The sequence below is a fragment of the Halorubrum orientale genome, assembly GCF_059623105.1.
Genome location: NZ_JBSPSR010000010.1, coordinates 1 through 57671 on the forward strand (window position 1 = coordinate 1; position 57671 = coordinate 57671).

At 66.3% G+C, this 57671-nt stretch carries 49 protein-coding genes and 1 pseudogene; 16 read left to right on the forward strand and 34 right to left on the reverse strand.

Translation table 11 applies throughout. The annotated features are described in order from the left end of the window. Window positions 1–154: pseudogene (locus tag ACWUI7_RS11955) on the reverse strand (RNA-guided endonuclease TnpB family protein); the annotation flags it as partial. Window positions 155–659: 505 nt separating this feature from the next. Continuing rightward, the gene (rnz, locus tag ACWUI7_RS11960) at window positions 660–1592 is read right to left on the reverse strand and encodes a ribonuclease Z (RefSeq protein WP_496642451.1); all 933 of its coding nucleotides are present in this window, start codon (window positions 1590–1592) and stop codon (window positions 660–662) included. Window positions 1593–1758: 166 nt separating this feature from the next. Here rnz and ACWUI7_RS11965 point away from each other — a divergent pair, with 166 nt between their 5' ends. The 3 genes from ACWUI7_RS11965 to ACWUI7_RS11975 all read left to right on the forward strand — a co-directional run bounded on the left by ACWUI7_RS11965 (window position 1759) and on the right by ACWUI7_RS11975 (window position 5048). Continuing rightward, complete coding sequence (locus tag ACWUI7_RS11965) at window positions 1759–2028, forward strand: DUF7538 family protein (RefSeq protein ID WP_496642452.1); 270 nt, start codon at window positions 1759–1761, stop codon at window positions 2026–2028. Between the two features lie 221 nt (window positions 2029–2249). Further along, a complete protein-coding gene (locus ACWUI7_RS11970; RefSeq protein ID WP_496642453.1) occupies window positions 2250–4199 on the forward strand; it encodes an ABC transporter ATP-binding protein in 1950 nt (649 codons plus the stop codon). Between the two features lie 81 nt (window positions 4200–4280). Further along, a complete protein-coding gene (locus ACWUI7_RS11975; protein ID WP_496642454.1) occupies window positions 4281–5048 on the forward strand; it encodes a creatininase family protein in 768 nt (255 codons plus the stop codon). Between the two features lie 4 nt (window positions 5049–5052). On the opposite strand, the gene ACWUI7_RS11980 is transcribed toward ACWUI7_RS11975, so the two are convergent. The 3 genes from ACWUI7_RS11980 to mdh all read right to left on the reverse strand — a co-directional run bounded on the left by ACWUI7_RS11980 (window position 5053) and on the right by mdh (window position 7090). After that, window positions 5053–5337: a DUF7967 family protein gene (locus ACWUI7_RS11980; protein ID WP_496642455.1), complete on the reverse strand. Its 285-nt coding sequence runs from the start codon at window positions 5335–5337 to the stop codon at window positions 5053–5055. Between the two features lie 378 nt (window positions 5338–5715). Continuing rightward, window positions 5716–6114 (reverse strand): DUF5790 family protein, encoded by a 399-nt coding sequence (locus ACWUI7_RS11985; protein ID WP_496642456.1) that lies wholly within the window; start codon window positions 6112–6114, stop codon window positions 5716–5718. Window positions 6115–6178: 64 nt separating this feature from the next. Beyond that, on the reverse strand, window positions 6179–7090 hold the full coding sequence (gene mdh / locus ACWUI7_RS11990; RefSeq protein WP_496642457.1) for a malate dehydrogenase: 912 nt from the start codon (window positions 7088–7090) through the stop codon (window positions 6179–6181). A gap of 155 nt (window positions 7091–7245) precedes the next feature. Between mdh and ACWUI7_RS11995 the strand changes: the two genes are divergently transcribed. Then, window positions 7246–7839, forward strand: coding sequence for a DUF7474 family protein (locus ACWUI7_RS11995; protein WP_496642504.1), 594 nt, complete (start codon window positions 7246–7248; stop codon window positions 7837–7839). A gap of 88 nt (window positions 7840–7927) precedes the next feature. On the opposite strand, the gene ACWUI7_RS12000 is transcribed toward ACWUI7_RS11995, so the two are convergent. Together ACWUI7_RS12000 and nasA are read right to left on the reverse strand one after the other, a co-directional pair. Further along, window positions 7928–8203, reverse strand: coding sequence for a DUF6360 family protein (locus ACWUI7_RS12000; RefSeq protein ID WP_496642458.1), 276 nt, complete (start codon window positions 8201–8203; stop codon window positions 7928–7930). A gap of 5 nt (window positions 8204–8208) precedes the next feature. After that, complete coding sequence (gene nasA, locus ACWUI7_RS12005) at window positions 8209–10323, reverse strand: assimilatory nitrate reductase NasA (RefSeq protein ID WP_496642459.1); 2115 nt, start codon at window positions 10321–10323, stop codon at window positions 8209–8211. Window positions 10324–10606: 283 nt separating this feature from the next. Here nasA and ACWUI7_RS12010 point away from each other — a divergent pair, with 283 nt between their 5' ends. Together ACWUI7_RS12010 and ACWUI7_RS12015 are read left to right on the forward strand one after the other, a co-directional pair. After that, window positions 10607–11905 carry an MFS transporter gene (locus ACWUI7_RS12010; RefSeq protein WP_496642505.1) on the forward strand — a complete coding sequence of 433 codons (1299 nt, stop codon included), beginning with the start codon at window positions 10607–10609 and terminating at the stop codon, window positions 11903–11905. A gap of 40 nt (window positions 11906–11945) precedes the next feature. Next, the gene (locus ACWUI7_RS12015; protein WP_496642460.1) at window positions 11946–13721 is read left to right on the forward strand and encodes a histidine kinase N-terminal 7TM domain-containing protein; all 1776 of its coding nucleotides are present in this window, start codon (window positions 11946–11948) and stop codon (window positions 13719–13721) included. Here the strand turns inward: ACWUI7_RS12015 and ACWUI7_RS12020 are convergent. Together ACWUI7_RS12020 and ACWUI7_RS12025 are read right to left on the reverse strand one after the other, a co-directional pair. Continuing rightward, the gene (locus ACWUI7_RS12020; protein ID WP_496642461.1) at window positions 13690–14433 is read right to left on the reverse strand and encodes a DNA polymerase sliding clamp; all 744 of its coding nucleotides are present in this window, start codon (window positions 14431–14433) and stop codon (window positions 13690–13692) included. The genes ACWUI7_RS12015 and ACWUI7_RS12020 overlap by 32 nt on opposite strands. Window positions 14434–14608: 175 nt before the next feature. Next, entirely contained in the window at window positions 14609–15988 is a 1380-nt protein-coding gene (locus ACWUI7_RS12025; protein ID WP_496642462.1) for a phosphoglucomutase/phosphomannomutase family protein, read from the reverse strand. A gap of 192 nt (window positions 15989–16180) precedes the next feature. Between ACWUI7_RS12025 and ACWUI7_RS12030 the strand changes: the two genes are divergently transcribed. Beyond that, window positions 16181–16549 carry a rhodanese-like domain-containing protein gene (locus ACWUI7_RS12030; RefSeq protein ID WP_496642463.1) on the forward strand — a complete coding sequence of 123 codons (369 nt, stop codon included), beginning with the start codon at window positions 16181–16183 and terminating at the stop codon, window positions 16547–16549. 220 nt (window positions 16550–16769) lie between these two features. Here the strand turns inward: ACWUI7_RS12030 and argF are convergent, their stop codons facing one another. From argF to trpY, 13 genes are all read right to left on the reverse strand, one after another. Beyond that, window positions 16770–17669, reverse strand: a complete 900-nt coding sequence (argF, locus tag ACWUI7_RS12035) for an ornithine carbamoyltransferase (protein WP_496642464.1) — start codon at window positions 17667–17669, stop codon at window positions 16770–16772. Window positions 17670–17690: 21 nt separating this feature from the next. Then, the gene (locus ACWUI7_RS12040) at window positions 17691–18890 is read right to left on the reverse strand and encodes a [LysW]-lysine hydrolase (protein ID WP_496642465.1); all 1200 of its coding nucleotides are present in this window, start codon (window positions 18888–18890) and stop codon (window positions 17691–17693) included. Next, window positions 18887–20014 (reverse strand): aspartate aminotransferase family protein, encoded by a 1128-nt coding sequence (locus ACWUI7_RS12045; RefSeq protein WP_496642466.1) that lies wholly within the window; start codon window positions 20012–20014, stop codon window positions 18887–18889. The genes ACWUI7_RS12040 and ACWUI7_RS12045 overlap by 4 nt, the downstream gene beginning before the upstream one ends. After that, window positions 20011–20916 (reverse strand): acetylglutamate/acetylaminoadipate kinase, encoded by a 906-nt coding sequence (locus ACWUI7_RS12050; RefSeq protein ID WP_496642467.1) that lies wholly within the window; start codon window positions 20914–20916, stop codon window positions 20011–20013. The genes ACWUI7_RS12045 and ACWUI7_RS12050 overlap by 4 nt, the downstream gene beginning before the upstream one ends. Next, window positions 20913–22010 carry an N-acetyl-gamma-glutamyl-phosphate reductase gene (argC, locus tag ACWUI7_RS12055; RefSeq protein WP_496642468.1) on the reverse strand — a complete coding sequence of 366 codons (1098 nt, stop codon included), beginning with the start codon at window positions 22008–22010 and terminating at the stop codon, window positions 20913–20915. Before argC ends, ACWUI7_RS12050 begins: the two co-directional genes overlap by 4 nt. After that, window positions 22007–22915, reverse strand: coding sequence for a lysine biosynthesis protein LysX (gene lysX / locus ACWUI7_RS12060; protein WP_496642469.1), 909 nt, complete (start codon window positions 22913–22915; stop codon window positions 22007–22009). Before lysX ends, argC begins: the two co-directional genes overlap by 4 nt. Window positions 22916–22941: 26 nt before the next feature. Next, window positions 22942–23130 (reverse strand): lysine biosynthesis protein LysW, encoded by a 189-nt coding sequence (lysW, locus tag ACWUI7_RS12065; protein ID WP_435161947.1) that lies wholly within the window; start codon window positions 23128–23130, stop codon window positions 22942–22944. Window positions 23131–23432: 302 nt separating this feature from the next. After that, on the reverse strand, window positions 23433–24968 hold the full coding sequence (gene argH, locus ACWUI7_RS12070; protein ID WP_496642470.1) for an argininosuccinate lyase: 1536 nt from the start codon (window positions 24966–24968) through the stop codon (window positions 23433–23435). Then, window positions 24969–26198, reverse strand: a complete 1230-nt coding sequence (locus tag ACWUI7_RS12075) for an argininosuccinate synthase (protein ID WP_496642471.1) — start codon at window positions 26196–26198, stop codon at window positions 24969–24971. A gap of 329 nt (window positions 26199–26527) precedes the next feature. Then, complete coding sequence (hemL, locus tag ACWUI7_RS12080; protein WP_496642472.1) at window positions 26528–27865, reverse strand: glutamate-1-semialdehyde 2,1-aminomutase; 1338 nt, start codon at window positions 27863–27865, stop codon at window positions 26528–26530. A gap of 152 nt (window positions 27866–28017) precedes the next feature. Continuing rightward, the gene (locus ACWUI7_RS12085; RefSeq protein ID WP_496642473.1) at window positions 28018–29667 is read right to left on the reverse strand and encodes an ammonium transporter; all 1650 of its coding nucleotides are present in this window, start codon (window positions 29665–29667) and stop codon (window positions 28018–28020) included. A gap of 462 nt (window positions 29668–30129) precedes the next feature. Then, complete coding sequence (radA, locus tag ACWUI7_RS12090) at window positions 30130–31161, reverse strand: DNA repair and recombination protein RadA (RefSeq protein WP_496642474.1); 1032 nt, start codon at window positions 31159–31161, stop codon at window positions 30130–30132. 239 nt (window positions 31162–31400) lie between these two features. Next, on the reverse strand, window positions 31401–31901 hold the full coding sequence (gene trpY / locus ACWUI7_RS12095) for a TrpY family transcription regulator (protein WP_496642475.1): 501 nt from the start codon (window positions 31899–31901) through the stop codon (window positions 31401–31403). A gap of 130 nt (window positions 31902–32031) precedes the next feature. Here trpY and ACWUI7_RS12100 point away from each other — a divergent pair, with 130 nt between their 5' ends. Next, window positions 32032–34224 carry an ATP-dependent DNA helicase gene (locus tag ACWUI7_RS12100; RefSeq protein WP_496642476.1) on the forward strand — a complete coding sequence of 731 codons (2193 nt, stop codon included), beginning with the start codon at window positions 32032–32034 and terminating at the stop codon, window positions 34222–34224. Between the two features lie 65 nt (window positions 34225–34289). Here ACWUI7_RS12100 and ACWUI7_RS12105 read toward each other — a convergent pair whose 3' ends face one another. Continuing rightward, entirely contained in the window at window positions 34290–34649 is a 360-nt protein-coding gene (locus ACWUI7_RS12105; protein ID WP_496642477.1) for a DUF7473 family protein, read from the reverse strand. A 96-nt stretch (window positions 34650–34745) separates the two neighbouring features. After that, window positions 34746–35306 (reverse strand): TATA-box-binding protein, encoded by a 561-nt coding sequence (locus ACWUI7_RS12110; protein WP_496642478.1) that lies wholly within the window; start codon window positions 35304–35306, stop codon window positions 34746–34748. Window positions 35307–35489: 183 nt separating this feature from the next. Here ACWUI7_RS12110 and ACWUI7_RS12115 point away from each other — a divergent pair, with 183 nt between their 5' ends. From ACWUI7_RS12115 to rpiA, 3 genes are all read left to right on the forward strand, one after another. Next, window positions 35490–36551, forward strand: coding sequence for a TIGR01177 family methyltransferase (locus ACWUI7_RS12115; RefSeq protein WP_496642506.1), 1062 nt, complete (start codon window positions 35490–35492; stop codon window positions 36549–36551). 87 nt (window positions 36552–36638) lie between these two features. Continuing rightward, window positions 36639–37766, forward strand: a complete 1128-nt coding sequence (locus ACWUI7_RS12120; protein WP_496642480.1) for an ORC1-type DNA replication protein — start codon at window positions 36639–36641, stop codon at window positions 37764–37766. Between the two features lie 57 nt (window positions 37767–37823). Beyond that, window positions 37824–38534, forward strand: coding sequence for a ribose-5-phosphate isomerase RpiA (gene rpiA / locus ACWUI7_RS12125; RefSeq protein ID WP_496642481.1), 711 nt, complete (start codon window positions 37824–37826; stop codon window positions 38532–38534). A gap of 92 nt (window positions 38535–38626) precedes the next feature. Here rpiA and ACWUI7_RS12130 read toward each other — a convergent pair whose 3' ends face one another. After that, entirely contained in the window at window positions 38627–38794 is a 168-nt protein-coding gene (locus ACWUI7_RS12130) for a DUF1931 family protein (protein WP_435161961.1), read from the reverse strand. Window positions 38795–39015: 221 nt separating this feature from the next. Here ACWUI7_RS12130 and larB point away from each other — a divergent pair, with 221 nt between their 5' ends. Further along, window positions 39016–39852, forward strand: a complete 837-nt coding sequence (larB, locus tag ACWUI7_RS12135; protein WP_496642482.1) for a nickel pincer cofactor biosynthesis protein LarB — start codon at window positions 39016–39018, stop codon at window positions 39850–39852. Continuing rightward, the gene (locus ACWUI7_RS12140; RefSeq protein WP_496642483.1) at window positions 39849–40118 is read left to right on the forward strand and encodes a GIY-YIG nuclease family protein; all 270 of its coding nucleotides are present in this window, start codon (window positions 39849–39851) and stop codon (window positions 40116–40118) included. The genes larB and ACWUI7_RS12140 overlap by 4 nt, the downstream gene beginning before the upstream one ends. A gap of 41 nt (window positions 40119–40159) precedes the next feature. Here ACWUI7_RS12140 and hisG read toward each other — a convergent pair whose 3' ends face one another. Together hisG and ACWUI7_RS12150 are read right to left on the reverse strand one after the other, a co-directional pair. Next, window positions 40160–41050, reverse strand: coding sequence for an ATP phosphoribosyltransferase (hisG, locus tag ACWUI7_RS12145; RefSeq protein WP_496642484.1), 891 nt, complete (start codon window positions 41048–41050; stop codon window positions 40160–40162). A gap of 294 nt (window positions 41051–41344) precedes the next feature. After that, complete coding sequence (locus ACWUI7_RS12150) at window positions 41345–41755, reverse strand: hypothetical protein (RefSeq protein ID WP_496642485.1); 411 nt, start codon at window positions 41753–41755, stop codon at window positions 41345–41347. A 128-nt stretch (window positions 41756–41883) separates the two neighbouring features. Here ACWUI7_RS12150 and uvrB point away from each other — a divergent pair, with 128 nt between their 5' ends. Continuing rightward, window positions 41884–43935 (forward strand): excinuclease ABC subunit UvrB, encoded by a 2052-nt coding sequence (gene uvrB / locus ACWUI7_RS12155; protein WP_496642486.1) that lies wholly within the window; start codon window positions 41884–41886, stop codon window positions 43933–43935. Window positions 43936–44023: 88 nt separating this feature from the next. On the opposite strand, the gene ACWUI7_RS12160 is transcribed toward uvrB, so the two are convergent. The 3 genes from ACWUI7_RS12160 to ACWUI7_RS12170 all read right to left on the reverse strand — a co-directional run bounded on the left by ACWUI7_RS12160 (window position 44024) and on the right by ACWUI7_RS12170 (window position 49589). Next, on the reverse strand, window positions 44024–45232 hold the full coding sequence (locus ACWUI7_RS12160) for an SPFH domain-containing protein (protein WP_496642487.1): 1209 nt from the start codon (window positions 45230–45232) through the stop codon (window positions 44024–44026). Between the two features lie 103 nt (window positions 45233–45335). Beyond that, on the reverse strand, window positions 45336–47891 hold the full coding sequence (locus ACWUI7_RS12165; RefSeq protein ID WP_496642488.1) for an efflux RND transporter permease subunit: 2556 nt from the start codon (window positions 47889–47891) through the stop codon (window positions 45336–45338). 81 nt (window positions 47892–47972) lie between these two features. Beyond that, window positions 47973–49589, reverse strand: a complete 1617-nt coding sequence (locus ACWUI7_RS12170; RefSeq protein WP_496642489.1) for a COG1361 S-layer family protein — start codon at window positions 49587–49589, stop codon at window positions 47973–47975. A gap of 332 nt (window positions 49590–49921) precedes the next feature. Between ACWUI7_RS12170 and ACWUI7_RS12175 the strand changes: the two genes are divergently transcribed. Further along, complete coding sequence (locus ACWUI7_RS12175) at window positions 49922–51247, forward strand: O-acetylhomoserine aminocarboxypropyltransferase/cysteine synthase family protein (protein WP_496642490.1); 1326 nt, start codon at window positions 49922–49924, stop codon at window positions 51245–51247. Between the two features lie 16 nt (window positions 51248–51263). Here the strand turns inward: ACWUI7_RS12175 and ACWUI7_RS12180 are convergent, their stop codons facing one another. From ACWUI7_RS12180 to ligA, 4 genes are all read right to left on the reverse strand, one after another. Then, window positions 51264–52445, reverse strand: coding sequence for a PQQ-dependent sugar dehydrogenase (locus tag ACWUI7_RS12180; protein WP_496642491.1), 1182 nt, complete (start codon window positions 52443–52445; stop codon window positions 51264–51266). Window positions 52446–52569: 124 nt separating this feature from the next. Then, window positions 52570–53385 (reverse strand): ABC transporter permease subunit, encoded by an 816-nt coding sequence (locus tag ACWUI7_RS12185; protein ID WP_496642492.1) that lies wholly within the window; start codon window positions 53383–53385, stop codon window positions 52570–52572. After that, a complete protein-coding gene (locus ACWUI7_RS12190; RefSeq protein WP_496642493.1) occupies window positions 53382–54347 on the reverse strand; it encodes an ABC transporter ATP-binding protein in 966 nt (321 codons plus the stop codon). Before ACWUI7_RS12190 ends, ACWUI7_RS12185 begins: the two co-directional genes overlap by 4 nt. Before the next feature lie 62 nt (window positions 54348–54409). Further along, complete coding sequence (gene ligA / locus ACWUI7_RS12195) at window positions 54410–56536, reverse strand: NAD-dependent DNA ligase LigA (protein WP_496642494.1); 2127 nt, start codon at window positions 56534–56536, stop codon at window positions 54410–54412. Between the two features lie 117 nt (window positions 56537–56653). Here ligA and ACWUI7_RS12200 point away from each other — a divergent pair, with 117 nt between their 5' ends. Beyond that, window positions 56654–57496 (forward strand): endonuclease/exonuclease/phosphatase family protein, encoded by an 843-nt coding sequence (locus ACWUI7_RS12200; protein WP_496642495.1) that lies wholly within the window; start codon window positions 56654–56656, stop codon window positions 57494–57496. Window positions 57497–57671 lie beyond the last annotated feature (175 nt).

A 57671-nucleotide genomic window follows, 5' to 3' on the forward strand; every position in this document is an offset into this window, starting at 1 on the left:
TGTTGGTCTTACACTCAGTGTAGGAGGTGTCGGACCAACAGTAGTCGGCGGTTCGGTTCGCGCAGTACAGGTATTGCTCGGCGGTTCGGCGGAGTGCGTTGCGTTGCTCGTCGGAAACAACGAGCTTCACGACGGGGGTTCGACGCACATCCATGTCTTCAGAGAGTACTCAACGGTACTTATAGGCTTGGGAGTCGGTCGGTCGCAGTGTAGCGGTTGTGTAGTCCCATGTCGGTTTCCTCCCCGACCTACTCGCTCACTCCGTTCGCTCCTTGAGGTCGGGGGCTCCACCTCGAAAATGCTGAGCCCAAAGCAACAGCTGTTCGCTGCCATCCTCTGACAGAAGGGGGAGTGAACGGGTGATACCGTGAACCGACCGTTCGATCTACTCTCGTTCCCCCGGATCCACGTTACACACGCGCAGGCCACCAACGCAACGGTGGTAGCCTACGGTGATTCCCCCCAAAATGACGTTCATAGCAGATGGTATTGAACCGCACGTCATCATATGATTATCGTATAAACAGACAAACAAGAGCGGCGAGTCCAACCACCTGAGAGCGGTCCGTTGTCATCGGCGGTGTCAGGGGTGATAGCTACATGACTGGGTCTAGAATCGCCACGGCCGTCGCGTGATTGGTCGCTCTACGGTTCCCCACTCACGAGGTCGCGTCCGGAAACGACACCCGTATCTCGGTGCCGTCGTCCGGGAGGAGGCACGCGCCGTCGAACGCCTCCTGTGCGTCCTGCCGGATCGCCGACGCGTCGCCGGCGTACCGCGAGGAGATGTGAACCAATGCCAGCCGAGCGACGTCGGCCCGGCGCGCGATCGTCCCGGCCTCCCGACCCGTTGAGTGGGCGGTCTCGCGGGCGCGACCGGCCATGTCGTCGGCGAACGTCGCGTCGTGGATCAACAGATCGGCTCCCTCGGCGACCGCGACCGTCTCGTCTATCGGGCGGGTGTCTGCGGTGTACACGAGCGTCCGGCCGGGCCGCGGCGGGCCGACGACCTGCTCGGGTTCGACCACGGTGCCGTCCTCAAGTTCGACGGTCTCACCAGCGTGGAGCCGACCGAACGCGGGGCCGACTGGGACGCCGAGCTCCTCGGCGTGAGGGCGGTCGAACCGGCCCTTCCGGTCGTCCTCGGCGAGGGCGTACCCTTGCGAGCGCGTGCGGTGGGCCGTCTCGAAGGCGGACACCGTGTACGCGTCGGCCTCGTAGGCGACCTCGCCCGGCGCGACCTCCTCGATCCGCACGGGAAACCGCGGCTGGTGGCCCGCCGCGTGGACCAGCGCGTCGAGGTCCCCGCTCGTGCCCGGCGGACAGTAGATCGTGAGCGGCTCGGTGCGGTCGGTGAACCCGAGCGTCTGGACGAGCCCCGGGATGCCGAGGATGTGGTCGCCGTGGAGGTGCGAGACGAAGATCCGGTCGACGCCGAAGCCGGTCCCGAAGCGCATCATCCCACGCTGGGTGCCCTCGCCGCAGTCAAACAGCAGGTGGTCGCCCTCGCGGTTGACGAAGAGGGCGCTCGGGGCGCGCTCGGTGGTCGGAACGGCCCCGCCCGTCCCGAGGAACGTGACGCGAAGAGACATATCCGCCCTGTGGCCGGCGCCGGTTTACCCCTTTCGAGCCGGCCGTGTGGGTCGAGCCACCGGTGTGTGCCGACCCGGCCGGGACCGTCACCCGTATCTACTCTTCGCATGGCGTCTCGACGCGTTCGGTCGAAGCCGACATGTGTCCGCCGTCCCGACGGGAGCCATGCGCGATTCGATCGCCGGACTGGTGAAACAGGAGGGCTGGCGCAGCGAGGGGGTGGCCGCCCGCGTCCACTACGATGGCGGTGGGGACCGATTCGCCATCGAGTTCTACGCGGGTACCGAGGTCGTCGTCTACTGGACGGTTCCAGACGAGTCCGAGTCCGCCACGCCGGTTCCCCGCGAGGCGATTCCAGATCCCCTCCGGCGGCGGATCCGCGACGACCTCGCGGCGGCCGGCGTCGACCCCGACGTAGAACGCCAACCGGTGTGAGCGGCTGCGGACAGCTGTGACACGAATCGACTAGTCGACACACGGCCAGTCGGCACACGGCCAGTCGACACACGGCCAGTCGGCACACGGCCAGTCGACACACGGCCAGTCGGCACACGGCCGGCCAATACCCCACGTCGTCGGGCAGCTCGGGCTGTCACCGCAGCGCCACATCGACCGCCGAAGCCAACCTATTTCCCCGCTAGACTGGTACAACTGGTATGAGCGGTTCCGCGCCCCCGGACGAGGACGACCCGTTCGAGGCGCAACGTGAAGCCGTCGAGAATCCAATGAAGCGGCTGTTTCTCGCGTACGGTCGGCCCTACCTCCCACAGGTGAGCGTCGGGGTCGTCGCCAGCATCGCGGCCAGATTTCTCGATCTCCTCCCGCCGTTGATGCTCGGCATCGCCATCGACGCGATCTTCTACGAGGACGCCCGGTTTGGCGACCAGGTCCCCCTCGTCGTCGTTCCCGACGCGTGGCTTCCGGTCGGTCGCACCGAGCAGTTCTGGTTCACCGTCGCCGTCATCGGCGGGGCGTTCGTGCTCGGTGCGGGCTTTCACTGGGTGCGCAACTGGGGCTTCAACGTGTTCGCCCAGCACGTCCAACACGACGTCCGAACCGACACGTACGACCAGATGCAACGGCTGAACATGGGCTTTTTCGCCGACAAACAGACCGGCGAGATGATGTCGATCCTCTCGAACGACGTGAACCGACTGGAGCGGTTCCTCAACGACGGGATGAACTCGTTGTTCCGGCTCTCCGTGATGGTCGTCGGCATCGGCGGACTGCTGGTCTGGATCAACCCACAACTCGCACTCGTGGCGTTGTTTCCCGTCCCCATCATCGCCGGCTTCACCTACCTCTTCATCAAGATCATTCAGCCGAAGTACGCCGCGGTGCGGTCGTCCGTCGGCCAGCTCAACTCGCGACTCGAGAACAACCTTGGCGGGATCCAGGTCATCAAGTCGTCGAACACGGAGCCGTACGAGTCCGACCGCGTCGACGACGTCTCGATGGAGTACTTCGACGCGAACTGGGACGCCATCCGCACCCGGATCACGTTCTTCCCGGCGCTCCGTGTGCTCGCTGGAATCGGGTTCGGCCTTACTTTCGTCGTCGGCGGACTGTGGGTATTCCGCGGAACCGCCCCGGGCCCGTTCACCGGCGACCTCTCGGTCGGGATGTTCGTCGTGTTCATCCTCTACACCCAGCGGTTCATCTGGCCGATGGCACAGTTCGGCCAGATCATCAACATGTACCAGCGAGCGCGGGCCTCCTCGGCACGGATCTTCGGGCTGATGGACGAGCCAGGGAGACTCGATCAGGACCCAGACGCCGCAGACCTCGTCGTCGAGTCCGGCCGCGTCGTCTACGACGACGTCTCGTTCGGCTACGACGAAGAGCCGATCCTGACCGACGTCGACTTTACCGTCGAGGGCGGCGAGACGCTCGCGCTCGTCGGGCCGACCGGCGCCGGTAAGTCGACCGTCCTCAAGCTGCTGCTTCGCATGTACGACGTCGACGAGGGGGCGATCCGCATCGACGGCCAAGACGTCGCCGACGTCTCGCTCCGGTCGTTGCGCGCCGCGATCGGGTACGTGGGGCAGTCGTCGTACCTGTTTTACGGCACCGTTCGCGAGAATATCGCGTACGGGACGTTCGAGGCGACCGACGCGGAGATCCGCGAGGCGGCCGAGGTAGCCGAGGCACACGCGTTCATCCAGAATCTGCCGGACGGCTACGACACGATGGTCGGCGAGCGGGGCGTGAAGCTCTCCGGCGGGCAGCGTCAACGAATCACCATCGCGCGAGCGGTGCTCAAAGACCCCAACGTGCTCGTCCTCGACGAGGCAACCTCCGACGTCGACACCGAGACGGAGATGCTCATCCAGCGGTCGATAGACCGGCTCACCACGGACCGGACCACGTTCGCGATCGCCCACCGGCTCTCGACGGTGAAAGACGCCGACACGATCCTCGTCTTGGAGGGCGGCGAGGTCGTCGAACGCGGCACGCACGAGGAGCTGCTGGCGATCGACGGACTCTACGCGCACCTATGGGGCGTCCAAGCGGGTGAGATCGAAGAGCTACCTCAGACGTTTATCGAACGTGCACAAGAGCGGACCGCACAGCTGCTCGAAGACGCCGAGAGCGACGACGACTGAGCAAAGCCGAATGAGCGGCGATGCGACTGTGAGCCGAGAGCGACCGCCGACTATACCACACCGCGGCGACGACGAGTGGCTATGAACCTCGCCGAGTCGACCTGGACCGAGGTCAGGGACGCCGACGTCGACGTGGCGTTCCTGCCGGTCGGGAGCACCGAACAGCACGGGCCGCACGCCCCGCTCGCAACCGACGCCGTGACCGCGACCGCGGTTGCGGAGGCGGCCGCAGCGAGGTACGAGGGTGTCGCGGACGAAGCCACCGCAGGCGAGGACGAGGCGACCGCTCGCGGGGAGGCGCTCGTGACGCCGACGGTCCCGGTCGGGGTCTCCGAGGAGCACCGGGCGTTCGACGGGACGATGTGGGTCTCACCGGACGCGTTTCGGGCGTACGTCCGCGAGGCGGCCGCGTCGCTCGGCGCAAGCGGCATCAACCGGATCGTCTTCGTGAACGGACACGGGGGCAACGTCGAGGCGCTCGCAACGGTCGCCCGTCGGTTCTCGCGCGACCCGGCCCACGACGGCTACGGCGTCGCATTCACCTGGTTCGAGGCGGTCGGTGAGCACACGAGCGAGATGGGTCACGCCGGCCCACTCGAGACCGCGCTCTTGCGGGCGGTACACCCAGAGCTCGTCCGCGAGGACGCTGTCGAGGGGGCCTGCGAGGGGGGGGCCGACCGCTGGGGCGAGTGGGTCGCAGGCGTGAATCTCGCACACGACGTGGACGCGTTTAGCGACAACGGGGTCGTCGGGGACCCGACCGCCGGTGACGCCGCACGCGGCGAGGAACTGCTCACGCTTGCAAGCGACGCACTCTGTGCGCTGGCGGTCGCTGTCGTCGATCGGTAGTGGCTCAGATAACGTCCTCGGGATCGTGTGCCTGCTGCATTCGTCGTGCTTCCGTGGCGTACTGATCTTCAAGGCTCGGATCGGCGACGCGACCGAGTTCTCCGGCGGTGGCCTCAACGGCTGCAGTGGTGTCTCTGACGTCCGAAAACGAGGTGAGTGCGCGCTCTTTGCGGAGGTATTGCTCGCCGTCTGGGGTCGCGTAGGTGAGGATCACGATGTTCTGTTCGTCATCAGAGTAGGTCCGCTCGACGAGCCAAACGCACGTCGTCTCACGTGAAGTGTCTCCCATACGACATCGTCTGTTGACCAGCGGTTAAGTCGTTGTGGGGGGGTCCAGCGAGCGCACAATCCACACCAACACCCTGCTGTGGCGCGCGCCTCGCAGACCGCCGAAGGCGGGCTCGCGAGCGCGTGCGAGGGATGAGCGAGTCGCCGCAGGCGACGAGCGAGTCGGCTGGGGAGGGTGTGGCCAACTGGTGTCCGGATGTCGCGGAGTCGTGTTGTCTACCCATCTACCACACGCGTATGGAATCAGCTGAGGAGGGTGTGGCTAATACGCGCCCGGGTATCGCGGAGTCGTCTTGCTCACACACTCACCGCCATACACGTATTGGGGAAGATGTGGCGGTAATTGGTGCCCTGTGACCAGCACGACCGCATATGGCACCTACTCGTCGTCGACCGCATCCTGGAGCGCACCACGAATCGCGGGCACCGTCCCAGTGAGCGAGGCCGCCTCCTCAGCAGCCGTCTCGATATCACCGACGAGCGACTCGATCGCCGCGATCTCGGCTTCGAGATCGTCCGCGTCGTCGAAGGCGTCAGCACGCTCACCGAGGACGTACGCCTTCTTCGCCGACCGAACGTGCTTGACAGCGTCGCCGACGTCGAGCGCCGATTTGAGGCCGTTGAGCGCCCCGAGCACGTTGTCGGCGTCGGTCGTCCACACGTCGTCTGGGTCCGGAAGCTCCTCGCGGGCCGCAGCGAGGTGGTCGTGTACTTCTGCGCGGGTCTCTTCTGCGGCCTCGCCGAACAGGTCGTCGTCGTCGAACGTCGACTGACTCATATCGGAGTGCTCGCGCCGGCGGGGCTTATACTCCGGCCCGAAAGCGAAAGTGAACGCGGCGTGCTCAGGCGATCTCGTCGTACTGTTCAGAGAGCTTCTCGGCAGCCGCATCGAGGAGCTCGGTCTCGTAGTCGTCGAGCTCCCACTCGACGACCTCCTCAATGCCGTCCGAGCCGAGCTTTGCCGGGACGCCGAGCGCGGTGTCCTCGTAGCCGTACTCGCCGTCGAGGACGACAGAGCACGGGAGCACCTCGCCGGTGTCTTTGAGGATCGCCTCGACGGTGTGAGCAACACCGGTCGCAGGCCCCCACTGGGTCGCGCCCTTGCGGCTGATCACATCCATCGCCGACTCCTGAAGATCGGCGATAATCGCCTCCTTCTCGTCGTCGAACGACGGGTCGCGGCCGTCGACCCGTACCTTCGAGAACACCGGCGCCTGTGCGTCGCCGTGCTCGCCGAGGATCGTGGCCTCAACGTTCTTCACCGGCGCGTCGAACCGCTCGGCGAGGACGTAGCGGAATCGCGCGGAGTCGAGTCGACCGCCGAAGCCGACAACCTGGTGGCGGTCGCGGTCGCCCGCCTCGTAGAGGTGCCGGTTGAGCAAGTCGACCGGGTTGGAGGTGGTGACGGTGACGAAGTCGTCGTTGTACTCGGCCAGCTGCGCGCCGATGTCGGCCATGATCGGGGCGTTGTCGCCGGCGAGGTCGATGCGGGTCTGTCCCTCCTGACGGGGGATACCCGCCGTGATCACGACGACGTCGGAGCCGGCAGTGTCCGCGTACTCGCCCTGGCTGACGGTCGTGTTCGCGTCGTACGCGACACCATGGTTCGTATCGGCCGCTTGGCCGATCGTCGTCTCCCGCTGGTCGGGAATGTCGACGAAGACGAGTTCGTCGACCACGTCACGCAGTGCGAGGTTGTAGCCGGCGGCGGCTCCGACGGTCCCTGCCGCGCCGATCACGCTGACCTTTGTCATCTCAGCTTATACCGCGGCCGGCCGGTGAGTAAACGTTTCGGAAGCCGAGAGCGACGGACCGACATCCGCAGGACCGCTCGTCACGAAGCGACACCCAGCACGAGACGACACCCGTCGCGAAACGACTAACTCCCGTGGGTGCTGACGACTACTTCGTGCCGACGTTCCGTTACCCGTGTCCGGGCTGTCGGACGACGAACAGCCTCCACGATGCCGACTGCGCGTTCGAGGGCGTGAGCTGGCCGACCGTCGAGAAGGCGTACACGGATCTCCTCGCCGTGTTGACCACGACACCGGACGGGCTCACGGAGTCAGCCCTACGCCCTGCGGTCGACGCCGAGTGGGACGGCCTACACAAGGCCGCGCTCGGTACGCTCGAACGCGAGCAGCGCGTGGTGCGAGACAATGGGCAGCTCAGACTGCTCACCGCCGCGGAGTTCAAAGAGCGCGTCTCGGAGCCGACCCGCGAACCGATGCGAACCGTGTACGAGCGCGGTTCGGTCCCGGGATGTCACGACAACGCCGTCTTCGCGATGGTCGCGTGGTACGAGATGGTCGGGCTCTCCTGGGAGGAGACGAAAGCCAACGTCGTCGAGTGGCTCCAAATCTCGGGCGCGTGGGACCGCGGCGGGTTCGAAGAGTCCACGCCCGAGGAGCTCGTCGAGTCGAAACGCCACGTGTACGACGCCGGATACGGGTGGAAAGAGAAGGGGACGGCCGCGAAGCGGGTCATCGAACGCCACGGGTGAGCGGCCCGCGACTCCCGCCGTCGGCGTTCGCCCCCGCACCTACCCGAGCGACGAGCCGGTGCGATCGTCGCGAGAGACGCCCCAGCTGTCAGCCCTCGTCTGCCTCGTCTGCGTACCGCTCGAGGTCCGCGGCGAGCGACCGGGCCTGGGTAGGCGACAGCCGAACCCGGTCGGCGTGGGCGGGTATCGCCTCGGTCTCGACGAGGTCGAGCTCGACGCCGAGCGTCACCCGGTTCGGATGGGCGTCGGCGACGGAGACGTCCACCACGCCGTCGGTGACGAGCGACGTCTCGGCCGTCGCGACGTCCGCTGTGACCGGGTCGAGCGTCGTGTATGCTGTAACGGAGAGGATGCGACGCGACATCGGGATTAGTCGTCCGCAGCCGAGGAGCGCGGAGCGCGTTCGGCGTGGTCGCCGGCGATCGGGTCGAGCGCGACCGCACACTGTTTGAAGTTCGGCTCGTGCGAGCGGGGGTCCGTCACCGGAAGCGTGAGGGCGTTCGTCGCTGGGTGGTGGATCGGAAGCCACACCATCCCGGTCGGGACCGCCGGATCGACGGTGACTTCGACGGGTACCGTCGCACGACGCGAGGACACCCGTGCGAACGTCCCCGACGCGCCCTCGGCCGGCTCACACGACGGGGTGTCGGCGGCGACGGACGCTGCGGTGTCCGGGTGCACTCTGGCGACCGGGTGCGCCGTCGTCTCTGCGTCGCGCGAGCGGACACCGGTGTTGTACGCGTCCGGCTCGCGAGCCGTCGTGAGCGTGAGCGGGTACGCGTCGTCAACGGGCTCGGGAACGCCAGTGTGTGTCGCCGTCGAGAAGCGAGCGCGACCCGAGGGCGTCTCGAAGGCCCACTCGCCGGCTGCGTAGTACTGGTACCCGCCCTCGGAGACGGCCGACGGCGCCGGCCATCGCACGGCCAGCTCGCGGTCGAGCCGGTCGTGGCTGATCCCCGAGAGGTCGGCCGGCGTCCCCGCGGTGAGCGCGGCGAGCTCGTCGAAGACGGCCGACGGCGTGGTCGCCGGAAACAGCCCGGGGGCGATCGACTCGCCGATCGTGGTGATGATGTCGAGGTCCGTCCGAATGCCCGGTGTGAGCGAAGATACGGGGCGCACCCGCGAGACGCGTCGTTCCATGTTGATCGCCGTGCCGTCTGTCTCCCCCCACGTTGCAGCCGGGAGCACGACGTCTGCGAGCTCTGTCGTCTCCGTGTGAAACGCGTCTTGAACGACGAGAAACGCGTCCGCCAAGCGGTCCGTAGCGACTGAGGCGTCGGGAAGCCCGGCTGCAGGATTCGTCGCGACGGCCCACACCGTCTCCACCGGACCGTCGGCGATCGCCGCGACGGTTTCGACCGGACCAGGACCGGGGTCGTCCGGGAGCCGCTCGACGGGGGTATCCCACGCGTCTGCGATCATCTGGCGTGTTGCCGGGTCGCTGAACGGCTGCATCCCCGGCCACGTGCCCTTCGACGAGCAGACGCGGGTGCCCATGGAGTTGGCCTGGCCGGTCAGCGAGAACGGACCACTCCCCGGCCCCATGTTTCCCGTCGCCAGACACAAGTCGATGAGCGCCCCCGCGGTCGCGGTTCCCTGCGCGCTCTGATTGACACCCATGCCCCAGTAGACGAGCGTCTCGTCGGTGAGCGCGGCAGCGAGCCGGTCGACCGCCGACACGGAGACGCCCGCGGTTGCGGCCGCGTCGGCGACGTCAGGGAGTGTCGCTCTCAGCGAAGCGAACCCAGTCGTCGACCGGTCGATGAACGCCTCGTCGGTGTCGTCGCGCTCAACGACGCAGGCGAGCACGGCCCGAGCGAGCGCGAGATCGGTGCCGGGTGCAAGGGTGACGTGTTCGTCGCTCTCGTCGGCAGTCTGGGTCGCCACCGGGTCAACGACGATGAGACAGCTGTCGTCGGCGTCGGCGCTCGCATCGATCCAGCGGAACATCACGGGGTGTGCGACCGCCGGGTTCGCCCCCCAGACGAGGTGTGTTCGCGCGTCGTCGATGTCGTCGTACGTCGGCGGCGGCGCGTCACTGCCGAACGCGTCGTAATACGCGGTGACCGCACTCGCCATACACAGGGTCGTGTTGGCGTCGTAGTATCGGGTACCGAGCCCACCACGAGCCACCTTGCCGAGCGCGTACGCCGCCTCGGTCGTCTGCTGGCCACTGCCTAAGACGGCAATTCCATCCGGCGAACGCGAGCGCGCCGAAGAAAACGCAGAGAGTACTTCACTGAGAGCAACGTCCCAGGTGGTCGGTTGGAGGACCCCATCTCGTCGAACGTGCGGCCGCCTCAGCCTGTCTCCGCCCGGATCCTGCGTCTCGTCAATGCCGCGCGCACACGCGAGTCCACGGCTCGCCGGGTGTGCATTGTCACCGCGAACAGCGTCGATGCCGTACCCGGAGTCGGTAGGGTCGGTGCGGTGGCCACAGCCGACCGCACACCGCATGCACGTGGTTGGGACAGAGTCGTTCATCACACACCCGAAGTAGTTACTTTGTTGTTCGGTGCCGTCGCTCGAAACGGTTGCGATACGTCACCCAGTGGTCTTGTCGGGGATACACCAGAGACCACCGGACCAGGCGCCGACGATCGGGATGGCCCGACCATCAGAGACCCACACGCGGTCTCCGGCGTGGGTGGACAGAGATTAATATGTCAGTGCCGAACGAGTAGGTATCACACACGATGTTGCCGTGACGACCCTGGCGGCGCCGTCGTGTGACACGGAGGGGTACGACATGAACAGTCCATTACCGATGACGAAGTACCGAACGCTACTGCTTGCGACGGTTGGATTCAATTTCTCGTTTCTTATCTGGTTCTCGTTCGCTCCGTTCACCGGGCCGATGGCCGAGGAGTTCGGGCTGTCACTCGCCGAGATCGGCGTGTTGGCTAGCGCGGCGATCTGGCTCGCCCCGTTCGGCCGCATCCTTACTGGGTGGCTCTCGGACCGGTTCGGGGCGCCGGTCATCTTCGCGATCGTGCTCGCATACGTCGGCGTGTTCTCAATATGGAGTGCGTTCGCCGAGTCGTACACGGTGTTCTTCGCGACACGACTGATCGTGGCGACTGCCGGCATCACGTTCGTAATCGGAATCCAGCACGTCTCAGAGTGGTTCGAAGCCGACGGGTTGGGAACCGCAGAAGGAATCTACGCAGGGATTGGAAACGCGGGTGCGGCTGGCGGGGCGCTCATTCTCCCGCGCGTGTTTCCCACCGGGTGGAACGGCCCCCTGTTCTCGACCAACTGGCGCGCCGCGTTCTTTTACACCGGTGTCGTGTCGATTCTGCTTGCAGGAGTATACTACGTCTTCGGTGAGGCCGCAAAGAATGAACAAAAACGCGTCGCGACAAAACAGAAGGCGACCCTCAGTGAGTGGCTCTTCACCGCAACGCGGTACGGAACAGTCGTATTGGCGTTCGCATACGTGATGACGTTCGGTCTCGAACTATCGATGAACGGGTGGCTTGCGACGTACTACCGCGAGGGGTTCAACACCGACGACCTCGTGCTGGCGTCCACATTCGCCGCGACATTCTCTATTGCGGCCGGACTGTTGCGCCCGTTCGGCGGGTACATAAGTGACGTAGTGGCACGGAACGAGACGAACATTCTTCCGGTGTTCGAAGGACGCTACCGCGAACAGTGGACGTTCCTCTCGCTGTGTATGGTCTTCGTGACGATGCTCGGCATGACGGTCGCCGGCTTGAGCGGGCAGGTGTTACTCGCCGTTGGCGTCGGCTTTCTCGTCGGGATGGGATGTGCGTTCGCCGAGGGCGCAATCTTCGCACAGGTGCCAGCAATGTTCCCGAACAGCTCCGGCGCGGTCGCCGGCGTCGTTGGCGGGGTGGGCACCGTCGGCGGGGTCGTCTACCCGCTCGTGTACGCGGCACCGTTTTTGCCGAACCTGCACATTGGCTACTCGGTCGTTGCCCTGTCTATGATACCAATCTTGTTGTTGACGGCCTGGGTCTTCCAGCCAACGGTCGCGGCACGAGCGACCGACGACGGGTTCGTCAGCCGAGACGAGGGCGTCTCGGTGGCTGACGACTAAAAAAAGAGCATTTAGGCGCACACAGTTCGTACCATTTTGTGTGACTGCCGGCTCACTCCTCGCGTGGCCGACGATCGGCTCGTTTGCCGGCGGCATCGGGGCGATCGGGCTCGCACTCGGTCTCCGCAGACACCGAGGCCGCCCCGGCGTCGACTGGTTCCTGGGAGTGTTCGCCGCACAGGCGACGTGGTGTCTCTCGTACGGCGCGGGGCTGCTCGTCGACCAGCGGCTCGCCCGGGCCGCACTCGAGGCTACGACGTGGATCGGCATCGTCTGGACCGGTATCGCGTTTCTCGGCTTCGCGCTGGGCTACACCGGTCGGAGCGACGTAATACAAAGTCGGCTGTTCACCGGCGTCCTCGGCTTCGGCGCGCTCTCGACGCTCCTCGTCGCGACAAACGCGACTCACGGTCTCGTCTGGACTGGGCTGCGGATCGACCCCGTCTTCGGCGTCTCGACCGTGTCGTACACGCTCGGCCCGTGGGCCGTCCTCGTCGTCGCGGTTGAAACGGTGCTCGTCGCCAGCGGGGTCTTCCTCCTCGTCGACACGCTGCTCAGTTACGGTCCGTTGTACAAACGCGAGAGCGCTGCGGTCGCGCTGAGCTCGCTGCCGCCCGGACTCGCGCTCATCGGCTGGACGCTCGGTGTCGGACCGGTCCCCCAGCTTCAGCTGGCACCGGTGTTATTCGTCCCACACGCCCTCCTCGACGCGTACGCGTTTCGTCGCGCGGCGATGTTCGAGCGGCACCCGACGACCAGCCGTGCTGCAGAGCGCACAGCGATCGACGACCTCGACGACCCGATTGCGGTGCTCGCGCTCGACCGCCGCGTCGTCCGTCTCAATCCCGCCGCCGAACGGGTGTTCAAATGTAAGACCGAAGCCGCCCGCGAGCGTCCGATCGACGAGATCATCGACGCACCGATCGATCTCGAGACGGACGGAGCGACCATCGCGCTCGACGTCGACGGCGTGACCCGGAGCTACCAGCTGTCCGTCTCACGGCTGACGGATCCGAGTGCGGCCCACGTCGGCTACACCGTCGTCCTCTCTGAGGTCACCGAACGCGAGCGGCGACGACAGCGACTCGAGGTGCTCACCCGAGTGCTCCGACACAACCTCCGGAACGACGCCGGCGTGCTCACGGGGTACGGGGAGTTGTTGGCAGACCGGCTCGACGACCCCGAACTCGTGAGGATGGCAGACGCGATCGAACGCCGGGCCGACGCACTCGCCGGGCTCGGTGAGAAGGCGAGCACCGTCGACTCGGTACTCGCCGCGGGCACCCCCGTCACGGTCGACGTGCGCGAGGAGGCCGGCGCCGTCGTCACAGCCGCCCGCGAGCGCGAACCAAATGCGTCCATCGAGTGCGTCGTCGACGACTCGACGACGACGATACGGGCCAGACGGGACGCGGTTCGGGCGATGCTCGAGAACGCAGTCGAGAACGCGCTCGAACACCACGACGGCGAGGGGACAGAGCGCGACGGCGGCGGGGCGTGGGCGCGGGTTACGCTCCGGACCGCGGCGACGGACGGGGGTGACGACGGAGACGGAGACGGAGACGGAACTAGACTCGAGATCGTCGTCGAAGACGACGGACCGGGCATCCCAGACCACGAGGTGGCGGCGATCGAGTCGGGACGCGAGACGGCCCTCGAGCACGGCTCAGGGCTGGGACTGTGGGTGATCGAGTGGAGCGCGAGTGCACTCGGCGCGACGGTAACCTACGCGGATCGGACGCCTCGGGGGACGCGGGTGACGATCCGGCTACCGACGACAACCGTCAGTCGCTCTGGATCCGAGGCGCCAACATGAACGTCACCTGACCTAACCCCTCACCGAAGCCGTAGTGCAGCTTCACTGGGAACTCCTCGCCAAGCTCGACGGTGACCTCGGCGTCGCCGGGGATCGCCTTGTTCATATCCTTGAGGTAGTCGAGACTGAACAACGAGTCGGCTGGACCGGCGGTGAGCGCGATGAGGTCTTCACGGGTGAGCTTGAGGTCGACGTCGTCTGTATCGCCCTCGGCTTCGATGAGGAACGCCTCGTCGGCCTCGGCGACGCGCAGACGGATGTGGTCCGACACCATATCGGCGGCCGTGACACCGCGGTCGAGCTGTGCGCCCTCAACGACGATCTCGGCCGAGAGGTCGAGCTCGGGGATGTCTGGCTCCTGGCGGATCGACTCGGGGTCGATGAGCGCGAGTGTGTAGGACAAGCCGTCGATCTCGATGTGGAGCTTGCGGGTCTCCTCGTCGAGTTCGAGGTGGATCAGATCACCGGAGCCGGCCATCCCGGCGATGTCCTCGAGCCGGGCAAGGTTTACCCCGATGACGCCGCCGTCGGCGTCGTACGACTCGAAGGCGGCGGCCTCGAGTGTGAGATCGACCATGCCGACGTTGGCGGGGTCGACGGCGCGGATCGAGAGGGCGTCCTCGTTCAGGCGGATCTTACACTCGTCGACCAGCACGCTGACCGAGTCGAGCGCGTCCTGCAGCGTCGACGCGCCCACGATGGCCTTGAACATATACCCTCGGCTACGGCGGTATCCCCTAAAAACCCACCCAATCGGGGCTCGGACCGCGGCGCGGGGTCGGCAGGCACTCAACGACAATCACCGAACCCGGATCGACCCGACAACTCGGACCGACAGTTCGGATCGACAACTCGGACCGACCCGCACCGACTCGACAGCCGTAGCCTCACACGAGCGGATCGACGAGAGCGCGACCGGCCGCGAGCAGCGTGTCGACACGGTCGTCCGTCTCCGCTTCCGCGTACACTCGAAGCTTCGGCTCCGTCCCGGACGGGCGCACGAGCAGCCACGAGCCGTCGGCCAACAGCAGTTTGAACCCGTCAAGCGTGACGACCTCGGCCACCGACTGCCCCCCGACAGCTTCCGGGATGTGGTCGTCGAGCGCGGTGAGCACGCCCGCTTTGCGGTCATCAGGACAGTCGATCGAGACCTTCCCGGCCGCGATCGTTCCGTGCTCGTCTAGGAGGCGATCGACCCGGTCGTCGAACGGCTCCGCGCCCGCCGCGTCCGCCGCGATCAGCGCCATCAACACCCCATCTTTCTCGCGGACGTGTCCGCGAACGGAGAACCCACCGGACTCTTCGCCGCCGAAGAGCGCGTCGTGCTCACGCATCGCCTCAGCGACCCACTTGAACCCGACCGGCGTTTCGAACACCGTCTCACCGTGTGCTTCGGCTATCCGATCGATGAGGAACGTCGTCGACACGGTCCGAACTGCAGGACCAGTATCCGACTCGAGCAGCCGGTCATAACAGGCGGAATAAAAGAGATTGGCGTCGAGCACGCCGCGCTCGGGCGTCACCACGGCGATCCGGTCGGAGTCGCCGTCGTTGGCCACCCCGAGGTCGATATCGTTCTCCAGGTCGGTCACCAACGCGGCGAGCTCATCGAGGTGCTCGGCGTTCGGCTCCGGCGGCTCCCCACCGAACGTCGGGTCGCGGTCACAGCGCAGCCGGACCACCGACGCGCCCGCCGACTCAAGCAGCGCGTCGGTCACCCCACGGCCGCTGCCGTGCATCGCGTCGTACGCTACAGTGAGCCCGTCGAGATTGGCGTCGACGAGCTCCCGGGCGGCCGCGGCGTGGCCCCGCACGAAGTCGTGTCGCTGGACGGTCCCGCGCTCGGCTTCGGGTCGAAGGTCGGGCGTCGCCAGCCGATCGACGATGTCCTCGGTCACGGCCGGCAGCGCCGGGGCGCCGTCACTCGGAATGAACTTCACGCCGTTGTACTCCGGGGGGTTGTGCGAGGCCGTCACCATGCACGCGCCCGCGAGCCCCTCCGCGACGATGGCGTGGGCAACGAGCGGGGTGGGGACGTCTCGATCCGGCAGGAGGACGTCGAAGCCGTTGCCCGCGAGCACCGCTGCGAGACTCTCGGCGAATCCCTCGCTCGTCTCGCGGGCGTCGTAGCCCACGGCGACCGGCTCGTCGTGACCAGCCGCATCGAGGTGGTCGGCGACCGCCTGCCCGACGATACGCACGCGATCGTCGGTGAAGGTGTCGAGCGTCGCGCGCCAGCCGTCTGTGCCGAAAGAAATGGCGTCCATGCGCAAGGTGTCGGCGGCTGGGCACATAATGGGCGGTGTCGAATTCGGCGTGGTATCAAATTCGGCGTAGTGTTGCGTCTAGCGTTGTGTCGCGTCCAGCGTGGTATTGTATCCGACGGCCGTATGCTCGACGCAGATGGTCTGGGGACACAGAGCGGTACGGCTTTGGACGCGAACCTCGAATCACGGGTGATGAGTCGAATTCGCCCTGACGAGCTTGCGGGTCGCTTGGACGCCGGCGACGACCCGTTTCTGTTGGACATCCGCCCCGAGTCGGCCTACGACTCGAACGCGATCGACGGGAGCCACAACCTCCCGGTATACACCGATCTTGGCTGCGGCGACGAGTCGTCGCTCCGTGCGCGCCTCGATGAGGTTCCTGACGACCGAGAAGTGGTCGTCGTCTGCAAGATGGGTATCGTCGCCAAGCGCGCGACCGCGATGCTCGAATCGGCGGGATACGACGCCCGGACGCTTGCTGGAGGGATGAGCGGATGGAGCGGGTACCAGCGCGGGTCACTCGGGTACACGCTCCGGTCACTGTGGTGGAAGCTCCGGTAGCGACGGCCGGGACGCGAACGCCACACGCCTCCCCAGCCTCGCACCGACCGCACCGCCGGAACCGCGGCGGCGCGGCCCGGTGCTCCCTCGCGCGAGACGCTCGCGACTGGTGTCGCTCGCGTGATCGCGCGCCGGGTGGGCGGTCAGCTGACCGACGCCACGCCGATCGGACGGACGACCCGTCGCAGTCGTCTCATGTGTCGCACTCCTCTTATGTGTCTCACTCGTCTGCGAGCAGCTCGACGAGTAGCGCGTTCTGGGCGTGCATTCGGTTTTCCGCCTGGTCCCAGACGAGCGCGCGGTCCGACTCCAACACGTCGTCTGTGATCTCCTCGCCGCGGTGGGCAGGCAGACAGTGCATTACTGACGCGTCGGTCCCAGCGAGCAGGTCGGCATTCACCTGGAACCCGTCGAACGCCGAGAACTTCTCCGCACGCTCGGCCTCCTGACCCATCGAGATCCAGACGTCGGTGTAGACGACGTCGGCGTCGGCGACGACGTGTTCTGGGTCCGTCGTCGGCTCGATATCCGCGCCGAAGGCGGCCGCCCGGTCGAACACTGCGGGGTCCATCCCGTAGTCGGCGGGCGTCGCGACAGCCACGTCGATCCCGGCCATCGCCGCGCCGACCACGAACGACTGGCCAACGTTGTTGCCGTCACCGACCCACGCGACGGTCGCGTCCGAGCCGACCGACTCCCGGATCGTGAGGAGGTCCGCGAGGGTCTGACACGGGTGTGCCTCATCCGTGAGGCCGTTTATTACCGGACAGTCGGCGTACTCGGCGAGTACCTCGGCGTCGGCGTGATCGAAGAGCCGGGCCATCACGGCGTCGACGTACCGACCGAGCACGCGCGCGGTATCGCGAAGCGGCTCGCCATGGCCGAGCTGGATGTCGTCCGGGCCGAGGAACATCGCGTGACCGCCGAGCCGCGACATTCCCGTCTCGAAGGAGACGCGGGTTCGCGTCGACGGCTTCTCGAATATCATCCCGAGCGTTCGGTCGCGAAGCTGCGGGTCGACCCCGCCAGCTTTGAGCGCAGCAGCACGGTCTATCAGCGCGTCGAGCTCCGCGGGCGTCACGTCGTCGATGTCGAGGAAGTCGGTGGTGTGGAGTGGCATGGTGTCGGAAAGGTGAGGGCGCTACAGCTGCTCGCGACAGACGTCGGTGAGGACGGTCACGGCGTGGTCGAGCGCCGACAACGGCAGTCGTTCGTCGGGAGCGTGGTCCAGTTCGGAGTTACCCGGGCCGTACGTCACCATCGGGCAGTCCCAGGCGGCCGCAAAGAGGTTCATGTCGCTCGTGCCGGTTTTGCGCAGCAGTCTGACGTCGCCACCGGCCGCACGGATCGCGACGCGGAACGCCCGAGCGATGTCGGTCCGGGGGCTCTCCATCACAGGCGGCATCGGCTCCCCCCAGTTGACCGTGCCGGTCGAGAGCTCACCCTCGGCGAGCTCGTGGATCTCGTCGACTGGCCGCGACGGCGGGATCCGCAGCTGGACGTCCATTGTCGTCTCCACGGCGAGACCGTCGTCGCTGAGTCCGCCGTCGAGAGAGATGGGTTTCGTCGTAACCTGCTCGAACACGGCGGTGTCGTCGTCTGCAGGCGTAAACGCCGCTTCGACGCCGTGCCACCAGTCGATCGCGTGCTGGATGGCGTTCGGCTCCGGCCGCGAAGAGTGGCCCGACTCGCTGGTGTTCACGTACGTTCCCTCGAGGAGGCCTCGGTATCCCAAGGTGATCCCGTCCCAGCCGGACGGCTCGCCGTTGATGACCGCCTCGGGGGCGTCGCGCTCGGCAACAAGGTGTCGAGCCCCGCCGGAGTCGACCTCCTCGCGTACGACACCCACGAAGGAGACGCCGGTTTTGACCGCCGCAACCGCCATTGCGACGAGCGGCCCGGTGGCGTCCACCGACCCACGGCCCCACAACACCGGTTCGCCCGGCTCGCCGATCGGAACCGTCGAGGACTCGGGCAGTTCGCCGGCGGGCGGTGCCGGGCGCACCTCGACCGGGATGTCACCCGGGACCGTATCGACGTGGGAGGTGAGCAACACCGCGTCATTCGCCGGGGCGCGCACGTTGCCCACCTCGTCGATCCACGCCTCCCGGTCGTTGGCCTTGAAGAAGTCGACGAGCCGCTCGGCGGCCGTCGCCTCCTCGCGCGAGGGCGAGGGGATAGAGACCATGTCGTACAGCAGCTTGCGCGCCGGGGTGTCACAGGCGCGCGGGTAGCCGCCGCCGGCGACGACGTCGGAGCCGGCCGCAGCGGCGTCGGCTGTCTGCTCGGCATCACGCTCGTCGGCATCGGCCGCCCGACGCTCCTCGGTCGTCCGGCTCACGACACCGCCTCCGAGACAGCATCGAGCAGCTCGTCGACATGGTCGCGGGTGACGGTGAGCGGCGGGAGCAGCCGCAGCACGGTTCTGCCCGCGGGAAGTGCGAGTATCTGGTGGTTCAACGCCAACTCACGGAGCAGCCGGTTCGAGCCACGTTTTACCTCGATACCGACCATGAGGCCATCACCGCGCACGTCACGGACGCCGTCACCGAGCCGGCGCTCGGCCTCAGAACGGAGGTACGCACCGACCTCGGCGGCGTGTTCGGCGAGCCCCTCCCGCTCGATAACGTCGATGGTCGCACCGGCCGCAGCAGAGACGACCGGCCCGCCAGAGAACGTCGAGCCGTGGTCGCCATGTGCCTCGGCAATCCAGTCGCGACAGAGCGCCGCCCCGATCGGGAGTCCGCTACCGAGCCCTTTCGCGGTCGTAAGCACGTCCGGCACCACGTCGTGGCGGTCGGCCGCCCACATCGACCCGGTGCGGCCGAGCCCCGTCTGCACCTCGTCTAAGATCATCGCGGCGCCGCTCGTGGCCGTAGCGACCCGGACCGCCTGGAGGTACTTGGTCGGGACTGGGTTGATCCCGCCTTCACCCTGGAGCGGCTCTAATATCACCGCGGCGGTTTCCTCATCGACCGCCTCCTGCATCGCCTCGGTATCGCCGTACGGCACGAACTCCACGCCGCCTGCGAGCGGCTCGTACGGCTTCTTGTACTTGTCTTTCCACGTGGTCGCGAGCGCCCCCATCGTCCGACCGTGGAAGCCCTGCGTGGTCGCGACGATCTTCTCACGGCCTGTTGCCGCGCGGGCAAACTTTAGTGCGGCCTCATTGGCCTCGGTACCGGAGTTACACAGCCAGACGTTGTTGACGTCGACCGGCCCGGTATCGGCGAGCCGCTCGTACAGCGCGGTCCGCGCCGCGTTCGGGTACGACGCCTGCACGTACATGAGTTCCTCAAGCTGTGTTGTCGCCGCGTCGACGACAGCCGGGTGACAGTGGCCAACCGGCACACACGCGTAGCTTGCGCCAAAGTCGAGGTACTCGGTGCCGTTCGCGTCGGTGACGTACACGTCGTCACCGCTCGTGATCTCGATCGGCTTCTCAGAGAAGACGAAGCCGCTCATGCGTCGTTCACCTCCGACTCCGTAGAGGTAGTCTCAGCCGGCTCGGCTGCCGCCACAAGCGCCGAGTCGGTGATGGTCGTGCCGGCGCCGTCGAGTGCCGACCGTATCGGATCGGTCGCGTTCGCGTCGGCGACGACGACGCGGTCGGCCCCGTCAGCGAGCGCTTCCGTCGCTGCCAACACTTTCTTGCCCATGAACCCCTCGGCAGCGGCTTCGACCGCCTCGAGTTCCGCCGGTGTCGTTGCCGACGCGATTAGGGTGTCTGGGTCGTCCGGGTCGGCATAGACGCCGGCGACGTCCGTCAACAGGACGAGCGTCGCGTCGAGACCGCCCGCGACAGCGGCGGCCGCGCGGTCTGCGTCCGTGTTTACCGGTGTCACGGTTCCGTCGGACTCGTGGCCGGCCATCGGCGGCGAGAGCACCGGTGTGTAGCCGTCGGCGAGCAGCCCGGCAAGCAGGTCGGCGTTGACCGACTCGATCCGCCCGGAGTGTTCGCCACGGCGGATCTTCCGTTTACCGTCCTCAACGACACGCACCGCAGACTTGCGGGGACCGGCGAGCAGCCCGCCGTCGACGCCAGAGAGGCCGACCGCGTCGATTCCGGCCGCACGACACTGCGCGGTCAGCTGCGTGTTGAGCCGACCGGCCATCGCCATCGTGAACGCCTCCATCGTCTCGGCATCGGTGAACCGACCGGTGACGCCGGAGGCAGACTCGACGTACTCGGGCTCCATGCCGAGTCGTTCGATCGTCTCGTCGACGACCGCCGAGCCGCCGTGAACGACCACGACGTCCCGCCCCGCCTCGATGAGGCTCGCGACGTCCGCAACCGCCCCTACCGGGTCGACCGCCTCTGCGCCGCCTACTTTGACGACGACGGGGGAAGTGGTCGGTCCGCTCATGGCGATCCCACCGGGTGTAACCCCGTGAACTCGAGTCCGGCAGTCTCTGGGAGCCCGAGCGCGATGTTTGCCGCGTGGACCGCCTGGCCGGCCGATCCTTTCATCATGTTGTCTATCGCAGAGAACACGACGATCCGCTCGTTCGAGGGGTCAAGCTCGAAGCCGACGTCGGCGTAGTTCGTGCCGGCGACCGCCTTCGGCTCGGGGTAGCGGTAGACGCCGCCCCCACCGGAGACGATGCGGACGAACGGCTCGTCGGCGTACGCCTCGCGGTAGGCGCGCCACAGGTCGCCCGTCGAGACGGGCGACTCGGGGAAGACGTGACACGTCGCCGAAGCGCCACGGACCATCTCGACCGCGTGAACGGTAAAGGAGACGTCGAGCCCGAGATACGCTTCGATCTCCGCCTCGTGGCGGTGCCCGGTCGGCGCGTAGGGACGAACCACGCCCGAGCGCTCGGGGTGTGAGGATGCCGGCCCACCGCCAGCACCTCCCTCGGAGGAGCCGACTTTCACGTCGACAACGACGTCGCCGTCCGGACCAAGCACGCCCGCGTCGACGAGCGGCTTCAGTCCGAGGATCGTCGCGGTGGCGTTACAGCCGCCGCTGGCGATCAACTCGGCGCCGGGAAGGTTCTCGCGGTTGAGTTCGGGAAGCGCGTAGGCCGCGCGTTCGAGATGTGCGGGCGCCTCGTGGCCGTCGTACCACTCGTCGTACGCCTCGGCCGTCGGCAGCCGGAAGTCGGCCGAGAGGTCGACGACGGTGTCGGCCGCCGAGTCGAACGCGTCTATCTGTCCCATCGAAACGCCGTGAGGCGTCGCCGCAAAGAGCACGTCGACCGACTCGAGCGTGTCGGGCGAAGAAAACCGGAGGTCGAGGTCGCGGAGGTTCGGGTGTGAGCGACCGACGGTCATGTTGTCGGCCGACCGCGAGGTCGCCTGGACGACCTCGAAGTTCGGGTGACCGGCGAGCAGCCGCAACAGCTCGCCGCCGGTGAACCCGGTGCCGCCGACGACACTCGCGGTGTACGGTTCGTCCGCGTCGACGTCAGCGTCGACGTCAGTGTCAGCCTCGGTCGGAGTGACGTCACTCATGCGGTGACCTCGTCGATGTCGATATCCGTCTGATCGGAATCGTCGAACGCTGCCACGGTGGCCTCAAGCCAGTCGACGATCCGCGCGGGGACGTCGACGTCGGTCGCCTGGGTGAGCGCTTTGAACTCGACGGTGTGGTTGACTTCGTGGACGGTGTACGCCCCGGAGTCGGTCCCGCCGACCTCCATCAGGTCAATCCCGAGGAGGCCGCCGCCGACCGCCTCAGAAGCGCGCTCGACGAGTGCAGTCGCGGTCTCATCGAGGTCGAACGCGGTCGTTTCACCGCCTTTCGCCGCGTTTGTGAGCCAGTGGTCCGCCGTGCGCGTCATCGCCGCGATCGGCTCGCCGTCAGCGGCGAGCACGCGAATGTCGCGGCCAGGCTTGTCGACGAACTCCTGGACGTAGAACACCTTGTGTTCGTAGTGACCGAGCGTGGCCTTGTGCTCGAGGATCGCCTCCGCGGCGCTTTTCGAGTCGATCTTCGCCATCAACCGCCCCCACGAGCCGACGACGGGCTTGAGCACGCACGGGTAGCCGAACGACTCGATTGCCTCCATCGCCGCATCGGTTGTAAACGCGACCTCCGTCTCCGGGGTCGGCACGTCCGCGGCCGCAAGCGCGAGCGAGTTCTTCGCTTTGTCGGCACAGATGTCCGCGGTTCCTGGAGCGTTCACGACCGGCACGCCGTACCTCTCGAGGAACCGCGTCGCGTACAGCGACCGGCTCGTCGAGAGACAGCGGTCGACAACGATGTCGAGTTCCTCGACAGGAGCGGTCGTCTCTGTCAGGTCGAACCGTTGGTCGCGAACGTCGATCTTCTCGACGTCGTGTCCGCGCTCGCGGAGCGCCTCGAGCAGGAGCTTCTCGTCCTGCCGAATCCGCGAGTAGAGCACGCCTACACGCATGTAGACCACGCTGTCGTCACCGTCATTTACTCGCCCCAGTCCTCCTCAAGCTCGGGCGCCTCCTCGAGCGTGACGGGGTCGAGCGAGATGACCTCAAGTTCGGTCCCTGTGACCGGACTGTCGATAATCTCGCCGACTTCGACGTCCGCGGGAAGTTCGATCTCCTCGCCCGTGATCGGGTCCTCTGCCAGCACCGGATCGGTTTCGCTCGTCATCGTACCACTCTCTCGCGTCGCTAAAAACATAAAGCCTTCGAACTTATAATTTGTCTTACAATACACAGAGAGGGTACTACTCGGACACGAGGGCGACAGAACGCCCGTGTGTGATTCAGTGTCAGTTTTCGATAATACGAATCCGTGCAGGGCACGGCGGCGCAGGCGGCCCCGGGTCGGGGGTGCTCGCCGGCGCCGACCGTCGGGGGGGTCGGCGTCGCTCGACCGGCGGGTCCGCGCCGGGTCGCGAGTCTACGGTCTTGATCCACTGGTGTTTCACTCCGAAGTTGACGGCCGTGTGGTCACACATACGACGCCACCTCGCGCTCGAGCGTCTCGGCCGAAGCCGCCAGTCGTTCGCGGCGAGTCTCGAGTGTGTCGCGGTCCGTCGTGAGCGCGTTGGTGACGATGTCGAGCCCCTCGGTGACCGCGTCGGGCGCAGGCCCGCCGGTCGAGTCACGACTCGCGACGCTCTCGACGGGGTCGAGTGCCGCTTCGACCGACGCGCGGCTCGCGTACGCCGTGAGCGGCTCGTCCGCCACTACGTCCGTCGCGGCCGCAATCACGTCGGCCGCAGCCGACGGTGACGTGTCGTCGTCGATCGTCTCGGCCGCGGTCGCGACGACCTCGTGGGCCGTCCGGAACGGCATTCCGCCGGCCGCGAGCAGGTCGGCGACACCTGTCGCTGTCGAGAATCCGGCCCCTGCGGCCGCCGCAAGCCGACCCGTCTGCCACTCAGCCGTTGCGACGGCCCCCGACGCGACGGCTGTCGCCTCGCGGACGTCGTCAACCGTCTCGAACACGCTCGCATGCGCGCGCTGGAGGTCACGGTTGTACGCGCGGGGAAGTCCCTTGAGTAACGAGAGCGTCCCCGTCGCCTCTCCGATCGCATCACCAGCGACCCCGCGCGTTAGCTCCAGCGTGTCGGGGTTCACCTTCTGTGGCATGATAGAGGAGGTCGACGAGTAGTCGTCGTCGAGTCGTACGAGCCCCGTATTCGAGAAAATGATCAGGTCTTCGGCGAGCCCCGATAGCGTTGTAGCAAGCGTCGCTGACGCGGTCGCTGCCTCCGCGAGGAAGTCCCGCGCCGATGCGGCATCCATCGCGTTGAACACGAGTCCATCGAAGCCGAGCAGCTCGGCGGTGCGCTCGCGGTCGATGTCAAACGGGGTACCGGCGAACGCCGCCCCGCCGAGCGGCGACCGATTCGTCCGGTCATACGCGTCGAACAGCCGTGTTGTATCGCGTGCGACCCCGCCCGCGTACGAGAGTACGTAGTGGGCGACCGTCGTCGGCTGTGCGGGCTGAAGGTGGGTGTACCCCGGCATTACCGTCTCCGTGTGGGCGCTTGCGACGTCGACGAGCGCCTCGCGGAGCGTCAGCGTCGCCGCCGCCACATCGAGGAGGTCCTCACGCAGGCGGTACCGGATGCACGTGGCCACCTCGTCGTTGCGTGAGCGGGCGGTATGCATCCGGCCACCGTCCGGGCCGACCCGGTCGATGACAGCCGTCTCGATCGCCTCGTGGACGTCCTCGCCGGCCGGGAGCGCCCCGTGGCCGGCGGCCTCCACGTCTGCGAGCGCCCGCAGGATGGATCCGGCAATCGCGTCCTCAAGAATCCCCTGCTCGGCGAGCCCAACGACGTGTGCCCGGTCGACCGCGAGGTCGGCCGCGAATATCGCCTCATCCGCAGCCAGACTCGAGAGGAACCCACGGGCAGGGCCGCCGCTGAACCGATCGCGACGGACGGCCGTGTCACGCTCGTCGTCTGCGGTCGCGTCAACAGAATCGACATCTGAGGCGGGCTGCCGGTCGGAATCGGGGTCGCCGTCGCGCATCTACTCGTCGCCCGAGATGTCACCGCGTCCGTCCGTTGCGAGCTCCGGTTTCGAGACCGACGCGGCCACGCCGTTTGCGAGCCGCTCTTGGAGCCCGTGGTACTTCGCGACGCCGGTGGCGTCCTCTTGGGCGATGCCGGCGACGTCTTCGGTGTTGAACGACGCCATTTCTTCTGAGTACACCGCGTACGCCGAGTCGCGGGCGACGACCCGACAGCTGCCACCGGACACCTTCACCGTCGCGGTGCCGGTCACCGTCTCCTGAGTCTCGTCGATAAACGCGTCGAGCGCGTCCACGAGCGGCGCGAAGACGAGCCCCTCATACGCCTTCTCGGCCCACTCGTGTTCGATGCCCGACTTGAACGAGCGCTCGTTTTTCGTGAGTACGAGATCTTCGAGCGCCTGGTGGGCGGTGAGCAACACCGTCGCGGCCGGGTGCTCGTAGTTCTCACGCACCTTGAGACCAAGCATGCGGTCTTCCATCACATCGGTGCGCCCGACGCCGTACGCGCCCGCGTGCTCGTTGAGGTACTGGATAAGGGCGACGGGGGCCATCTCCTCACCGTCGACAGCGACGGGGACGCCCGCCTCGAACGTCACCTCGATCGTGGTCTCGCCGTCGGGCTCTGCGGTCCACTCGTAGATGGCCTCCGGCGGCTCGTAGTCGGGGTTCTCGAGCTCCCCGCCTTCTACCGCACGCGACCAGATGTTCTCGTCGATGGACCAGACGCCGCCGTCGCCGGCCTCGACCGGAAGATCCTTCTCTGCTGCGTAGTCGATCTCCCACTCGCGAGTGAGCCCGAGCTCACGGACCGGCGCGATGACCTCGAGATCCGAGCCGCGCCAGACGGCCTCGAAACGGAGCTGGTCGTTCCCCTTCCCCGTACAGCCGTGTGCGACGGCGTCACACCCCTCCTCGATGGCGACCTCAAGAATCGACTCGGCGATGACGGGACGGGCGAGCGCGGTGCCGAGCGGGTAGCCTTGGTACGTCGCGTTCGCTTTCACCGCGTCGAAACAAAGGTCGGCAAACTCGGATTTTGCATCAACCACGTGGAGGTCGAGTCCAAGCGCGTCGGCCGTCTCTTCAGCCTCGTCGAACTCGTCGGTCGGCTGGCCGACGTCGACGTTGACGCCGATAACCTCGTCGTAGCCGTACTCTTCTTTCAAAAGCGGCACACAGACCGTGGTGTCGAGTCCGCCGCTGAACGCGAGTGCAACGCGTGTCATTACCGTATATGACCGGATGGCAGCTATTAAATTCACCGATAGTAGTTTTGGAATTTATTGAGAGCGCCGCCGCTCACACGAGAGAGCAACGGCTCTCTGGAGCGGATTGGCGCGAACGCGACGAGGGAGAGAAGTTATCGGCCACGGGGGGCCGGTCGTCGCGCCGCGCCGGAACCCGGTCGCGGCGGTCGGACGTCTCGTCGCGGTCGCAGCGCTCGTCGGCCTCGGCGAGGCGCGTCGGGACGAGCGGCTGCTAACATCGTACGTCTGTACGAACGGCCTCGTACAAGAGTATTCCGGGATCGGTGCGGGTCAGGCGGGCACAGCACTCACAAGGCGGCGCGGTACGCCTCAAGCGTTCGGTCGACGTCCTCGTCGGTGTGCGCATACGAGGCGAACTGACACTCGTACTGGTTAGCCGTGAGAAACACGCCTTCGTCTTTCATCCGCTGCCAAAACACTCGCTCCCAACGGTCGGTCGCCGCATCAGCGACGTCCGCACCGGTCTTCGGGCAGTGGTCGTACCGGGCGCAGGTGGCGTTCTGTTGACAGCCTCCCGCACAGCAGGCGTCGACGTCGGCGGGCGCCTCGCGGGTGAACACCGTCTTGAACATCGAATCGGTGCCGACAACGGTGTACTCCGGTGCGCGTTCCCGGCAGATCTCTGCGATACCATCCCGAAGCCGGCGACCGAGGCGATTCACGTGGTCGTAGACGTCGTGTTCGGCGGCGTATTCGAGACTCACCTTCCCCGCGGCCATCGTCACCGGGTGGCCCGAGAAGGTGCCAGACTGGAAGACGTCGCCCGCGGGCGTGAACCCCTCGATCACGTCCGCACGACCCCCGATTGCCCCGACCGGAAAGCCGCCGCCGATGATCTTCCCGAACGTAGTGAGGTCGGGCGTGACCCCGAATCGCGACTGTGCACAGCCGAGACCACCGACCCGAAAGCCCGTGATCACCTCATCGAAGATCAACAGCGCGCCGTGGTCTGTACACAGGTCACGGAGCGTCTCGTGGTAGCCGTCGATCGGCATCACGATGCCCATGTTGGCGAGAATCGGCTCCACGAGGACGGCCGCGATGTCGTCGCCGTGTTCGGCGAACACCTCGGCGGCCGCGTCCGGGTCGTTGAACGGGATCGGCAGAGTATGTTCGGCGAACGACTCGGGGATCCCAGCGGTCGACGGATGTGGGTTCTCCGGCCCACCCTCCACGAGCGTCGACTCTTGTGCGCCGTGGTACCCACCCTGCATCACGACGATCTTGTCCCGCCCGGTGTGGCCCCGCGCCAACCGGACCGCAGACACCGTCGCCTCCGTGCCGGAGTTGACGAAACGGATCGACTCGACGCTCGGGACGTGTCTGGCGACGAACTCGGCGTGTTCGACCTCGATCTCGGTCGGCGCCCCGTACATCGGTCCCGCGGCCGCGTGCGACTGGACGGCCGCAGACACCGGCTCCGGAAGGTCGTGGCCGTACAACAGCGGTCCGTACCCCATCACCCAATCGACGTACCGGTTGCCGTCGGCATCTATCACGTGGCCCCCGTCGCCGCGCTCTACGAAGAACGGATGCGGCATCGTCGCGCGGACCGACGAGTTGACCCCGCCCGGCATCACCGACAGCGCGCGGTCGTACAGGTCGCGAGATCGCTGGTGCTGCATAGATGGTCATACAACTGCCCGGGTCAAAGGCGTTGTCGACCGTCGCGTTGACACACGGCAGACGATGACGAAAAACAGACCGCAACAGCGAACAGACCGCACCGCAAGCGAGTGGATCCGAGTGACGACAGTGAGGTACCCGGGTCGAAGCCTCAGACCGCCCCAGGGCCGGTCGCGCCAGTACGAACCTGCACGGCGTCTTCGACCGGCAGGATGAACACCTTACCGTCGCCCGGTTCGCCGGTTGCCGCGGCCTCACAGATGGCCTCGGCGACTTCGTCTGCAGGGATATCTGCGACGACAACGTCGACTTTCACCTTCTGGTGGAGGTCGACGGTGAACTCCTCGCCGCGCCACTGACCCGTCTTTGCGGGCTGTGAGCCGCGACCAGAGACATTCGTCACGGTGAGCGAGGGCGCGTTGATCTCTGCGAGCGCCTGTTTGATGTCGCCAAGCTTGTCGGGGCGGACGACCGCGCTGACCATCTTGATCGGCGAGCCGGTCTCTACGCCACCGTCGGCGCGTGGACCGGACTCGGTGGTGTCAACGACGGTCGGCCCGCCGTCGGTCGCGACGCGCTCGCCACCGAACTCGGGGTAGGTCTCAACGCCGTGTTCGGCGATGTCAAGTCCGTCCTGCTCGTGGTCGGGTGTGACACGTGCCTGCCCGAGCGCCTTGAGGACGTACCAGATGACCGCGGTCGCGGTCAGCGTCCAGCCACCAATAATGACGACGCCGGTCAGCTGTGCAATGAACTGCGTGCCGACGCTGGCTTCGAACGCACCGGGAACTGCCACGAATGGCATCAAAAGCGTGCCGAGCACGCCGGCGCTGCCGTGAACGGGGAAGACAGCACAGACGTCGTCAATCTTGAGCCGCTCAGAGACGAAGTCGAAGACGATCGGGAGCTGGATGCCGGCGAGTCCGCCGACAACGAAAGCACCCCACCATGCGGTCGTGTTCGGGATCGCCGTGATACCAGCCAGACCGGCGAGCATGCCGTTGGCGGTGTACAGCGTGTCGACCTTTCCAGACTGCATCCAGGTGACGGCCGCCGCGCCGATGGCGCCGGCTGCCATCGCGATGGTCGTACCCATCGCGACCAAGCTGAGGGTGTTTGCGCCATCACCGAGGTCAAACGCGCCCGCGGTGCCGACGTTGAAGCCGTACCAGCCGAAACAAAGCATGAGCGTGCCGAGCACCGCAAACGTCATCGAGTGACCAGGAATGACGTTGACGCTGCCGTCGGTGTTGTAGCGATCCATCCGCGGGCCGAGCACTGCCGCGGCCGTGAGCCCGGCGATACCACCCATACCGTGAACGATCATCCCGCCGGCGAAGTCGGCGAACGGCGCACCGACGAGCTGCTCAACGAGGCCAGTCTCCGGTGCGGCCCACGTCATTGCGGTGACCATCGGGTAAATAACGGCCGCAAGCAGGAACGTGTACGTCATGTACGCGCGAAGTTTCGCGCGGCCGGCGACGGCCCCCGAGACGATCGTCGCGGCGGTCATCGCGAAGACAGCACCGTACAGCCAGCCGACGTAGCCGCCGGCGCCCGCTGCGGGCGCAAAGCCGGCACCAGTCATCAGGCTCTCGAAGCCGGTTCCAATGACGAAGAACACAGAGACGCCGACCGCCCACGTCAGCATGTTCTTCGTGAGCTGGTTGGCAACGTTCTTCGAGCGAACTTGGCCTGCCTCAAGCATGGCGAAGCCCGCGTGCATGAAGAAGATCAAGAACGAGACTGTGAGGATCCAGGTCTGGTTGACCGCGTCAATGACCGTGGCGATATCAGTCATCGGATACCTCCACCTCGGTCCGATCGATCGTCGTACGATCCGGTTCGAACGTGGCGTTTGACCACGCGTTTGTGCTTTGAATCACGTTAGATACTCCGCAAAGCCATACATATAAACACTAGAGTTAAAAAGCGGAAAAAAATGCTACCGTTTGAAGCGTGTGCGTCAAATATAAGCACGTGTCTAAGATGTATAAGGTCGTATTCTGGACAGGCCCCGAGCAATTCTTGCACAGAAGGTTGACGGTCGTAGTGACACATCCACAATATGATCGTCAAAAACGGCTATGATTGGCGCTTTCAGGCCGGTGCGCGTCGATCCCGCGCAAATATTGCTGTCCACGTCGCGCGTACAGTTCGGCGAGAACGCGTGTACGCCCCAATTTCGGGTCGTAGCGACGAATAGCCGGAGAAGTTGACGTTCGTACACCCCGATCCGGGGGTGTGAGCGGGTGAACCGCCGCTATTCTGGTTTGAGGCCCTCGCCTTGGACGCGCATCACGGCCTCGCCGTCGGCGAGGTTCGGGGCGTCTACGAGCCTGACGATTCGCTTGTTCCCCTTCGATTTGCGGAGGTACATCCGGAACGTCGAGGCGTGGCCGAGGATGTTCCCGCCGATCGCCTGAGTCGGGTCGCCAAAGTACGAGTCGGGATTCGACGCGACCTGATTGGTGACGAGGATCCCGGTGTTGTACAGGTCACCGATTCGCATGAGATCGTGGAGGTGTTTGTTGAGCTTTTGTTGGCGGTTAGCAAGCTCACCCCGGCCGACGTACTCGGCGCGGAAGTGGGCGGTGAGTGAGTCAACACAAACGATACGAATCGGCCACTCGCCCTCCTCGTGTTCGCCCGCGAGCTCTTTGGCCTTCTCGGCCAGGAGGATCTGGTGGTTAGAGTTGAACGCCTTCGCGACGTGGATCTGGTCGAGAAACGCAGCGACGAGCGCCTCCATCGCTTCCTCGCTGTCCGGCGTGCCCTCGATCTCTCGGCGCTCCATCTCGGCTGCGAGGATCTCGTCGTCAAGCCCGCGCACCATGTCGTCGATCCGCTCGGGCCGGAACGTGTCCTCGGAGTCAACGAAGATGCAGCCGCCGTCAAGGCCGCCGTGTTCCGGCGAGAGCTGGACATTGACCGCCATCTGGTGGGTAACCTGTGACTTCCCGGAGCCGAACTCGCCGTACACCTCGGTGATCGACTGCGTCTCAATGCCACCACCGAGGAGGTCGTCAACCTCCGTGATCTGCCAGGAAAGCTTGCCGATCTCCTGGCGACGCTCGAGGACGGTCGCGCCCGTCTCGAAGCCGCCGACGTCCGCCGCATCGCGTGCCGCATTGATGATGTCTGCAGCCGACGACTCACCGATGTCGGCCGTGTTCGACATCTCACCAGGGCTCGCCACGGCGATCGACTGATAGCTCTCGAATCCGTTGTCGACCAGCTTGTCTGCGGTCGCCGGGCCGACGCCAGGAAGGTCCTCGAGTTCGTCTTCAGGCATGTACTCCGGGATTGTGCGGCTTCGGTTATAAAGTCTGGTTTACAGCCAAGTGAAAGTAAAATCACTGCGAGAGACGATGGCGACTGCGTCGTCATGCATCATAAGTCGTCACCGAGGTCACGGGTTGCGTATCGGCTCGACAGCCGTGGTTGACAAGCGGCGTGCACACGCTGTGAGCGCGCATTTAACTGAGCAACGAGGACACGAAGATACCGTGAGTGAGGCGAGTGACGAGGCCGTCAGAAGCCGACACGGTGGACGTATGAGAGCGACCGGATCTCGACGAGCAGCTCGCCAGACAGCTCGGCGTCGGTGATGACGTACAACTTAGGATCGTCGGTGAACTCCGGGTCATCGCTCAACACCTGCCGGATCGGGACGTTGTGGTCAGCGAGGATCCCGGTGACCTCGGCGACGATCCCCGCCTCGTCGGCGGCGGCGACTTCGATGGTCATCACCGTGAGGTCAAGCACTGGCGCGAGATCCATCAGGCTCGGCACCGAGGAGATGTTCGTGAAGATGCGTTTGAGCTCCGGATCCGCGAGGATGGCGTCCGTCGTCGAGTCGACGACCCGCCGGTCGACATCAAGCTCGCGGGCGATCCCGGTGTACGGAATCTCAATCCCCCCGGAGACGACCCGACCAGCCTCGTTGACCGAGAAGCCGCGCTCTAAGAACAGGCGGATGACCGCCTGCTGGCTCGGGGATCCCTCGAACTTCTCGAGGATCTCATCGAACATTCGCTATTTGTTGTTTCGAGAGAGCTTGATAAAAAGCCACTCGGTCGCATTCGACCGCTGAATCGGCCCCGACGACCACATTCACCGCGGCACCCGACGGCTTTTACGCAATGGCGACGAACTCGCCGGCGTGTCAGAGCCGTCACACCTGCGGTTTTTCCCCTATGAAGAGCCGTACCCGAACCAGCGCGAGGCGATGGACCGGGTCGCCAACGCGTTAGAGCGGGGCCAAGACGTGCTATTTGAGGGGGCTCCGGGGACTGGCAAGACGCTCTCAGCACTCGTTCCAGCGTTGGCACACGCCCGCGAACACGACCGCACGGTCGTCATCACCACTAACGTCCACGAACAAATGCGCCAGTTCGTCGAAGACGCTCGTGCGATCACCCGCACCGAGCCGATCCGCGCCGTGGTGTTTAAAGGGAAGTCGTCAATGTGTCATATCGATGTCGGCTACCAAGAATGTCAAACCCTCCGAGACACCACCCGCGAGCTGGTCGAGACGGAGTCAGACGTCCGCGAGTTAGAAGCCCGTGAGCGCGAGCTACTCGCGGCGAGTCGCGAAGGAAACGCCGGCGCTGCCGAAGCCCGCGAGGCGGTCATGGACGAGCTCGAGGACCTCGAGAGCGAGCTCGACGAGTACGAGACGGCGAACGTCTGTGCGCACTACCGGAACAACCTCCTCGAAGACACAAACGACTTTTTCAAGTGGCTCTTCGAGGACGTTCGCACGCCCGAGGACGTGTACGCGTACGCGGACGAGCGAGAGCTCTGCGGATACGAGCTACTCAAAGAGGGTATGGAGGGTGTCGATCTCGTCGTGTGTAACTACCACCACCTGCTCGACCCGACGATCCGCGAGCAGTTCTTCCGGTGGATCGACCGCGATCCTGAAGACATTCTCACCGTCTTCGATGAGGCACACAACGTCGAGGACGCGGCCCGCGACCACGCGACCCGCACGCTCACCGAAACGACCCTCGATGCCGCGATTGAGGAGGTGACAGAGAGCGACGACTCACGCGCCGAACCGGCGGCAAACGTCGTGCGAGCGTTCCGGCACGCGCTCGTCGAGACGTACGACGACGCGCTCGGGTTCGGCGCGCGTGAGGCCATCGGGGAGCGCTGGGAAGACATCGCCGTCGCCAACGACGACCGTCGGGACGACCTCACGCTCGCGTTTCTCCGCCACTACGAAGGGACGGGTATCGACGCTGAGACCGAGCTCGCGGTCCAACTCGGGCAGGCGATCGATGAAGAGTACGAGCGGCGGTATCGTGACGGTGAGACCACAAGCCGCACCGAGTGTCAGCTCCTGCAGGTCGCACGGTTCGTCTCGACGTGGATGGAGGCCGGGACCGAACTTGGGCAACACCCGATCGTGTCCGTCCGGCGCGACGGAACGACAGACGAGGTATACGGCCGCGCCGAGCTGTACACCTGTATTCCCAGCCGCATCACGGCCGAGCTGTTCGAGGAGGTTGCAGCAAGCGTGCTGATGAGCGCGACCCTTCGGCCGTTCGACGTCACCGAAGAGGTGCTCGGGCTCGAAGACGTCGCCTCGCTCGCGTACGAGATGGGGTATCCGGAGGCGAACCGCCGGACGTTCGCGGTCGACACCCCGCCGCTTTTTGCCGCCGAGCGCAGCGACACCGAGACTCAGGAGACGGTCTCAACGCTGTTACGAGACGCAATTCGTTTCACTCCAGGAAACACGCTCGCGTTTTTTCCCTCGTACGCAGAAGCCGAGCGATACTACGAGCGTCTCGGCGGTGGCCGCGACGGGTTGGCCGGAGCCGACCTCGGACCGCTCTATCTCGACGGTTCCGGCGAGGACGAGGCAGCGCTTCGCCGGGCATTTGTCGAGCAGAACGACGCCGCACTGTTCACCTCGCTGTGGGGGACACTTGCTGAGGGAGTGAGCTTCGACGACGACGACGCCAGAACCGTCGTCGTGGTCGGCGTGCCGTATCCACACCTCTCAGACCGGATGGAAGCGGTCCAAGCGGCGTACAGTCGCGCATTCGCCGATCACGATCGTGGGCGTGACCCCGGGTGGGCGTACGCAGTCGAAGTGCCGACGATTCGGAAGACCCGCCAAGCGCTCGGGAGAGTCATCCGCGGACCGTCCGACTACGGGGTGCGGATCCTCGCTGACCGGCGCTACACCGCCACAGACATGGGAAAATACTCCGTGCGCGGGTCGTTTCCGCTCGAAGAGCGCGAAGAGCTGATAGACATCGACCCGGGGAAACTGAAGTTCGCGATGTTGAATTTCTACCGTGACCACGACGCGTACGACGGACCGCCTCCTGACCCGTGAGCGACGTCGCGGGCGGCGAACCGAGCGGCATCGGTCTCCCCGCGGCGCGTCGGTGCGGGCGTGGATCACCCCGGTCGCGTCGAAAGCAGCAGCGCGATACCGGCGAAGACGACGCCGATAAGGACGGTGACGACGGCGTGGATGAGCGTCAACACCGCGACAACCCGTGGCGGCTGCTCGTAGCTCCACCGAAACATGATCGCATCGAGCGCGAGTGCAACGGTGACCGTCACCGCCGCGGGGATCGAGAAGCCGCCGGCGACGACGCTCGTGATCGCTGGCAGTGGGCCGACGTAGAGCGCGCGTCGGGGGTCGACGTCGCCGAGGACGTTCCGGGCGGCGACGTGGGCGGTCACGGAGAGAAACAGCGCGAACGCGACGGTCGTCACCAGCACCGCCGCCGGCGTCACGGGCTGTGCGGACATGAAAACGGCTACGCGGTCAAAAGACAAAGTACCGACGGGATCGGTTGGCGGTAGTGGGGAATATCCGTGGTTCACCGCACGGGCCGCTCGGGGAGCTCACTCAAGCAGGCCGAGGTCGGTGAGCTTTGTTGTGATCACGTCGACGGCGTCCGCGGCGTCTTGGGTGTCGGTGCCGCCGGTGACGACGAGTTTTCCGCTACCGAATAACAGCGCGACGACGTCCGGCTCGTCGATCCGATAGACCAGCCCGGGGAACTGCTCGGGCTCGTACTCGATGTGCTCTAATCCGAGTCCGATAGCGATAGCATTGAGGTTGAGGTCCGCGCCGAGGTCCGCGGACGTGACGATGTTCTGGACGGTGACTTCGGGGTCGTCGTCGATCGGGATGCGGAGCGCGCGCAGCTTCTCGAAGACGAGGTCGAGACTCTCGTGGACGGCAGCTGTCGAGTTGGCGCCGGTACAGACGATCTTGCCGGATCGGAAAATGAGCGCCGCGGACTTCGGTTCCGTGGTTCGGTAGACTAAACCAGGGAACTGTTCGGGGTCGTAGTCGGCACCCTCGAGGTCCATCGCAACGCTCTGGAGGTCGAGCTCCTGTCCGATCCCGGTAGAGGCGACGACGTTCTCGACGGTGATCGTGTCCTTCGGGTCGGCCATTCCGGCGTATCTACAGGGGTGGGTAAGTTAAAAAAGTCGGTCACTGGTCGCCGTCGGCGCTCCGGGATCACCCGCACAGGTGCCACGGAGACGCGGCTCGACCAGCTCAAGCGCACGCGACCCGACCAGTTTGAACGCACGCAATCCGTCACGCTCATCCGGTGGGCGCGCCGACTCTCGGAGGTGTACTGGCTCGAACTGGCCGGCGAGGCGGACGCGTTCGCAGCCGCGGAGGCGGCGACGGCCGCCGCGGGAGTCCGCGTCCTAGCCCCCGGCGTCGCGAGTGCCAGTAGCATCGGTTCGACCGTAGACGCGCTGGCGTACACCCGCCGAGTCTGTACGGCGATCGGGCGAACCGACGCGGACGTCGATGCCGCAGTCGCGGCTCTCGAGGCTGCCCCACTGTCCCGGACTGGCACCGTCGCCGTGCGGGCGCGAAACGTCCGAAACTCGACAACAGTCTCGACGACGGCCGCAGAGCGAGCGCTTGGCCGAGCGCTCGTCGAGCGTGGGTTCGACGTCGATCTCGAGGCGCCTGACCACGTACTGCGCGCGTTGTTCGCCGCCGGCCCACGTGTCGAACACGACTCGGTCGACGGGGCCGACGGGGGGAAGACCTCGCTGTGTACACTCGGCTGGGTCACCCACGAACCGTCGCGCGCGTTCGCCCCGGCTCCGACGGACCGCCCGTTCTTTCAGCCCGGAAGCATGGCGCCTGTTGACGCACGGGCGTACGTGAACCTCGCTGGGGCCGCCCCCGGACGGACGGTACTTGACCCGATGTGTGGAACCGGTGGCCTCCCGATCGAAGCCGGCCTCGTCGGAGCGGACATCGTTGCATGTGACGCTCAAAAAAAGATGGTCGCCGGCACGCGCGAGAATCTTCGGGCATGCCTCAACGACGCGAGCGCTCGAACGACAGCCGCGCGACAAGTGGGGTCAACACCAACGTGGCACGTCCTCCGCGGCGACGCGACTGCGCTCCCAGTCGACGACGACGTCGTGGACGGGGTCGTCTTCGACGCGCCGTACGGTCGGCAGTCGAAAATCGCCCGTCACGAGTTGGCCGGCCTCGTCGCTGGCGCCCTCGAAGAGAGCGCCAGGGTCGCCACACGCGCCGTCGTAGTCGCCGACCGCGACTGGCGTGGGCTCGCGCGCGGTGCGGGGTGGGTCATCGAGGCGAGCTTCGACCGGCGCGTCCACCGCTCGTTGACGCGTCGTGTGCTCGTCTTGCGACGCGCGTGATCACCCGTGTCGGCGACGAATAAGCCGGGTCCGGGGTCGGCCGCACCGCGGGCAATCGTTAAGTGAGCGGCGCGAGGTTGGTTCATCATGGTCGGGGACGGCGGTGACGACATGCTCTCGTGGGACGAGTCAGTGTTCCGCGAGGAGACCGTCTTCGAGATCGACCACGTTCCGGAGACGTTCCGCCACCGTGAGAGCCAACTCGAGAGCCTGAAATACGCGCTCCGCCCGGCCGTTCGCGGCTCGCGACCGCTGAACACGGTCGTGCGCGGCCCGCCAGGAACGGGCAAGACGACCGCGATCCAGAAGCTCTTCGGCGAGCTCGCCGCCCGGACCGAGGTACGGACCGTGCGGGTCAACTGTCAGGTGGACTCGACGCGGTACGCCGTCTTCTCCCGGCTCTTCGAGGGGATATTCGAGTACGAACCGCCCTCCTCCGGGATTTCGTTCAAGAAGCTGTTCAGCCAGATCACCGACCGTCTCGTCGAGGAGGACGAGGTCCTCGTCGTCGCACTCGACGACGTGAACTATCTGTTTTATGAAAACGAGGCGTCAGACACCCTGTACTCGCTGTTGCGAGCTCACGAGGCGCACGCAGGTGCGAAGATCGGCGTAATCGTCGTCTCCTCTGACCTCGGGCTCAACGTCGTCGACGACCTCGACGGCCGCGTGCAGTCGGTGTTCCGCCCCGAAGAGGTGTACTTCCCGGTGTACGACACCCCAGAAATCGTCGACATCCTGCGTGAACGGGCGAGGCGCGGCTTCCACGACGACGTCGTCGGCGAGGAGGCGCTAGAGCGGGTCGCCGCGTTGACCGCCGAAAGCGGCGACCTTCGGGTAGGCATCGACCTGCTTCGACGGGCAGGACTCAACGCCGAGATGCGCGCCTCGAAGGCGATCGCACTCGAGGACGTCGAAGCGGCCTACGACAAGTCGAAACACGTCCACCTCTCGCGGTCGCTCCGCGGTCTCTCGGACTCAGAGCGGGCGCTCGTTCGAGTACTCGCCGAACACGACGGTGAACGGGCCGGGACCGTCTACGACGCCTTCCATGCGGAGACCGACCTTGGATACACCCGCTACTCGGAGATCGTCAACAAACTCGATCAGCTCGGCGTGATCGACGCCGAGTACGCAGACGTCGAGGGACGGGGGCGCTCGCGGGCGCTCTCGCTGGCGTACGACGCGGACGCGGTGCTCGACCGGCTAGAGTGAGCGTGCCGAGCGGCTTTACGCCGACGCCTTTTCAATCGCGCCACACACAGAGGGGGCATGAAATCGAGCGGCGGCAGCGAGGCGATGAAGCGACGGGCCGGCGAGTCGGCCGCCAGGGCGGTCACAGACGGCGACGTGGTGGGGCTTGGAACCGGGTCGACGGCAGCACACGCGATCCGATCGCTCGGCGAGCGTGTCGCCAACGGCCTCTCGATTACCGGCGTGGCAACCTCGTTTGCGAGTCGTGAGCTCGCGCTCGACGCGGGGATCCCGCTGGTCGACCTCGCGGCGGTCACCGAGCCCAGTGGCGACGGGATCGACGTCGCCATCGACGGCGCCGACTGTGTCGCCGGCGACGACCTGATCAAGGGGGGTGGCGCCGCTCACGCACGCGAAAAGCTCGTCGACGTGGCCGCAGATCGGTTCCTCGTCGTCGCGGACGTGACGAAGTGTACCGACGTCCTCACACACCCGGTCCCCATCGAAGTGCTCGCGAGCGGCCGCGGTGTCGTCGCCGAGGCGGTCGCGGCTGCGGGCGGCAACGCGACACTGCGGCGAGCCGAGCGAAAGGACGGACCGGTCGTCACCGACAACGGCAACCTCGTGCTCGACTGTGACTTCGGCCCGATCGCGGAGCCGGCGGCGCTCGCGCGGACGCTCGCGGAAACGCCCGGCGTCGTCGAACACGGGTTGTTCGTCGGACTCGCAGACGAGCTCCACGTCGGAACCGAAACCGGCGTCGACGTCACGAAGCCAGGGCGAGAATGACCGAGCGACCTGCGGCCGATGGCGGCGCAAGCGACTGTCATAGCCGCAACGCTCAGCGGTGGAAATAGAATAAAACGACAGGGTAGAGCGCCTTACAGGTCGCGGGGCTGGACCGTCTTCCGGTCGTTAGCCTCGGCGCGGCGAGCGGCGTCCTCGAGTAGCTCGGTCACTTCGTCGTCCAGCGCATCGTAGAAGTCCGACGCGACGTTTTTGTCCTCTAGCGCTTCCTTGACTGCCGCTTTGACAATGAGGTCTGCCATGCAGTTTCGACTACCCGGCCATAGTTAATAAGCGTTCCTGAATTCTGCCGCGAGGGGCCCCGTGCCGGCAGATCACGGGAGGGGGTGTGGCACGAAGCGTTGCGTGGACCGGTCGGTGGGGTAGACCGTGTCGCCCATTGGGGCAGCGTAGTGCGAGAATTGGGACGCGTACTCCGAGCCGAATCGACGGCTACGAGGCCGTGCACCACGAAGAACCGGCCATGCACACACCAGGCGGCACCGACGAGGAGGGGACCGAACGCGAGGCGACCGGGACGGACGGAACGCCAGCCCGGGAGACGCTCGAAGCCCTCGCGGCGGGGGACATTGGCGTCACAGAAGCAGAGTCACGACTTACAGGGTACGCGACGACGGCTGCAGGGCGGTTCGACGCCGATCGTGACCGGCGGCGCGGGATTCCAGAAGCGGTGCTCGCCGAGGGGAAGCGCCCGGTCGAGGCCGCATCGCTTGCGAAAACGGCACTCGAGACTACTGGTCGGGCGATCGTGACTCGGGCGACCATCGAGCACGCGGCGGCGATCCGCGAGACCGTCAACGCTGATGCTCCCGACGCGACCGTCGAACACGACGAGGTGACGCGGACCGTCGTGGTCCACGCCGCGGAATACGAGCCACCGTCGCTCAACGCGCAGATTGCGGTGGTGGCTGCTGGAACGGTCGACGCTCCGGTGGCCGGCGAGGCCGCGGTGGTCGCCCGCGAAGTCGGTGCCGCCGTGGATCAGATACGCGACGTCGGTGTGGCAAATCTCGACCGGCTGCTCGACCAGCTCGGGCGAATTCGCGAGTCCGACGTCGTCATCGTCGCTGCCGGCCGAGAAGGGGCGTTACCGACGGTGGTCGCCGGGCTCGTCGCTGCACCCGTAATCGCGGTGCCCGTAGCCTCGGGGTACGGCGAAGGGGGTGACGGCTCCGCGGCGCTCGCCGGCGCGCTCCAGTCGTGTACCGTCCTCACGACGGTGAACGTCGGGGCCGGGTTCGTCGCCGGCGCACAGGCGGGACTGATCGCTCGGGCGATCGTGGGTGAGGACGAGTCGTGAGCGACCACCACGTGTACGTGATCGAGTGTGCCGACGGGAGCCTCTACACCGGGTACACGACCGACGTGGAGCGACGGGTGGCCGAACACGACGCGGGCGAGGGCGCGAAGTACACCCGCGGGCGCACGCCGGTGACGCTGCGACACGTCGAGTCGTTCGACTCGCGCTCTGTGGCACTCTCACGAGAACACGCGATCAAGTCGTTGTCACGCGCCGAAAAAGAGCGGCTAGTCGGGGACCACGACGGAGACGGCACCAGCGACTGACCACAGTGCTGGTTCTTGGGGGCGGACACTCCCCGAGCCGCTCACTCGACGAGGCGTTCGATCTCCGTGACGAGGATTCCGCTGGCACCGACCGTCTTCAGCTCGGCTATCGTCGCGAAGACGTCGTCGGCCTCAACGACGGCGTGGACCGCGACCATCCCATTGCCGTGTTCGTCGGCCTCGACATCCATCACGGTCGGGCCGCCGAGACCGGGGATTACGGCTCGTACCTCCTCAAGACGTGCTTTCGGCGCGTTCATCATGAGGTACCGCCGTCCGTCTGCCGCGAGCACCGACTCGAAGGCAGTTCGAACCTGCTCGACTTTCGGGTCGGTCGTGACGTCCGGGTGAGCGAACAGCCGAACCGACGAGTCGAGGACCTCGTCGACGACCGCGAGCCGGTTCACTTGGAGGGTCGTCCCCGTCGAGGTGATGTCGACGATGGCGTCGGCCATATCGACGTGCGGCGTCAGCTCCGTCGCACCGGTGACCGTAACAACGTCGGCGTCGACGCCGACTCGGTCCAAGTAGTTGCGCGTGACAGTCGGGAACTCGGTGGCGATAGTCGCACCCGCGAGATCAGCTGGGGTCGTCACCGCGTCGCCCTCGGGGGCCGCAAGCACCAGTCGGCAGGAGCCGTACTCAAGATCGAGCAGGTCGACGAGATCGTCCTCGCCCGCTGTGGCCGCCGTGGGAGCGACCCCGCCGGACTCTGCGGCTTGGTCGAGGCCGGTGACACCGAGGTCAGCCGCCCCGTCGCGGACGTACTCTGGGATATCGGCCGCCCGCGCGAAGAGGATTGTTACATCGGGGTCGACCGTGTCGGCGTACAGCTGGCGGTCGGCGGTTTCCTCGACGTGAAGCCCTGCACGCTCGAGTAGTGAGACAGTCGGGTCGTGCAGGCGGCCCTTGTTGGGGACGGCGATGCGCATACGCGACGACTCGCGGGGACAGGGGGAAACGTTTTCGTCCGGGGAGCGGCGGCAGGGAGTCATCTCCGTCGCGGTGGCGCGTGCCTCCGAACGCCCGCAGGGCGTGAGGAGCACGCGCGAGGGAGTCGCGAACGAAGTGAGCGACGAGGCTGGGGAGGTGTGAGGTGCTGTGCGGTTGCGGGGCGGGACTCAAAGGGGCAGCCGCGAGGCGGCCAGACGCTCGCTGCGCTCCTCGGTGCTTACGTCGCCTCTGGCCGCCTCGCGGCTGGGGCTTTGGAGATGTCCGCCGCCGATCTACGGTCGATCATTTATGACCGAGTCGCCGGTCGGGTGGAATTTTCTTTCGACCACCCAGTACGCGACGGGGAGACAACTGGCGAACGCGACCGGCCAGACGGTCAACTGTGAGGCCGGATCGGGCGGCGAGACGAGGCTCCCGACGACCAGACCCACGAGGCCGGCGGCGACGACGATAGCGGTGGCTCGCTCCCACCGTGACGGCGGGTACCGGCGGGAGCGCTCGGGGCGCCACCACAGCAGGTAGTAGGCCAGTACGATCCCCAAGACCGGAGCGAGCACGCCCCAGAGTCCCGGATGGTCGCTTCCGCGGGCGTGTGCGTCGAAATTGACCCACGCGCCGACCGCGACCCAGACGAACAGGACGAGGGCCGCGCCGAACGCGACGGCCGGTGTGAGGAGGGACACGGATCTGCGTTCAGCCCGATCGGTAATCGGTCTTCCCCCACATGGAAACGTCCGCTTGGGACCGTTTTCGTCGCCGCCAGCCACGTAGCCGCGCCCCTCAAGTGCCTCGCCGCCCAACGACGCGTATCGTGAGCGACGCCGACTCTCCCCTCTCTGAAGACCGCCCGACCGCCGACCGCTCGCTTCGGGTCGACGCGCCGTTCGAGCCGGCCGGCGACCAGCCGGCGGCGATCGACGAACTCGTCACGGGATTCGAGTCGGGCGTCGACGAGCAAACCTTGCTTGGCGTCACCGGCTCCGGGAAGACCAACACCGTCTCGTGGGTCGCTGAAGCACTCGACCGGCCGACGCTCGTCCTCGCCCACAACAAGACGCTCGCCGCCCAACTCTACGAGGAGTTTCGGGGGCTGTTCCCAGACAACGCCGTCGAGTACTTCGTCTCGTACTACGACTACTACCAGCCGGAGGCATACGTCGAACAGACGGACACGTTCATCGACAAGGAGATGTCGATTAACGAAGAAATTGACCGACTGCGGCACTCTGCGACCCGCTCGCTTCTCACCCGTGATGATGTGATCGTCGTCGCTTCCGTCTCTGCGATCTACGGGCTCGGCGACCCGGGGAACTACAGAGAGATGGCCCTAGAGCTCGCGGTCGGCGACCAAGTGGGCCGCGAGACGCTGCTCGCACGGCTCGTCGACCTGAACTACGAGCGTAACGACGTCGACTTCACCCAGGGAACCTTCCGTGTCCGAGGGGACACCGTCGAGATCTACCCGATGTACGGCCGGTACGCGGTGCGCGTCGAGCTGTGGGGCGATGAGATCGACCGGATGCGGAAGGTCGACCCGATGAAAGGCGAGGTTGTAACCGAGGAGCCAGCGGTCATGCTCCACCCCGCAGAACACTACTCGATCCCTGATGAGCAGCTGGAGCAAGCAATAGCGGAGATCGAGACGCTGATGGACGAACGCGTGCGGTACTTCGAGCGACAAGGTGACCTCGTCGCCGCCCAGCGGATAGAAGAGCGCACCACCTTTGACGTCGAGATGCTGCGCGAGGCGGGGTACTGCTCGGGGATCGAGAACTACTCCGTCCACATGGACGACCGCGACCCGGGCGACGCACCGTACACGCTGCTCGATTACTTCCCCGACGAATTTCTCACCGTGATCGACGAGTCACACCAGACGCTCCCGCAGATCCGCGGGCAGTTCGCCGGCGATAAGTCCCGGAAAGACTCACTCGTCGAGAACGGCTTCCGGCTGCCGACCGCCTACGACAACCGCCCACTCACCTTCGAAGAGTTCGAAGCGAAGACTGACCGGACGCTGTACGTCTCGGCGACGCCCGGCGACTACGAGCGCGAGCAGTCGGCGAACGTCGTCGAACAGATCGTCCGGCCGACACACCTCGTCGACCCGAAAGTCCAAATAACCGAGGCGACCGGCCAAGTCGAAGACCTCCTCGATCGTGTCGACGAGCGAATCAACCGCGACGAGCGTGTCCTCGTCACCACGCTCACGAAGCGAATGGCAGAGGACCTGACCGAGTACTTCGAGGAGGCCGGCGTAAACGTCGCGTACATGCACGACGAGACCGACACCTTAGAACGCCACGAGATCATCCGCGACCTCCGGCTCGGGACCATCGACGTGCTCGTCGGGATCAACCTCCTTCGGGAGGGGCTCGACATCCCGGAGGTGAGCCTCGTCGCGATCCTCGATGCCGACCAAGAGGGATTCCTCCGCTCGACGACGACGCTCGTCCAGACGATGGGGCGGGCCGCCCGCAACGTCAACGGCGAGGTCGTGTTGTACGCCGATCGAATGACCGACTCGATGCAGGCGGCGATCGATGAGACCCAGCGGCGGCGTGAGATCCAGCTCGAGTACAACAACGAGCACGGCTACGAGGCGACGACGATCGACAAGCCGGTCAGCGAAGCGAACCTGCCGGGCTCGAAGACCGACACCTCGTCGGTGCGCGTCGACGACGTCGAGAGCGAAGCCGAGGCGAGTGCACAGATCGAGACGCTCGAAGACCGGATGAACGAAGCCGCGAGCAACCTCGAGTTCGAGCTCGCCGCAGACATCCGCGACCGGATTCGGGAGCTCCGTCAGGCGTTCGAGCTCGATGCGGACGACGGCGTCCCCGCGCCCATCGGTGAGGAGTGAAAGCAGAGATAGCGAGCGATCGCTGGAGCTCCAACGTGGGTTCTATTCGACCACAACCGCGTCGTGTCGAGGGAGTCGCAGCCGCTGCTCACCGACCAGGGCGCTCGCTCTCCGTTTCCAACTCCACGTCGCGGTCCGCCTCGCGCTCGAGTTCGTCGCCGTCGGCATCGGGGACGGCCGCGTCTGTGACGGCCGCCTCGTCGTCGCCGACCGTCTCGAGCTCCTCAAGCATCTCGTCGATGTCGTCGAGGCCGAGCATGGCGCGGGTGTCGTCGTCGAACTCGAGGCCCTCGAGCCCCTCCATCTGTTGGGCGTCCGAGCCGGAGAGGCCCTTTCCGTAGCGACCAACCAGACTCGTGAGCTCTTGTGGCACGATGAACGTAGTCGAGTCGCCCTGGCCAATCTCGGCGAGCGTCTCCATCCCCCGCTCGATGATTGCCCGCTCACCCATCGACTCGGCCGAGCGTGCGCGCAACACCGTCGAGATGGCGTCTCCTTGTGCTTCGAGGATCTGGCTTTGTTTTTCACCCTGTGCGCGGATGATGTTGGATTGTTTGTCACCTTCCGCTTGTTCGACCGCCGAGCGTCGTTCACCCTGCGCCTCGAGAATCATCGCGCGACGGCGTCGCTCTGCGGACGTCTGTTGTTCCATCGCGCGCTTGACATCGGTAGAGGGGCTCACCTCGCGCACCTCGACGCCTTCGACGCGGATCCCCCACTCATCGGTCGGTTCGTCGAGCTCCTCGTTGATCCGGTCGTTGATCTGCTCGCGTCGCGAGAGCGTATCGTCAAGCTCCATGTCGCCGAGGACAGCCCGGAGCGTCGTCTGTGCGAGATTCGAGGTCGCTTTCTTGTAGTCATCGACCTCGAGGAAGGCACGCGTTGCGTCCATCACCTTGATGTAGACGACCGCATCGGCAGTCACCGGCGAGTTGTCCCGGGTTATCGCCTCCTGCCGCGGCACGTCAAGCGTCTGTGTCCGCATGTCAAATGCGTACGTCCGCGAGACGAACGGCGGGATCAGGTGGACGCCCGGTGACAACAGCTTTCGGTACTCGCCGAAGACGGTGAGCGCCTCCTGCTCATAGGCGTCGACGACCTCGACCGCGCTGGCGACGGTGACGAGTGCGAGGAGGATCGCGAGCACGCCGACGCCGAAGACGAGGCTCTGACGCAACACGGCGACGCCGATGACGACGGCGGCGGCGACCGCCGTGTACTGCCAGACGCTGTCGGGGACCGCCCCAAGCAGCGCGGAGAGCGTCAGCGGTTCGCCCGGAGACCCGTTCGTTCCCATATGTACTGGTGGGAGTCGACGCTGTTAACACTTCGCACGAAACGTGTGCATGAGGATCAAAAAACGCGTCGGGTGGTCTTGAGACGACCGTCGTCGGGTCGGCTCAGGCGGTCGCGTACGTGTTCGTCCGAGTCGCCAACACCAGCGCGGCCGCCGGGAGGAACACGAACGCGGTCACAAGCGCGAACGTCATCGCGAGCGCGACCGCAATGCCGAAGTTCGCGAGCACCGGGAACTGTGAGATCCCGAGCGCACCGAACCCGAACAGCGTGGTCGCACCAGAGCCGATGACCGGACGCGATTTTCGCACCATCGCCTCGCGCATCGCCTCGGTCGGCGTCGACCCATGCGTGAACAGCTCCTCTTTGAACCGCTCGTGGACGTGGATCCCATAGGTGATCCCGGCACCGAGCGCGATTGAGCCGGTCGCGACGGTGAGTGGATTCCACGGGATCCCGAAGGTGTACATCGCCATCGAGATCAACATCACCGCGCTGATCGCGACGCTGACGACGAGCAACACGGACTCGCGCAGCGATCGGAGCGCTAACGCGAGGAAGATCGTCGCCATCCCGAAGCTCAGTATCGTCATCGGATCGCGCCCAGAGGTCACGTTCTCGATGACGTTCCGGTTGACAACCGGCTTGCCGGTCACCGCCGTCCGCTCGGTCGAGAGGTGCTTATCAGCTATCGCCTCGGTGTCGTCGATCAGGTGCCTGACCTCCTCGCCTTCGATGTCGGCGACGAAGAGCTGGATGATGAACCGGTCCGGCGTCTCCTCGCGACTCCCGATCGGCATGAACTCGGAGGCGGCTTGCTGTTCAGCGAGCTCGATCACGCGTGCCCGACTCTCCGGGATCTCCCCGCCGTTCGTCATCTCGACGGCGGTCACCGGGCTCATCGCCGCGTTCACGTCCGGATGGTCCTCGATTTCGGTCTCGAACGCCGAGGCGCGCTCGAACGTCGTCGGCGAATAGGCGTCTTTCCCCTCGACGACGAGGTACATCACGCTCGGGCTCTCTGCTGTGTCCTCGAGGCTCTCGAGGTCGTCGCGTTGTTCGATGTCCGGCCAGTAGTCGAGCATCTCCTGGGTGGTCGGCACGTCGTGATAGACGGCCGCCCCGCCGCCAATAGCTCCGACCATCAACAAGAGCACTAAGAGCGGCGCGGCAGCAATACCGCCCGAGAGCGCGCCGATAAAGCGCTCGAAGGCGGGTTCGTCGCTGCCGACGATGTCCCCAGACGCCTCGTCCGAACCGGCTCGGTCACCACCACTGGCCGAGGGTTCGGGGGCCGGTCTGTCACCGCCGCCGCCGTCTGCTGACGGTGGGTCAAGCGGCTCGCGCTCGTCCGGTGATGTGTCGTCGGTCGGATCGTTGCCGTCGGTCGGATCGTCGCCGTCGGTCGGCTCACCACCGTCGGTGGCTGCGGCCGGCGTGTCAGCGGACGGGTCAGCGGAACCGGCCACCAACTCGTACTCGTCGTCGTCGAAGTGGACCAACAACGCGATAAGCAGGGTGAGTGACAACCCGGTCGCCGCGATCACGCCGAAGGCGGCGGTTGCTCCCAATTGGCGCGTCGGGGGCACAGCAGAGACCAACAGCGCGCCGAGGCCAATGGACGTCGTCGCCATCGCCAGAAGCAGCGTGTTGCCGGTGGTGCGGGCGGCCGCGCCCGCGGCGTCAACCGGCTCGCGCCCCTTTTCGCGCTCTTCGATGTAGCGCGTGTGTAACTGGAGGCTGAAGTCGATTCCCAACCCCAACGCGATGGGCAACACCCCGAGCATGATCGCGTTGAAGTTGAACCCGACGATGCCCATCATCCCGAGCATGTACACGAGCGAGACCATCGCGGTCCCGACCGGTAAGAACACCTTCCACGTGCGGTAGAGCCGGCCACGCATCACGAGGAAGACGACCGTGAAGATGATCGCGAACGCGACGGCGAACAACTGGATCATCTCCGGAAGCATCAGGCCGAAGGCGGCATTCTCGAAGACGGGCGCGCCGGTGACCGTGACGTCGACGTTCGGCGGCACGCGGACGTGGTCGGTCGCATCGGCGACCTCGCCCGTGACGTAGCCCGCTGCGGTTCCCGGAAGGAAGCCGAAGTACTGGTCTTCGGAGTCTGGAACGTCGACTTCGCCGTAGGTCGCGACGATAAGCGCGGTCTCACGGTCAGGGTTGACGTTGCTGACGAGCGCTGCAGCGCTTGGGTCCATCGCCTCAACGCGGCGGATCGACGCGCGCACCTCGCGTTCGGTAGACGGGATCTCACCGCCGTTGCCTTGGCGAACGACGTCCGCAAGGCTGGTGACGCTAGTGAACTCGTCGCTCGCCGCGTATCGCCTGTCGAGCCGATCAATCGTCCGGATCGTCTCCGGGTCGTAGAGATGGTCGGTCTCGACCATCACGAAGACGTTGTTACCGAGGTCGAACACGTCCTCGCCTTTGACTTCCTGCCAGTCCTGGTTCGTCTGGGAGCTATCGTCGATGTACAGCTCCATCCCCAGGCTCATCTGGACCGACGCGCCCGCGATGACGAGCGAGACGAGCACGAGGGCGGCCACAACGGCGAAGACGGTACGGCGATTCTCGGCAGAGAACCGGCCGACCTGCTCGAGACGGTCGCGGAGTGGGTGGGTTTCGTCGTCAGTCATGGGTCAGCTGTGGTGGGGTGGGTGGGCTGTGGGTACTGTTCGGTGTACCGCGCGGTGACAGCGCTGGATGTCGTCACGGGCTTACGCGTTCCACGGGAAGCCATCGCCGCGGCGCCGGACGTAGACGGTCGCGCCGACGCCGACGAGCCCGAGGCCGATGAACGGGAGCACAGAGAGGATGCCGCCACCGCTCCCGTCCTGGACGCGAATCGGGAGCTGGTAGGCCTCAGACAGCATCGACTTGCCGCGTTCGTCCTCGTACGCGAAGTCGATGCTCGCCGCGTACGTCTTGGGGTTGGCGTCCGCGGTCGTCGTGAGTTCGAACGTCATCGTTGCCGACTCACCCGGCTCGAGCGACGCGATGTATCCGTCGTCGTCATCGCTGTCGAGGGGATCACTCGTGCCGAGACTCGACTCAATATCGGTGAGCGTCTGGTTACGGTTGTTCGTGACCTCGACTTCGATCAGCCGAGTGGTGTCGACTCCGATGGTCGGGTCGGTGATGGTGACGCTAAAGTCGTCCCGCCGCGGCGCGATCGGCGTCACAAGCGAGACGTCCTCGTCGTGGCGCTGCTCGTCGGCGTCGGTCCGGTACTGCACGCGCATGTCGAGTGACTTCTGGACGGCCTCAGCGTCGGCGTTCACCGCGACCGGGAGCCGGACGGTCGACGACTCGCCCGCCTCGAGCGTCCCTGCAGAGACGGACCCTTCGAGTGGCCGCAGCGTCGGGTATTCGCGAGCGAAGTCGAGTGCGACGTCGTTCGCGGTCCACGGACCGTCGTTCGTGACACGGACCAGTACCTCGCCTTCCGTGTCGACGCGGAGGCTACTCTCGACTAACTCGAGTGCGAAGTCCTGCTCTGCGGCCGGCTCGATGCCGACGGAGAGGTCGGTGTCACGCCCGTTGATGCCCTGCGGATCGGTGAATCGTATCGAACCGTCGATCTCGTACTGGCGAACCGGTGCATCGGGCTTGATAACTGCCTCGTAGGTGACGTTGGTAGTCTCATCGGGAGCTAGCCGGTCGATACGGGCGACGTCGCTTTCTTGGCCATCGAAGGCGAGCATCGAACTCTGAGAGGTGAGCGACACCGCGAGGTTACGCGCGGTCTCACCGCCGGTGTTCTCGACGGTCACCGCAAACGGCCCGGACTCACCAACCTGGAGTTGGCTGTCGTCCGCCGTGGTCAGCTGGAACTGAGGCGCATCGTCGATCTCGACGTCGACGGTGTCGGTCACGGTGTACGTCCGCTCGTTCTCGCCGGTATCAGAACGACGGAACGAGGTGTACGAGTACGTCATCTCGACGTCAACCTCGTACGTGCCGGGTGCGGCGTCTTCGGGGATGTCGACGGCGAACGGAACCGATCGCGGCTCGTTTTCGGTGATCGAGCCGACGGAGTGTTCAGCAGTCTCGACGGTCAACGGCGCGTCACCCGCGTCGAGTTCGACGACGACGTTTCGTGCGGTCGTGACCCGGGCACGTTCGGGCGGCGAGTCGTATCGCGTGTTCGCGTCGTTCGCGATCTGAATCGTCAGCGTCGACGCGCTGCCTGGCGTGAGCGTCGGGTCGGGCGCGTACGCCTCGAGGTCCGGGTCGCCGCCGCTCGCCGACTGGGCTCCTGCGACGCCGAGCGTCGCTGCGACCCCTGCGGTGAGGAGAAGCGCGACCATCGCGAGCGTCGCTACGGTTCGCATCGTTCGTCCCTGCAGGGTCTCCGCCGGGTCTGGTGAGCGTGAGTTCGCATCCATAGTATATCGTTCCGTACACAATACTACGGTCGCGTTCAGATATAGTTGTTGATCCACTCTACGAACGAAAGCGCTAGCAAACGCGATGTGTGTCGGTTTCGGTACCAACTCGAGAGTGTGACCGGATGTTTGGTCGTGGTTAGATCGATCACAACAGAGCACGCATGGACCCGTCACAACTGGGCGTAGAGTCGCGGTTCGATACCGGATGATCCGAGCTACCGGCAGTTCCTGTACGGGTCGGTTCGGTTTACCCGGTGGCGACCGGAACAGTGGGTATGCCAACAGACGACAATTCGACCGGGCCAGCCGACGATTCGACCGGGCAGTCGTTCCGCACACGAAGCGTCCACGCCGGAACGGACCCCGACCCGACCACCGGCGCACGGGCGACACCCATCTATCAGACGACCGCCTACGAGTTCGAGGACGCCGACCACGCCGCCCGGCTGTTCGCCCTCGAGGAGGCAGGAAACGTCTACTCGCGGATCATGAACCCAACCAACGCGGCGCTCGAGGCGCGGCTCGCCTCGCTCGAAGGTGGCGTCGCCGCAGTCGCTACCGCCTCGGGAATGTCGTCGCTCGACCTCGCGACGTTCCTACTTGCGTCCGCCGGCGACAACATCGTCAGCTCCTCGGCGCTGTACGGCGGCACCTACACCTACTTCACTCACTCCGTCGAGCGCCGTGGGGTCACCACACGGTTCGTCGACACGCTCGACTACGAGGGATACGCCGACGCCATCGACGAGCACACCGCGTACGTCCACCTCGAGACGATCGGGAACCCTGCGCTCGTCACCCCCGACATCGAGCGCATCGCCGACATCGCCCACGACCACGGGGTGCCGCTCTTCGTCGACAACACGTTCGCGACGCCCGCGCTCTGTCGGCCGTTAGAACACGGTGCCGACCTCGTCTGGGAGTCGACCACGAAGTGGCTCACCGGCAACGGCACCACGGTCGGCGGCGTACTCGTCGACGGCGGGTCGTTCCCGTGGGGTGAGTACCCCGAGAAGTTCCCCGAGATCGCGACGGACAACCCCGCTTACCACGGCGTAAACTTCGTCGAGGCATTCGGTGACGCGGCGTTCGCGTACGCGGCCATCACCCGCGGCCTGCGCGACCTCGGCAACCAACAGGCCCCGTTCGACGCGTGGAACACGCTCCAACAGGTCGAGTCGCTCCCGCTGCGGATGGAGCGCCACTGTGAGAACGCCGGGATCGTCGCGGAGTACCTCGCTGACCACGACGACGTTGCCTGGGTGACGTACCCCGGTCTCGAAGACCACGAGACGCACGCGGAAGCCACCGAGTACCTCGAGGGGGGCTACGGCGGGATGATCGCGTTCGGGCTCGAGGCCGGCTACGAGGCCGCGAAGGCGGCCGTCGAGAACGCCGACCTCGCCTCGCTCGTCGCGAACGTCGGGGACGCGAAGACGCTCGTCATCCACCCAGCCTCGACGACACACCAGCAGCTGACCGACACCGAGCGCGAGGCCGCCGGTGTCACCGGCGACATGATTCGACTCTCTGTCGGGATCGAAGACCCCGCCGACATCGTCGCCGACCTCGAGGCGGCGATCGAGGCGGCGACCGCGTGATCACGACCGGCGTCCCTCACGCCGGTGTGATCCGGAGGACCGGGGCGTCACCGGCGTCGACCGCGGCGTAGAGGAACCCCGTCTCGGGCTCCTCGGCGACGGTCCGAATGCGCTGGTCGCGGTCGGTGAGGAGCCGCTCGACGCCCGTCACTCTCTCCCCGTCGAGCGATAGGTGAGCGATCGACCGCGAGGCGAGCCCGCCGACGAAGAGGTCACCGCGCCACTCTGGAAACGCCTCGCCGGCATAGATTGTCATCCCGCCTGGAGGGAACCCACCGCTGCCGCACGGCCAGGAGTGAATCGGCGCGACGACGTCCGAGCGGTCCTCGTGGGCGACCCCGATCGGATCACCCTCACCGTACGTGCAGCCGTCGTCGGCGACCGGCCACCCGTAGTTCGCGCCCGCCTCGAGCAGGTTGATCTCGTCGCCGTCCTGCTCGCCGTACTCGCTTTCGAAGAGCGCCCCGGTCTCCGGATGGACGGTGAGTCCCTGCGGATTGCGGTGGCCGTAGCTGTAGATCGCATCGCTGGCAGCCGGCTCGTCGACGAACGGATTGTCGTCGGGAATCGACCCATCGGCTTCGAGTCGGAGGACCACACCAAGCTCGGAGTCAAGCCGCTGGGCGACGTGGTCCGGGCCGAAATTCTTGAACTGTCTGTCTCCGACGGTTACGTACAGCCGGTCGTCGTCGTCGAACGCGAGCCGCGAGCCGTAGTGGCCCGTCGAGTCGACGAACGGTCTCGCGGCGTGGAGCACCTCGAACGCTTCGAGGCGGGCGGCCTCACGGTCGAGTCGGGCGCGCCCGACGTGGGTCGTCGTCGCCCCGGCGTCGTTCGCGGCCGCGTACGTGAGGTAGACGAGGTCGGTCTGGGCGAACGCCGGGCCGAGCGCGACGTCGAGGAGCCCGCCCTGCCCGCGGGCGTCGACGGTCGGGACCCCGTCGACTGGCTGGACCGCGCCGGTCGACCGGTCGAGCAGCGACAACCCGCCCGGGCGCTCAGTTACGAGCGCTCCGTCGTCCGGGAAGAACGCGAGCCTCCATGGGTGTGTGAACCCCTCAGCGACGGGCTCGACGCGCAGTCCGGCGGCCGCGTCGGTCGACGGGTCGGTCGCATCACGAGTGGACCGGCCCGCACAGCCCGCGAGCACTCCGGTCCCAGCGAGTCCAGCAGCCGTGAGGAATCGGCGTCGGTGCATGACTGAGCGTCCGCGCGGCAAGCGTATCAACGGTCCGGCTAGACAGCAGTGGGAGCGTCCGGACGGCAGGCGTATCGACGGTGCGGCCGGACGGCACCGGGAGCGGCCGGGCGGCAAGCCCAGATCACAGGTCAGCGCGGTCGAACACCCACAGGCCAGCGAGCGGCGGCGCGAGCGCCCAGAAGACGAGCATCGACACCGCAGACACCTGTCTGTCGACCGCGTCGCCGGCGAAGAGTTGGTCGGCGAGGAACCCATTCGCCAGCACCTCGACGCCCGTCGTCGGGTTGGCGACGTCGAGGAAGGCCCGGACCGACGTGACAGTGACCGGCAACGTCTCGATCGGTCCCTGAAACGCGCCGAGCACGCGCCCGGTGAAAAAGCCCCAGAGGAGTACGAAGGCGACGTAGATCCCGATGCCGGCGATGAGCGCGCGCTGGCGGGTCGCGAGCGCGGCCGAACAACCGACGGCGATGGAGACAAAGACGGCGCCGAGCACCGCCGCAAAGACGGTGTACCCGAGGAACGACCCGGCGTTGAACGGCACCGGCGTCACAACGAGCACCGTCGCCGGCAGGAGAAAGCCTGCGAACACCGCGAGTGTGAGTGCGGCGCTCCGGCCGAGCACCTTCCCGAAGACGACGTCGGCCCGCGAGTGCGGCAGCGAGAGCAGCAGCTTCAGCGACCCGGACTCGCGCTCGCCGCTCACCGCGTTGTAGCCGACGACGACGCCGACGAGCGGCACGAGTCCGGTGACGAGAACCGGGCCAACGAACGTGCTCAACAGCAGCTCCGTGGCGAACTGGTCGGCCGCTCCCTGCGGTCGCACGACGTACGCGAACAGCGCCACGAGCAGCGAGAAGAGCCCGATCAGTGCAACCATCCCGCGTGACCGGACGGTGTCGTGGAAGTCCTTGCGTGCGACTGCCTGGAGACTCATTTGCTCACCTCCGGCGTTCCGGCCGTCGTGGCAGACGCGTCGGGGTCGGACCCGGGCGTCTCACCCTCGGTGTACGCCAAAAAGAGGTCCTCGAGTGAGGCCTCACGTGTGTGGAAGTCCTCGACGCGCGCGCCGGCCGCCTCAACCGCGTCGATGACGGCGGTCTTCTGTGCGGGCGCACAGCTCACCGTGAGCGTCGCGTCGGCCGCACTCACGTGTGAGACCCCCTCGACCTCACGGACGGCTCCCTGCACCGCGTCGGTCACCGCGTCGACGGTGACCTCGAGCGTCGCCTCGTTGCCGACCGTCTCGCGAAGCCCCTCGATCGAGTCCTCGGCGACGAGCTCGCCGGCACGGAGGATGCCGACGCGGTCACAGACGGCTTCGACCTGCCCCAGCACGTGCGAGGAGAAGAAGACAGTCGCCCCGCGTTCGGCCTCCGCGGTTACGATCTCGCGCATGCGCACGACGCCCGCCGGGTCGAGACCCGCGGAGGGCTCGTCGAGAATAAGGAGGTCTGGTTCACCGACGAGCGCCATCGCCAGTGCGAGCCGCTGGCGCATCCCTTTCGAGTAGTCGCCGGCGGCACGGTCGGCTGCGTCCACCAGGCCGACCCGCTCGAGAACGGCGTCGACGTCTGCGTCGACAACCTTCGAGTCGGCCGCGAACTGGACGTGCCGTCGACCCGAAAGCCGGTCGTATACCGAGAAGCCGTCGGGGAGGACACCGGTGTCCCGGCGGATAGCCACGCTTTCCGTGGCGGGGTCACGGCCGAGGACGCGCACCGTCCCCGCGGTCGGCCGGACCAGATCGAGGACGACGTCGATGGTAGTCGACTTGCCTGCGCCGTTCGGGCCGAGAAAGCCGTACACCTCGCCCGTCTCGACAGTGAGATCGAGGTCGCGAACGGCCGTGACGCCGGGGAACTCCTTGCGCACGCCGCGCAGCTCGATGGCGGTCATACCCCTGACTTCCGCGGCTTCCAATAAAGGGTTGTGGCTCGCCCGACGGTGACGTCACCGGCTCACTCCGTCGGCGGCCACGTGATATTGTGGTCGGCAAGTAACTCGGCGAACGCCTCCTCGTCGAGTACGGGGACGGACTCGGCATCGGCGTCCTGTCGTTTCGACCGACCCGGATTCTCCCCGGCGACGAGGTAGTCTGTGTTGCCGGAGACACTCGAGGTCGCGTTCGCACCGTGCGCTTCGACCAGCGACTGCGCCTCGTTCCGCGTCGTCGACAGCGACCCGGTAAAGACGAACGTCAGCCCGTCGAGTGCGTCGCCACCCTCGGTCTCGACCGGCTGCGGCTCCACCCCGCGCTCGCGCAGCCGGTCGATCACCGAGCGATTCTCCTCGGCGTCGAGGAACGACCGGATCGACGCCGCGACAGTCGGCCCAACGTCGTCGACGGCCTGTAGCGTCTCCTCGTCGGCCGCGAGAAGACTGTCGAGGTCGCCGAACGCGCGGGCGAGCGCGTCGGCCGTGGTCGGTCCGACTTCGGGGATGCCGAGGCCAGCGAGGAATCGGTCGAGCGGCGGCGCTCGGCTCTCCTCGAGTGAGTCGATCAGGTTCTGCGCGCTGGTCTCACCCCACCCGTCGAGTGCGGCGAGGTCCGCGACGGAAAGCTCGTACAGGTCCGGGAGCGACTCGACGAGTCCCTCCGCACGAAGCGTCTCGACCCGTTCGGAGCCGAGTCCCTCGATGTCGAGTGCATCGCGGCGGGCCCAGTGTTCGACCGCCCGCTCCAGTTGGGCGGGACAGCCGAGCCCACCAGAACAAAACGCGAGCGGCCCCTCGCGCTCAACCGGCGCTCCACAGACCGGACACGTCTCGGGGAAGTCGTAGCTCCCGTCGTTGCGGTGGTCGACAACCTCTGGGACGTACGGGATCACGTCGCCCGCACGGTAGACGCGGACGCGGTCACCAACGTCGACGCCGAGCGCCTCGATCTCGGCCGGATTGTGCAGCGAGACGCGTGAGACCGTGACGCCGCCGACGGCGACCGGATCGAGCTCGGCGACGGGGGTGAGCCGACCCGTGCGCCCGACCTGGACGGTGATGGCCTCGACGGTCGTCGTCTCGGTGCGCGGCGGGAATTTGTACGCGAACGCCCAGCGTGGAGCCCGCGCGGTGGCGCCGAGTGCTGCACAGGCCGCTCGGTCGTTCAGTTTGATCACGACGCCGTCGATGCCGTAGGAGAGATCGTCACGGTCTGCGAGCGTTCGGTCACGGTAGTCGATCGCGTCGGCAATGTCGTCGACGAGCTCGACCCGGTCGGTCCGCGGCAGGCCGAATCGGTCGAACGCCGCGAGCTGGTCCCAGTTGGTGTCGGGGCGGTCGGGGCCGTCGGCGTCGGCGTCCCACGCGAGCACGTCGAAGAAGAACGCGTCGAGCGGGCGCTCTGCGACGACCGATGGGTCGAGCTGGCGGAGGGTTCCAGCCGCAGCGTTTCGGGGGTTCGCAAACGGTTCCTCGCCGCGTTCACGACGGGTTCGATTGTACGCCTCGAACGCTTCCTGGGGCATATACACCTCGCCGCGGACGACGAACTGCGCCGGTGGATCTCCTCTGAGCTGGCCGGGGATCGCTCGGATCGTCCGCACCTGTTCTGTGACGTCGTCACCCACCTCGCCGTCGCCGCGGGTCGCCGCGCGGACGTACTCGCCGCCTTCGTACACCACCTCGATCGAGAGCCCATCGAACTTCGGCTCACAGACGTACTGGCGGTCGTCGGGGTCGAAGCCGGCGTCGGCCAGCCCGTCACGGACCCGCTCGTCGAACGCCCGAACCGCGTCGGCGTCCTTCGCGCTATCGATAGAGCGCATCGGCGCGACGTGTTCGACCGAAACCAGCTCGTCGACTGGGGTGCCCCCAACTTGGCGGGTGGGCGAGCGCTCCGTCGGCACGTCGAAGGCGTCTTCGAGCTCGCGGAGGCGGTCGAAGAGCCGGTCGTACGCCTCGTCGCTCACCAGCGGGTCTGCTTCGACGTAGTATCGGGTGTCGTGTTCGCGGATCGCCGCCCGGAGCTGTCTCGCCTGCCACGTTGCGTCCGTCTCTGACAACGAATCGGTGGGATCGAACGACGGGAGTGGCTCCTCGACGTAGGGGTTGTGCTCCGGATCGGCGTGCCGCGTCGACGAGCGCGTCATCGACTTCGAGTAGGGCGCGCAGGCGATTAAAATCGTCCGACGTGCGGCCATCGACGGGCGGCTCCCAGCGTCCGACGTGTCGTGTGGTTTAATTCGGCTGCGCGTGAGGTACCGGCAATGAGCCGGGTTCGGGTGCTGAGCTACAACGTCCGCTACGACAATCGACACGACGTCCACGACGCCTGGCACGAGCGGCGTGACGGGGTGACCGACGTGGTCCGGTTCCATCGGCCGGATATCGTGGCGTTCCAAGAGGTGTTACCGAACCAGCGGCGTGACCTCCGCGAGCGCCTCTCGGCGTACACCCTCGTCGGTCGGGGCAGAGAGCCGGGCGACGAGGGAGAGAGCTGTCCGATCGGTGTCCGAACGGACCGGTGGGCGGTGGTCGACCACGGGACGTTCTGGCTCTCGCCGACGCCGGACGAGCCGTCGACCGGATGGGGTGCGGCCCATCCGCGAATCGCCACCTGGGCACGGATTCGACCGGCGGGCGGAGACACGGCAGACGCCGGTGTGTCGTTGTTCGTCGCCAACACGCACTTCGACCACGTCAGTTCGCGCGCCCGAGTCGAGTCGGCTCGACTGCTTGGCGACCACGTGCCGTCGATCGCCGCCGAGACGCCCGACGAGCGAGCGGACGCGGGTGACACAGAAGAGACGTCACCGATCGTCCTCGTCGGCGATCTCAACTGTACGCCCGGGTCGGAGCCACACACGGTCCTTACCGACGGAGCGGTGCGAGACGCAGCCGCCGACGCGACGGTTCGCCACGGCCCGCGGACAAGCCTCACCGATTACGCCGGGCTGATCGAGAACCGCCGGATCGACCACGTGCTCGTCTCACCGGGCGTCGAGGTCGAGGCGTTTGGAACGCTCGCCGACCGTGACGACCGCGGGCGATACCCGTCCGACCACCTGCCGGTACTCGCCCGGGTGCGACTGGAACCGACCGACGACTGAGAGTCGGGACCAACGAGCCTACCGCGAACCCGAGTGGCCTGCACCTGGACCGGCAGAATACCCGTGAACCGCGCCAACGGGCCGTTGATCGACACAGTAGACCATTTCTCGGGAGCGGTGAAAATCGACAGATTGCGCCGTGGTACCGGGCGACATGCTTATCCGTGTGAGTCCC

What these genes read in the sequence shown, in the direction of transcription:
- rnz (WP_496642451.1), bottom strand. Translation starts at nt 1,592, where the DNA reads ATGTCTCTTCGCGTCACGTTCCTCGGGACGGGCGGGGCCGTTCCGACC.
- ACWUI7_RS11965 (WP_496642452.1), top strand. Translation starts at nt 1,759, where the DNA reads ATGCGCGATTCGATCGCCGGACTGGTGAAACAGGAGGGCTGGCGCAGC.
- ACWUI7_RS11970 (WP_496642453.1), top strand. Translation starts at nt 2,250, where the DNA reads ATGAGCGGTTCCGCGCCCCCGGACGAGGACGACCCGTTCGAGGCGCAA.
- ACWUI7_RS11975 (WP_496642454.1), top strand. Translation starts at nt 4,281, where the DNA reads ATGAACCTCGCCGAGTCGACCTGGACCGAGGTCAGGGACGCCGACGTC.
- ACWUI7_RS11980 (WP_496642455.1), bottom strand. Translation starts at nt 5,337, where the DNA reads ATGGGAGACACTTCACGTGAGACGACGTGCGTTTGGCTCGTCGAGCGG.
- ACWUI7_RS11985 (WP_496642456.1), bottom strand. Translation starts at nt 6,114, where the DNA reads ATGAGTCAGTCGACGTTCGACGACGACGACCTGTTCGGCGAGGCCGCA.
- mdh (WP_496642457.1), bottom strand. Translation starts at nt 7,090, where the DNA reads ATGACAAAGGTCAGCGTGATCGGCGCGGCAGGGACCGTCGGAGCCGCC.
- ACWUI7_RS12000 (WP_496642458.1), bottom strand. Translation starts at nt 8,203, where the DNA reads ATGTCGCGTCGCATCCTCTCCGTTACAGCATACACGACGCTCGACCCG.
- nasA (WP_496642459.1), bottom strand. Translation starts at nt 10,323, where the DNA reads ATGAACGACTCTGTCCCAACCACGTGCATGCGGTGTGCGGTCGGCTGT.
- ACWUI7_RS12010 (WP_496642505.1), top strand. Translation starts at nt 10,607, where the DNA reads ATGACGAAGTACCGAACGCTACTGCTTGCGACGGTTGGATTCAATTTC.
- ACWUI7_RS12020 (WP_496642461.1), bottom strand. Translation starts at nt 14,433, where the DNA reads ATGTTCAAGGCCATCGTGGGCGCGTCGACGCTGCAGGACGCGCTCGAC.
- ACWUI7_RS12025 (WP_496642462.1), bottom strand. Translation starts at nt 15,988, where the DNA reads ATGGACGCCATTTCTTTCGGCACAGACGGCTGGCGCGCGACGCTCGAC.
- ACWUI7_RS12030 (WP_496642463.1), top strand. Translation starts at nt 16,181, where the DNA reads ATGAGTCGAATTCGCCCTGACGAGCTTGCGGGTCGCTTGGACGCCGGC.
- argF (WP_496642464.1), bottom strand. Translation starts at nt 17,669, where the DNA reads ATGCCACTCCACACCACCGACTTCCTCGACATCGACGACGTGACGCCC.
- ACWUI7_RS12045 (WP_496642466.1), bottom strand. Translation starts at nt 20,014, where the DNA reads ATGAGCGGCTTCGTCTTCTCTGAGAAGCCGATCGAGATCACGAGCGGT.
- ACWUI7_RS12050 (WP_496642467.1), bottom strand. Translation starts at nt 20,916, where the DNA reads ATGAGCGGACCGACCACTTCCCCCGTCGTCGTCAAAGTAGGCGGCGCA.
- argC (WP_496642468.1), bottom strand. Translation starts at nt 22,010, where the DNA reads ATGAGTGACGTCACTCCGACCGAGGCTGACACTGACGTCGACGCTGAC.
- lysX (WP_496642469.1), bottom strand. Translation starts at nt 22,915, where the DNA reads ATGCGTGTAGGCGTGCTCTACTCGCGGATTCGGCAGGACGAGAAGCTC.
- lysW (WP_435161947.1), bottom strand. Translation starts at nt 23,130, where the DNA reads ATGACGAGCGAAACCGATCCGGTGCTGGCAGAGGACCCGATCACGGGC.
- argH (WP_496642470.1), bottom strand. Translation starts at nt 24,968, where the DNA reads ATGCGCGACGGCGACCCCGATTCCGACCGGCAGCCCGCCTCAGATGTC.
- ACWUI7_RS12075 (WP_496642471.1), bottom strand. Translation starts at nt 26,198, where the DNA reads ATGACACGCGTTGCACTCGCGTTCAGCGGCGGACTCGACACCACGGTC.
- hemL (WP_496642472.1), bottom strand. Translation starts at nt 27,865, where the DNA reads ATGCAGCACCAGCGATCTCGCGACCTGTACGACCGCGCGCTGTCGGTG.
- ACWUI7_RS12085 (WP_496642473.1), bottom strand. Translation starts at nt 29,667, where the DNA reads ATGACTGATATCGCCACGGTCATTGACGCGGTCAACCAGACCTGGATC.
- radA (WP_496642474.1), bottom strand. Translation starts at nt 31,161, where the DNA reads ATGCCTGAAGACGAACTCGAGGACCTTCCTGGCGTCGGCCCGGCGACC.
- trpY (WP_496642475.1), bottom strand. Translation starts at nt 31,901, where the DNA reads ATGTTCGATGAGATCCTCGAGAAGTTCGAGGGATCCCCGAGCCAGCAG.
- ACWUI7_RS12105 (WP_496642477.1), bottom strand. Translation starts at nt 34,649, where the DNA reads ATGTCCGCACAGCCCGTGACGCCGGCGGCGGTGCTGGTGACGACCGTC.
- ACWUI7_RS12110 (WP_496642478.1), bottom strand. Translation starts at nt 35,306, where the DNA reads ATGGCCGACCCGAAGGACACGATCACCGTCGAGAACGTCGTCGCCTCT.
- ACWUI7_RS12120 (WP_496642480.1), top strand. Translation starts at nt 36,639, where the DNA reads ATGGTCGGGGACGGCGGTGACGACATGCTCTCGTGGGACGAGTCAGTG.
- rpiA (WP_496642481.1), top strand. Translation starts at nt 37,824, where the DNA reads ATGAAATCGAGCGGCGGCAGCGAGGCGATGAAGCGACGGGCCGGCGAG.
- ACWUI7_RS12130 (WP_435161961.1), bottom strand. Translation starts at nt 38,794, where the DNA reads ATGGCAGACCTCATTGTCAAAGCGGCAGTCAAGGAAGCGCTAGAGGAC.
- larB (WP_496642482.1), top strand. Translation starts at nt 39,016, where the DNA reads ATGCACACACCAGGCGGCACCGACGAGGAGGGGACCGAACGCGAGGCG.
- hisG (WP_496642484.1), bottom strand. Translation starts at nt 41,050, where the DNA reads ATGCGCATCGCCGTCCCCAACAAGGGCCGCCTGCACGACCCGACTGTC.
- ACWUI7_RS12160 (WP_496642487.1), bottom strand. Translation starts at nt 45,232, where the DNA reads ATGGGAACGAACGGGTCTCCGGGCGAACCGCTGACGCTCTCCGCGCTG.
- ACWUI7_RS12165 (WP_496642488.1), bottom strand. Translation starts at nt 47,891, where the DNA reads ATGACTGACGACGAAACCCACCCACTCCGCGACCGTCTCGAGCAGGTC.
- ACWUI7_RS12170 (WP_496642489.1), bottom strand. Translation starts at nt 49,589, where the DNA reads ATGCGAACCGTAGCGACGCTCGCGATGGTCGCGCTTCTCCTCACCGCA.
- ACWUI7_RS12175 (WP_496642490.1), top strand. Translation starts at nt 49,922, where the DNA reads ATGCCAACAGACGACAATTCGACCGGGCCAGCCGACGATTCGACCGGG.
- ACWUI7_RS12180 (WP_496642491.1), bottom strand. Translation starts at nt 52,445, where the DNA reads ATGCACCGACGCCGATTCCTCACGGCTGCTGGACTCGCTGGGACCGGA.
- ACWUI7_RS12185 (WP_496642492.1), bottom strand. Translation starts at nt 53,385, where the DNA reads ATGAGTCTCCAGGCAGTCGCACGCAAGGACTTCCACGACACCGTCCGG.
- ACWUI7_RS12190 (WP_496642493.1), bottom strand. Translation starts at nt 54,347, where the DNA reads ATGACCGCCATCGAGCTGCGCGGCGTGCGCAAGGAGTTCCCCGGCGTC.
- ligA (WP_496642494.1), bottom strand. Translation starts at nt 56,536, where the DNA reads ATGACGCGCTCGTCGACGCGGCACGCCGATCCGGAGCACAACCCCTAC.
- ACWUI7_RS12200 (WP_496642495.1), top strand. Translation starts at nt 56,654, where the DNA reads ATGAGCCGGGTTCGGGTGCTGAGCTACAACGTCCGCTACGACAATCGA.